Source organism: Pseudomonas sp. NPDC087358, assembly GCF_044900785.1.
In the GTDB taxonomy this organism is placed as follows: Bacteria; Pseudomonadota; Gammaproteobacteria; order Pseudomonadales; family Pseudomonadaceae; genus Aquipseudomonas.
Genome location: NZ_JBJDOA010000010.1, coordinates 1 through 57,671 on the forward strand (window position 1 = coordinate 1; position 57,671 = coordinate 57,671).

At 59.5% G+C, this 57,671-nt stretch carries 47 protein-coding genes (1 of these 47 running past the window's edge); 8 read left to right on the forward strand and 39 right to left on the reverse strand.

The window, feature by feature from the left end; genetic code table 11:
- Positions 1-295: 295 nt before the first annotated feature.
- The 4 genes from ACI2KS_RS21370 to ACI2KS_RS21385 are packed head-to-tail and all read right to left on the reverse strand — an operon-like array spanning position 296 to position 9,301.
- Complete coding sequence (locus ACI2KS_RS21370; protein WP_404622995.1) at positions 296-1,723, reverse strand: efflux transporter outer membrane subunit; 1,428 nt, start codon at positions 1,721-1,723, stop codon at positions 296-298.
- A gap of 17 nt (positions 1,724-1,740) precedes the next feature.
- Entirely contained in the window at positions 1,741-4,848 is a 3,108-nt protein-coding gene (locus ACI2KS_RS21375) for an efflux RND transporter permease subunit (RefSeq protein ID WP_404622996.1), read from the reverse strand.
- Positions 4,845-8,048 carry an efflux RND transporter permease subunit gene (locus ACI2KS_RS21380; protein ID WP_404622997.1) on the reverse strand — a complete coding sequence of 1,068 codons (3,204 nt, stop codon included), beginning with the start codon at positions 8,046-8,048 and terminating at the stop codon, positions 4,845-4,847. The genes ACI2KS_RS21375 and ACI2KS_RS21380 overlap by 4 nt, the downstream gene beginning before the upstream one ends.
- Entirely contained in the window at positions 8,045-9,301 is a 1,257-nt protein-coding gene (locus ACI2KS_RS21385; RefSeq protein WP_404622998.1) for an MdtA/MuxA family multidrug efflux RND transporter periplasmic adaptor subunit, read from the reverse strand. Before ACI2KS_RS21385 ends, ACI2KS_RS21380 begins: the two co-directional genes overlap by 4 nt.
- A gap of 574 nt (positions 9,302-9,875) precedes the next feature.
- Here ACI2KS_RS21385 and ACI2KS_RS21390 point away from each other — a divergent pair.
- Entirely contained in the window at positions 9,876-10,127 is a 252-nt protein-coding gene (locus tag ACI2KS_RS21390; RefSeq protein ID WP_404622999.1) for a hypothetical protein, read from the forward strand.
- Positions 10,128-10,607: 480 nt separating this feature from the next.
- On the opposite strand, the gene ACI2KS_RS21395 is transcribed toward ACI2KS_RS21390, so the two are convergent.
- The 9 genes from ACI2KS_RS21395 to ACI2KS_RS21435 all read right to left on the reverse strand — a co-directional run bounded on the left by ACI2KS_RS21395 (position 10,608) and on the right by ACI2KS_RS21435 (position 19,513).
- Positions 10,608-11,948: an amidohydrolase gene (locus ACI2KS_RS21395; protein ID WP_404623000.1), complete on the reverse strand. Its 1,341-nt coding sequence runs from the start codon at positions 11,946-11,948 to the stop codon at positions 10,608-10,610.
- 332 nt (positions 11,949-12,280) lie between these two features.
- Positions 12,281-13,042, reverse strand: a complete 762-nt coding sequence (locus ACI2KS_RS21400; RefSeq protein ID WP_404623002.1) for a 1,6-dihydroxycyclohexa-2,4-diene-1-carboxylate dehydrogenase — start codon at positions 13,040-13,042, stop codon at positions 12,281-12,283.
- A 10-nt stretch (positions 13,043-13,052) separates the two neighbouring features.
- Complete coding sequence (benC, locus tag ACI2KS_RS21405; RefSeq protein WP_404623003.1) at positions 13,053-14,075, reverse strand: benzoate 1,2-dioxygenase electron transfer component BenC; 1,023 nt, start codon at positions 14,073-14,075, stop codon at positions 13,053-13,055.
- 10 nt (positions 14,076-14,085) lie between these two features.
- Positions 14,086-14,574, reverse strand: coding sequence for a benzoate 1,2-dioxygenase small subunit (gene benB / locus ACI2KS_RS21410; RefSeq protein WP_404623004.1), 489 nt, complete (start codon positions 14,572-14,574; stop codon positions 14,086-14,088).
- Positions 14,571-15,947: a Rieske 2Fe-2S domain-containing protein gene (locus ACI2KS_RS21415; RefSeq protein ID WP_404623005.1), complete on the reverse strand. Its 1,377-nt coding sequence runs from the start codon at positions 15,945-15,947 to the stop codon at positions 14,571-14,573. The genes benB and ACI2KS_RS21415 overlap by 4 nt, the downstream gene beginning before the upstream one ends.
- Positions 15,948-16,032: 85 nt before the next feature.
- Positions 16,033-17,001, reverse strand: coding sequence for an AraC family transcriptional regulator (locus ACI2KS_RS21420; protein ID WP_404623006.1), 969 nt, complete (start codon positions 16,999-17,001; stop codon positions 16,033-16,035).
- A 101-nt stretch (positions 17,002-17,102) separates the two neighbouring features.
- Positions 17,103-18,008, reverse strand: a complete 906-nt coding sequence (catA, locus tag ACI2KS_RS21425) for a catechol 1,2-dioxygenase (RefSeq protein WP_404623007.1) — start codon at positions 18,006-18,008, stop codon at positions 17,103-17,105.
- A gap of 63 nt (positions 18,009-18,071) precedes the next feature.
- Positions 18,072-18,362 carry a muconolactone Delta-isomerase gene (catC, locus tag ACI2KS_RS21430; RefSeq protein WP_404623008.1) on the reverse strand — a complete coding sequence of 97 codons (291 nt, stop codon included), beginning with the start codon at positions 18,360-18,362 and terminating at the stop codon, positions 18,072-18,074.
- Between the two features lie 29 nt (positions 18,363-18,391).
- Positions 18,392-19,513, reverse strand: coding sequence for a muconate cycloisomerase family protein (locus tag ACI2KS_RS21435; RefSeq protein WP_404623009.1), 1,122 nt, complete (start codon positions 19,511-19,513; stop codon positions 18,392-18,394).
- Positions 19,514-19,615: 102 nt separating this feature from the next.
- Between ACI2KS_RS21435 and ACI2KS_RS21440 the strand changes: the two genes are divergently transcribed.
- Complete coding sequence (locus ACI2KS_RS21440; protein ID WP_404623010.1) at positions 19,616-20,518, forward strand: LysR family transcriptional regulator; 903 nt, start codon at positions 19,616-19,618, stop codon at positions 20,516-20,518.
- Between the two features lie 95 nt (positions 20,519-20,613).
- Here ACI2KS_RS21440 and ACI2KS_RS21445 read toward each other — a convergent pair whose 3' ends face one another.
- The 4 genes from ACI2KS_RS21445 to ACI2KS_RS21460 all read right to left on the reverse strand — a co-directional run bounded on the left by ACI2KS_RS21445 (position 20,614) and on the right by ACI2KS_RS21460 (position 26,178).
- Positions 20,614-22,113 carry an FAD-dependent monooxygenase gene (locus ACI2KS_RS21445; RefSeq protein WP_404623011.1) on the reverse strand — a complete coding sequence of 500 codons (1,500 nt, stop codon included), beginning with the start codon at positions 22,111-22,113 and terminating at the stop codon, positions 20,614-20,616.
- Between the two features lie 87 nt (positions 22,114-22,200).
- A complete protein-coding gene (locus ACI2KS_RS21450) occupies positions 22,201-23,610 on the reverse strand; it encodes an efflux transporter outer membrane subunit (protein ID WP_404623012.1) in 1,410 nt (469 codons plus the stop codon).
- Between the two features lies 1 nt (position 23,611).
- Positions 23,612-24,640, reverse strand: coding sequence for an HlyD family secretion protein (locus ACI2KS_RS21455; protein WP_404623013.1), 1,029 nt, complete (start codon positions 24,638-24,640; stop codon positions 23,612-23,614).
- Entirely contained in the window at positions 24,637-26,178 is a 1,542-nt protein-coding gene (locus ACI2KS_RS21460; protein ID WP_404623014.1) for an MFS transporter, read from the reverse strand. Before ACI2KS_RS21460 ends, ACI2KS_RS21455 begins: the two co-directional genes overlap by 4 nt.
- A gap of 630 nt (positions 26,179-26,808) precedes the next feature.
- On the opposite strand from ACI2KS_RS21460, the gene ACI2KS_RS21465 reads away from it, so the two are divergent.
- The gene (locus ACI2KS_RS21465) at positions 26,809-27,831 is read left to right on the forward strand and encodes a LysR substrate-binding domain-containing protein (RefSeq protein WP_404623015.1); all 1,023 of its coding nucleotides are present in this window, start codon (positions 26,809-26,811) and stop codon (positions 27,829-27,831) included.
- Here ACI2KS_RS21465 and ACI2KS_RS21470 read toward each other — a convergent pair.
- From ACI2KS_RS21470 to ACI2KS_RS21495, 6 genes are all read right to left on the reverse strand, one after another.
- The gene (locus ACI2KS_RS21470; RefSeq protein ID WP_404623016.1) at positions 27,763-29,097 is read right to left on the reverse strand and encodes an FAD-dependent oxidoreductase; all 1,335 of its coding nucleotides are present in this window, start codon (positions 29,095-29,097) and stop codon (positions 27,763-27,765) included. The two genes, ACI2KS_RS21465 and ACI2KS_RS21470, sit on opposite strands and share 69 nt — an antisense overlap.
- 32 nt (positions 29,098-29,129) lie before the next feature.
- Positions 29,130-31,529 carry an RND family transporter gene (locus ACI2KS_RS21475; RefSeq protein WP_404623017.1) on the reverse strand — a complete coding sequence of 800 codons (2,400 nt, stop codon included), beginning with the start codon at positions 31,527-31,529 and terminating at the stop codon, positions 29,130-29,132.
- Positions 31,526-32,644 (reverse strand): WD40/YVTN/BNR-like repeat-containing protein, encoded by a 1,119-nt coding sequence (locus tag ACI2KS_RS21480; protein ID WP_404623018.1) that lies wholly within the window; start codon positions 32,642-32,644, stop codon positions 31,526-31,528. The genes ACI2KS_RS21475 and ACI2KS_RS21480 overlap by 4 nt, the downstream gene beginning before the upstream one ends.
- A gap of 59 nt (positions 32,645-32,703) precedes the next feature.
- On the reverse strand, positions 32,704-34,050 hold the full coding sequence (locus tag ACI2KS_RS21485) for a DUF1329 domain-containing protein (protein WP_404623019.1): 1,347 nt from the start codon (positions 34,048-34,050) through the stop codon (positions 32,704-32,706).
- 19 nt (positions 34,051-34,069) lie between these two features.
- The gene (locus tag ACI2KS_RS21490; protein ID WP_404623020.1) at positions 34,070-35,707 is read right to left on the reverse strand and encodes a DUF1302 domain-containing protein; all 1,638 of its coding nucleotides are present in this window, start codon (positions 35,705-35,707) and stop codon (positions 34,070-34,072) included.
- A gap of 287 nt (positions 35,708-35,994) precedes the next feature.
- Positions 35,995-37,206: an FAD-dependent oxidoreductase gene (locus tag ACI2KS_RS21495; protein ID WP_404623021.1), complete on the reverse strand. Its 1,212-nt coding sequence runs from the start codon at positions 37,204-37,206 to the stop codon at positions 35,995-35,997.
- A gap of 347 nt (positions 37,207-37,553) precedes the next feature.
- Here ACI2KS_RS21495 and wrbA point away from each other — a divergent pair, with 347 nt between their 5' ends.
- Positions 37,554-38,174: an NAD(P)H:quinone oxidoreductase gene (gene wrbA / locus ACI2KS_RS21500; RefSeq protein WP_404623022.1), complete on the forward strand. Its 621-nt coding sequence runs from the start codon at positions 37,554-37,556 to the stop codon at positions 38,172-38,174.
- Between the two features lie 174 nt (positions 38,175-38,348).
- Here wrbA and ACI2KS_RS21505 read toward each other — a convergent pair whose 3' ends face one another.
- The 8 genes from ACI2KS_RS21505 to ACI2KS_RS21540 all read right to left on the reverse strand — a co-directional run bounded on the left by ACI2KS_RS21505 (position 38,349) and on the right by ACI2KS_RS21540 (position 44,688).
- Positions 38,349-38,789 carry a CBS domain-containing protein gene (locus ACI2KS_RS21505; protein WP_404623023.1) on the reverse strand — a complete coding sequence of 147 codons (441 nt, stop codon included), beginning with the start codon at positions 38,787-38,789 and terminating at the stop codon, positions 38,349-38,351.
- 102 nt (positions 38,790-38,891) lie between these two features.
- On the reverse strand, positions 38,892-39,239 hold the full coding sequence (locus tag ACI2KS_RS21510) for a Rieske (2Fe-2S) protein (protein WP_404623024.1): 348 nt from the start codon (positions 39,237-39,239) through the stop codon (positions 38,892-38,894).
- A complete protein-coding gene (locus ACI2KS_RS21515) occupies positions 39,236-39,553 on the reverse strand; it encodes a YciI family protein (protein ID WP_404623025.1) in 318 nt (105 codons plus the stop codon). Before ACI2KS_RS21515 ends, ACI2KS_RS21510 begins: the two co-directional genes overlap by 4 nt.
- On the reverse strand, positions 39,550-40,440 hold the full coding sequence (locus ACI2KS_RS21520) for a dioxygenase (protein ID WP_404623026.1): 891 nt from the start codon (positions 40,438-40,440) through the stop codon (positions 39,550-39,552). The genes ACI2KS_RS21515 and ACI2KS_RS21520 overlap by 4 nt, the downstream gene beginning before the upstream one ends.
- A gap of 75 nt (positions 40,441-40,515) precedes the next feature.
- Positions 40,516-41,583 (reverse strand): maleylacetate reductase, encoded by a 1,068-nt coding sequence (locus ACI2KS_RS21525; protein ID WP_404623027.1) that lies wholly within the window; start codon positions 41,581-41,583, stop codon positions 40,516-40,518.
- An 8-nt stretch (positions 41,584-41,591) separates the two neighbouring features.
- Complete coding sequence (locus ACI2KS_RS21530) at positions 41,592-43,055, reverse strand: aldehyde dehydrogenase family protein (protein ID WP_404623028.1); 1,464 nt, start codon at positions 43,053-43,055, stop codon at positions 41,592-41,594.
- A gap of 79 nt (positions 43,056-43,134) precedes the next feature.
- Positions 43,135-44,154 (reverse strand): hydroxyquinol 1,2-dioxygenase, encoded by a 1,020-nt coding sequence (locus ACI2KS_RS21535; RefSeq protein ID WP_404623029.1) that lies wholly within the window; start codon positions 44,152-44,154, stop codon positions 43,135-43,137.
- A gap of 39 nt (positions 44,155-44,193) precedes the next feature.
- Positions 44,194-44,688: a hydroxyquinol 1,2-dioxygenase gene (locus tag ACI2KS_RS21540; protein ID WP_404623178.1), complete on the reverse strand. Its 495-nt coding sequence runs from the start codon at positions 44,686-44,688 to the stop codon at positions 44,194-44,196.
- A gap of 409 nt (positions 44,689-45,097) precedes the next feature.
- Here ACI2KS_RS21540 and ACI2KS_RS21545 point away from each other — a divergent pair, with 409 nt between their 5' ends.
- The 3 genes from ACI2KS_RS21545 to ACI2KS_RS21555 all read left to right on the forward strand — a co-directional run bounded on the left by ACI2KS_RS21545 (position 45,098) and on the right by ACI2KS_RS21555 (position 48,306).
- Positions 45,098-46,729: a DHA2 family efflux MFS transporter permease subunit gene (locus tag ACI2KS_RS21545; protein ID WP_404623030.1), complete on the forward strand. Its 1,632-nt coding sequence runs from the start codon at positions 45,098-45,100 to the stop codon at positions 46,727-46,729.
- Between the two features lie 65 nt (positions 46,730-46,794).
- The gene (locus tag ACI2KS_RS21550) at positions 46,795-47,235 is read left to right on the forward strand and encodes a MarR family winged helix-turn-helix transcriptional regulator (RefSeq protein ID WP_404623031.1); all 441 of its coding nucleotides are present in this window, start codon (positions 46,795-46,797) and stop codon (positions 47,233-47,235) included.
- A gap of 369 nt (positions 47,236-47,604) precedes the next feature.
- Positions 47,605-48,306, forward strand: a complete 702-nt coding sequence (locus ACI2KS_RS21555; protein ID WP_404623032.1) for a pirin family protein — start codon at positions 47,605-47,607, stop codon at positions 48,304-48,306.
- Positions 48,307-48,436: 130 nt separating this feature from the next.
- On the opposite strand, the gene ACI2KS_RS21560 is transcribed toward ACI2KS_RS21555, so the two are convergent.
- The 6 genes from ACI2KS_RS21560 to ACI2KS_RS21585 form a co-directional block, all read right to left on the reverse strand.
- Positions 48,437-48,805 (reverse strand): RidA family protein, encoded by a 369-nt coding sequence (locus tag ACI2KS_RS21560; protein ID WP_404623033.1) that lies wholly within the window; start codon positions 48,803-48,805, stop codon positions 48,437-48,439.
- A gap of 30 nt (positions 48,806-48,835) precedes the next feature.
- Entirely contained in the window at positions 48,836-49,489 is a 654-nt protein-coding gene (locus ACI2KS_RS21565) for a DUF3726 domain-containing protein (RefSeq protein WP_404623034.1), read from the reverse strand.
- Positions 49,470-51,164: a hypothetical protein gene (locus ACI2KS_RS21570; RefSeq protein WP_404623035.1), complete on the reverse strand. Its 1,695-nt coding sequence runs from the start codon at positions 51,162-51,164 to the stop codon at positions 49,470-49,472. The genes ACI2KS_RS21565 and ACI2KS_RS21570 overlap by 20 nt, the downstream gene beginning before the upstream one ends.
- Complete coding sequence (locus ACI2KS_RS21575) at positions 51,165-52,724, reverse strand: BCCT family transporter (RefSeq protein ID WP_404623036.1); 1,560 nt, start codon at positions 52,722-52,724, stop codon at positions 51,165-51,167.
- 122 nt (positions 52,725-52,846) lie between these two features.
- Positions 52,847-53,908: a membrane dipeptidase gene (locus ACI2KS_RS21580; RefSeq protein ID WP_404623037.1), complete on the reverse strand. Its 1,062-nt coding sequence runs from the start codon at positions 53,906-53,908 to the stop codon at positions 52,847-52,849.
- Positions 53,905-55,356, reverse strand: a complete 1,452-nt coding sequence (locus tag ACI2KS_RS21585; protein WP_404623038.1) for an aldehyde dehydrogenase family protein — start codon at positions 55,354-55,356, stop codon at positions 53,905-53,907. Before ACI2KS_RS21585 ends, ACI2KS_RS21580 begins: the two co-directional genes overlap by 4 nt.
- 148 nt (positions 55,357-55,504) lie before the next feature.
- On the opposite strand from ACI2KS_RS21585, the gene ACI2KS_RS21590 reads away from it, so the two are divergent.
- Complete coding sequence (locus ACI2KS_RS21590) at positions 55,505-56,380, forward strand: LysR substrate-binding domain-containing protein (RefSeq protein ID WP_404623039.1); 876 nt, start codon at positions 55,505-55,507, stop codon at positions 56,378-56,380.
- A 166-nt stretch (positions 56,381-56,546) separates the two neighbouring features.
- On the opposite strand, the gene ACI2KS_RS21595 is transcribed toward ACI2KS_RS21590, so the two are convergent.
- Positions 56,547-56,720, reverse strand: a complete 174-nt coding sequence (locus ACI2KS_RS21595; RefSeq protein WP_404623040.1) for a hypothetical protein — start codon at positions 56,718-56,720, stop codon at positions 56,547-56,549.
- A gap of 131 nt (positions 56,721-56,851) precedes the next feature.
- Positions 56,852-57,671 carry the 3' portion of a Rieske 2Fe-2S domain-containing protein gene (locus tag ACI2KS_RS21600; RefSeq protein WP_404623041.1) on the reverse strand. It continues 221 nt past the right edge of the window, so 820 of the gene's 1,041 nt are visible here — the last part of the coding sequence; the start codon falls outside the window, past its right edge — the gene reads right to left on this strand; the stop codon is at positions 56,852-56,854.

Consider the following 57,671-nt stretch of genomic DNA (forward strand, 5'->3'; position numbering starts at 1 on the left):
ACTTGCTGTCAACTCCTTTCTCACCGCTGTCGATTCAAGCATCTGAACCGAAGCGCTTCCTCGCTGCTTACTTCGTCCAACTCTTTGATTCTCAAAGAGTTTTCCGTTTCGTCTGCGCCGGAAGTGGGGCGAATTATAGACAGATCCGGAGGGGCGTCAACAGTTAATTTCCGGTTTCGGAAGAAAGACTGAAATACCCACATAATCAATCGGTTCCTGCTGTTTATATAAGGAGACGACAATCGCTTCCCTACCTGGCCCGCGCCCATCAAGCCTCCTGCATCTCAATGCCAACTCACTCCCCCGCCCATGAACCACCCAGAGCCACTTGCAACTGCACGCTGGCCGTCAACTGAGTGGCCACCAGGCTGAGCAAGGTCTGGCGCTCGTTCAGACTGGTTGCCTGCGTGGTGGCCACATCCAGGTAGTCGATAACCCCCGCTTCGTATTGATCGCGGCTGACCGAGGCCGAGTCTTCGGCCGATTGCGCTGAATGACGCCGTGCCTCCAGCTCCGGTTGCAAAGTACGTAACTCCACCAGGTAATCCTCAACCTCCCCCAACCCGGTCAACACCGTCTGGCGATAGGTCGCAACCGTGGCGTCGTAGGCATGTCTGGCCTGGTCAACAGAGGCTTTGGTTGCGCCAAAATCAAGGATGTTGCCGGTCAGGCTCGGGCCAATCGACCAGAAGCGATTGGGCAGCGAGAACAGGTTGCTGAGGGTCGAACCCTGATAGCCGCCACTGGCGCTCAGGGTCAGGTCCGGGTAGTACGCAGCGGTTGCCACGCCCACGGCGGCATTGGCAGCGGCCATGTCCCGCTCGGCGGCGGCGATGTCCGGACGCCGTTCCAGCAGACGGCTGGGCACGCCCAAAGGCACGCTAGGCACCTGATATTGCCAGGCAGGGTCAGCCGCCAATGCGAAATCAGCCGGCGGTTTGCCAATCAGTAGCGCGATGGCGTGTTCGTACTGAGCGCGCTGCCATTGCAGGTCGAGCATTGAGGCTTGGGCGCTCTGCAGCTGGGTCTTGCCGGTGGCAAGGTCTGCCCTCGAGGAAATCTGTTCGTCGTATTTGTTCTGGATGATTTGCAGGTATCGCTGGTAACCCACGATGGTCTCGCCATACAGCGCAATGCGCTGATCAAGGATGCGCAACTGAAAATAATCCTGGGCCAGGGACGATTGAGCGCTGAGAGTGGCGTTGGCCAGATCGGCGGCGCTGGCCTGGGCACTGGCGCGATCCTGCTCGACGGTACGTCGCAGCTTGCCCCAGATGTCGGCCTCCCAGCTCAGACTCAGGCTGGCCGAGTGTTCCTTGCTGACGCCGCCACTGGAGCCAGCGGCGCTGTTCGAAGATCCGGTGCCGGTCTCGCTGCGCGTGCTGGAGCCTGTACCGGCAAGCACCGGGAACAGATCGGCACGCGATTGGCGAATCAGGGCCAGTGCCTGCTGATACTGCGCGGCATACAGCGCCACGTTCTGGTTATTGAGTTGTACCTGCTCCGCCAGCGTGTTCAGTTGCTGATCCTGATACAGCTCCCACCACGGGCCCTTGGGCAACTCGTCCTGCGGATTGGCGGCTTTCCAGCCCTGAGCTTCCTTGAAGGTCGTGGACATCGGCGCGGTCGGTCTGCGGTAGTCGGGGCCGACCATGCAGCCGCCCAGCAAACTGCTGGTCAGCAGCACAGCGATACACAGGCGCGAAGGCAATGGAGCGTTCATTGATTAACCCTTGTCAGTCAGCCGGGCACGTGAGTGCGGCGAATACGCGTGTGCCAGAATTGCCGCAAGACACGGCTCAGGCGGTCAAGATAGAGGTACACCACCGGCGTGGTGAACAGCGTCAGCAGTTGGCTCAGCACCAGGCCGCCAGCAATCGCCACGCCCAGGGGCTTGCGCAGATCGGCATCGCCGCCGCTGCCAAGGGCCAGGGGCAAAGCGCCGAAGAAAGCCGCCAGGGTGGTCATCATGATCGGCCGGAAGCGCATGCGGCAGGCTTCGAGGATCGCCTGTTCAGGGGCAAGCTTGCGGTCGCGCTCGGCCATCAGGGCGAAGTCGATCATCATGATCGCGTTCTTTTTGACGATGCCGATCAGCAACAGGATGCCAATCAGGGCGATCACCGTCAGTTGCATGTTCAGCGCCTTGAGCAACAACAGCGCGCCTACCCCCGCCGAGGGTAATGTCGAGAGAATGGTCAGCGGGTGGATATAGCTTTCGTACAACACCCCCAGGACGATGTACACCGCCAGCAGGGCGGCCGCGATCAGCCACGGCATGCTCGCCGCCAGCGATGCATAAGCTTGAGCGGTACCGGCAAAGCCTGACTGCACATCCCGCGGCAGGCCGACCTTGTCGACGGCGGCGTTGATGGCGGCCGTGGCCTGCTCCAGTGAAACGCCGTCCTGCAGGTTGAAGGCGATGGTGCTGGTAGCCGACTGGCCCTGATGGGCCACGGCAAGAGGAGCGTTATCCGGGCTGAACGTGGCGAACGCAGTGAGCGGCACCTGCTGCTTGTCGCCATTGATCACGTACATGCGATCGAGCATGGTTGCGTCACGGGTATACACCGGGTCCAGGCCCATCACTACATGGTACTGATTGAGGGTCTTGTACAGGGTCGCCACCTGACGCTGGCTGTAGGCATTGTTCAGCAGGTTGTCGACGTCACTCACGCTCACCCCCAGACGGCTCGCCGCAGCCCGGTCGATGTGCAGCTTGAGTTCCTGGCCACCGGTCTGCGAGTCGGAATCGATGCCGGTCAGTTGTGGCAACGCCCGCAGCGCTGCCTCGACCTTGGGCTCCCACACGCGCAGCAGGTCCAGGTCATCGGCCTGCAGGCTGAACTGATAGGTGGCGTTGGCGCTGCGGCCACCGACGCGAATGTCTTCGGCCGGCATCAGGAAGACCTGGATCCCGGCGACCTTGTTGTTCGCTTTGGTCAGCCGGCTGGCCACCGCCGCCGCGCTGCTGGTGCGCTGTTTGTAATCCTTGAGACGAATGAAGAAGTCACCGGTGTTGCGCGAGCCCGCGCGGCCGCTGCCGGTGGACGACATCACCGCCTCCACGTCCGGGTCGGCCGCCAGGTCATGGGCGATCTGCATCAGGTGCGGCTTGAGTGCCTGGAACGAGATGTTCTGGTCGGCACGCACCGCGCCCATCAGCACACCGGTGTCCTGGGCAGGGAAAAAACCTTTCTGCACCGTGGCATATAGATAGACGTTGAAGGCGACTGTCAGCAACAGGCTGAACAGGGTCAGCAAACGGTGGCGCATGACCCAGGCCAGCGCGGCCAGATAGGCGCCCTGCATGCGCGCCAGACCAGCCTCGATCCATTGGTAGACACGTGGTGTGCTGGCGTCATGGGCAGGTTGGCGCAGCAGCATCACGCACAGCACCGGGGTCAGGCTCAGGGACACGACCATCGACAGCCCCAAGGCGATGCTCAATGTCACCGCGAACTCGCGAAACAGCCGCCCGACGATGTCACCCATCAGCAAAATGGGAATGAACACGGCAATCAGCGACAGGGTCATGGACAGCACCGTGAAGCCTACCTCGCGGGTGCCCATCAGCGCCGCGCGCAACGGGCGCATGCCCTGCTCCTGGTAGCGGGCGATGTTTTCCAGCACCACGATGGCGTCATCGACCACAAAGCCGGTGCAGATAATCAGCGCCATCAACGACAGATTGTCGAGGCTGTAGCCCAGCAGGTACATGATCGAGCAGGTGCCGATCAGCGACACTGGCAGCACCACCGCCGGGATCAAGGTGGCGCGCACATTGCGCAGGAACACAAACACCACGGCAATCACCAGCAAAGTGGCGATCAGCAGGGTTTCTTCAGTGTCATGCAGCGACGAGCGTACCGTGGGGCCACGGTCGATCACGCTGATCAGCTGCACGTCACCGGGAATTTCGCGCTGCAGCTCAGGGATCAGCGCCTTGATGCTGTCGATGGTCTGCAGCATGTTGGCGCCGGCCTGGCGGGTCACGCCCAGGGTCACCGAAGGCTGGCCGTTGTAGTAGCCACCGACGAAGGTGTCTTCCACCGAATCGTAGACATTGGCCACATCACGCAAGCGAATGGCGGCGCCGTTCTGGTAGGTGATGACCAGTGCCTGATAATCGCTGGCCTTGTCGATCTGGTCGTTGCCGTCGATCACCCAGCTTTGACCGTCGCCCTGCAAGATGCCCTTGGGCTTGGCGTGGGTGGCGTCGTTGATGGCCTGACGCACGGTCTCAAGAGAGATGCCGGCGTGGATCAGCAGGTTGGGCTGAACGTCGATGCGCACCGCAGGCAAGGCGCCGCCGCGCACCGAGACTTCACCGACGCCGTTCACCTGGGCGATTTTCTGCTGCAACTTACTGTAGGCCAGGTCGTACAGTTCGCCCGGGCTGCGGGTGGATGAGGTCAGCGCCAGCATCAGTACCGGGGCCTCGGACGGGTTGGCCTTGCGATAAGTAGGCAGCGACGGCATGGCGCTTGGCAGCAGGCTGCGCGAGGCGTTGATCGCGGCCTGCACATCGCGCGCGGCACCGTTGATGTCCCGGTTGAGCTCGAATTGCAGAATCAGGGTCGTCGAGCCCTGGCTGCTGGTGGAGGTCATTTCGCTGATGCCAGCGATCTGCCCCAGGCTGCGCTCAAGCGGCGTTGCCACGGTGGCGGCCATGGTTTCGGGGCTGGCCCCGGCCAGCGAGGCGCTGACCATGATGGTGGGGAAATCCACCTGGGGCAGCGGCGCCACCGGCAGCAGCTTGTAACCCAGAATGCCGGCCAGGGTGATGCTCAGGCTCAGCAACAACGTGGCTACCGGTCGACGAATGAACAGCCGCGAAAGGTTCATACCCGCGCCCTGCCCCGATTCAAACGTGCCTTGGCACGTTCGGACAGACGATCAAACATCAGGTAGATCACCGGCGTGGTGAACAGCGTCAGCACCTGACTGAGCAGCAAACCGCCGACAATCACCAGGCCCAGTGGCCGGCGCAGTTCGGCACCGGCGCCTGTGGCGAGCATCAGCGGCAAGGCACCGAACAGCGCGGCCAGGGTAGTCATCAGGATCGGCCGCAAACGCAGCAACGCCGCCCGGTGGATCGCGTCCCGTGCGTTGAGTCGCTGCTGCTGGCGACCTTCCAGGGCGAAGTCGATCATCATGATCGCGTTTTTCTTGACGATACCAATCAGCAGGATCACCCCGATCAAGGCGATCAGACTGAATTCGGTGCCGGTCAGCAGCAGCGCCAACAGCGCACCGATCGCCGCCGAAGGCAGGGTCGAGAGAATGGTTACCGGGTGAATGAAGCTCTCGTAGAGCATCCCCAGCACGATGCACATGGTCACCAGTGCCGCCAGAATCAGCCACAGCGTGTTGCCGGTGGCGGTCTGGAAGGCATCGGCTGCGCCCTGATAGCGCAAGGTAATGCTGCTGGGTGCGTCAAGTTCCGTCATGACCTGGCTGATGGCTTGCTGTGCCTGCTCCAGCGAATAGCCGTCGGCCAGGTTGAACGACACGGTGACCGCCGGGAATTGATCCAGACGGCTGAGCGACAGCGATCCGGTGCGCTGGCCGACCTTGGCAATGTCGGTCAGGCGCACCATCTGCGCGGCGGTACTGGTAGTGCTGGTTGAACCGCTGTTCGACGATGCGCTGCTGCCGGTGGAGGTGCCGGTATTGCTGCTGGTGGTGGTGCTGCTGTTACTGCTGGCAGTGCCGGTCGTCGCCGCCAGATAGATGTTGTCGAAGGCGGCCAGCGATTGCTGGAACTTGCCCGGCACCTGTAGTACCACGCGGTACTGGTTGGACTGGGTGAAGATGGTGGAAATCAGCCGTTGGCCGAAGGCGTTGTACAACGCCGTATCGACGTCCGAGGCGCTGATGCCATAGCGCATGGCAGCCGCGCGATCGAGCTCGACATAGGCCACCAGCCCCTGGTCTTGCAGGTTGTCGATGACATCACGCATTGACCGCTGGTGCTGCAGTTTCTCCATCAGCCTGGGGATCAACGCAGACAGGTTGGCACTTTCCGAATCGTCCAGGGTGAACTGGTACTGGCTAGGGGTCAGCTGGTCGTCGACGGTCAAATCCTGGGACGAAACCAGATTGAGCTGGATACCCGCCACGGCACTGGCTGATTTATCCAGGCGAGCGATGACCTGGGTCGCGGTGTCGTCACGGTCCTCGAACGGCTTGAGCTCAATCTGCAAGCGGCCATTGTTCAGCGAGCTGTTGTTGCCGTCGACACCGATGGTCGATGACACCGAGGCCACTGCCGGGTCGCGGCGAACCACCTCGACCATGGCTTGCTGACGACGGGCCATTTCGCTGAAGGACACATCCTGGGATGCGCGGGTGAAGCCCTGGATCAACCCGGTGTCCTGGGTGGGGAAAAAGCCCTTGGGCACCACCAGATACAGCAAGCCGGTCAACGCTACAGTGCCGAGCGCCACCAGCAGGGTCAGACGTTGGTGATCGAGCACCCATACCAGACCCCGGTCATACCCACCCAGCACCTTCTGGTACTGCCGATCGCCCCACGCGGCAAAGCGCCCTTGACTGCCTTCGGGCACATGGCGCAACAAATGGGCGCAGAGCATCGGCGTGAGTGTCAGGGAAACGATCATCGACACCAGAATCGCCACCGCCAGGGTGATGGCAAACTCGCGAAACAGGCGCCCGACCACATCGCCCATGAACAGCAGCGGGATCAGTACCGCGATCAGCGAAAAGGTCAGCGAGATGATAGTGAAGCCGATTTCCTGAGAGCCTTTGAGCGCTGCCGCCATGGGCTCCTCGCCCTCCTCCAGGTGCCGGGAGATGTTCTCCACCACCACGATGGCGTCGTCGATCACGAAACCGGTGGCAATGGTCATCGCCATCAGCGTCAGGTTGTTGATGCTGAAACCGGCCAGGTACATCACGCCGAATGTCCCCACCAGCGACAGCGGCACCGCCAGGCTAGGGATCAGGGTGGCGGTGAAGTTGCCGAGGAAGGCGAAGGTCACCAGCACCACCAGACCGATGGACAGCAGCAGTTCGATCTGCACGTCCTTGATCGAGGCGCGGATGGTTTGCGTGCGGTCACTGATCACGCTGAGCTTGACCGAGTCCGGCAATGCCGATTGCAGGGTCGCCAGCTTTTTCTCGATGCTGTCGACCACTTCGATGACGTTGGCCCCGGGCTGGCGCTGTACGGCGATGACAATTGCCGGCTGGCCGTTGGCGGTTGCCGCCAGATACTGATCCTGTGGCGCTTCGGCAGTCGTGGCAACATCCTTGAGGCGCAGCGCCGCGCCGTTTTCGTAGGCCAGCACCAGCTCGCCGTACTCCACCGCGTCACGCAACTGGTCGTTGGCGTCGATGGTGATCGAATGCGACGGGCCATCAAAACCGCCCTTGGAACCATTGACGTTGGCAGCGTTGACCTTGTCGTAGACGTCTTCCAGGGTCAATCCATGGGCAGCGAGGCTGGTGGGATTGACCTCGATCTTCACCGCTGGCTGCTGGCCGCCCGCCAGAGTGACCATGCCAACACCGGAAATCTGCGACAGCTTGAGCGCGACGCGGGTATTGATCAGGTCCTGGACTCGGGTCAACGGCAGGCTGTCCGAGGTGGCGGCCAGGGTCAACACGGCGGTATCGGCCGGATTGACCTTCTTATAGGTGGGCGGGTTGGGCAGATCGCTTGGCAGCAGGCTGTCGGCGGCGTTGATGGCCGCCTGCACTTCCTGCTCGGCGACATCCAGCGACAGGTCCAGGGAGAACTTCAGGGTAATCACCGAGGCGCCCGCCGAACTGGTCGAATACATCTGCGACAAGCCCGACATTTGCCCCAACTGGCGCTCCAGCGGCGCGGTGACCGCCGAGGCCAGCACGTTGGAGCTGGCACCCGGGTAAAGCGTACTGACCTGAATGGTCGGGTAGTCGACTTCCGGCAGCGCCGAGGTGGACAGCAAACGGTACGCGAATATGCCCGCCAGCATCACCGCCAGCATCAGCAGCACGGTAGCCACCGGCCGCTGGATAAACAGTCGTGACGGATTCATGGGGTCTTGGCGCCCGAGGCAGGCGTGGCAGCATCCACTGCGGCGGTATCGCTGCCGGGTGGTTTCTCGACCTCGACCCTGCTGCCCTCACGCAGATGGTCGATGCCGCGGGTGACGACCTGCTCGCCCTGCGCCACGCCTTCGCTGATCACCGTCTGCTCGCCCAACGTCGGGCCGATCTTGATGGTACGACGGGCCACCTTGGCGTCCTTGACCACATACAGGAACTCGCCATCGCTGCTCAGTTGCACGGCGGCGGACGGCACCACCACGGCGTTGTGCAAGGTGTCGGTGGTCAGCTTCACGTTGACGAACTGGTTGGGGTAAAGCTTCTCGTCGGGGTTATCGAACAGCGCTTTGAGCTTGATGCTGCCCGTGGTGGTGTCGATTTCGTTGCTGATGAATTTCAGCGTGCCCTCGGCCAGCGGCGTGTTGCCCATCTGATCCAGGGCCTGAACGCTCAGCGCTTGCCCTTTGCGCACCTTGGGCAGCAGGTTGGCCAACTGCGCCTGGGGCACGCTGAAGGTCACGGCGATGGGATTGGTCTGGGTCACGGTGACAATGCCGGTGGTGCTGCTCGATGCCACGATGTTGCCGGGGTCCACCAACCGCAAGCCGACATAGCCGTCGATAGGCGAGACGATTCTGGCGTAGATCAGGTTGAGCCGGGCGGCATCGATCTGCGCCTGATCGGCCTTCACCGCGCCGGCATACTGGCCGACGGTAGCGGTCTGAGTGTCCAGGTCCTGTTTGGCGATAGAGTCCTTGGCGAACAGCCGCTTGTAGCGCTCGACCGTCAATTGGGCGCTTTTGAGCAGCGCCTGATTCTGCGCCATGTCGCCCTGATACTGGTCCAGGGTGGCCTGATAGGCGCGCGGATCGATCTGCGCCAGCAGCTGACCCTTCTTCACGTATTGCCCTTCGGTGAAATACACCGCCATCAACTCACCGTCGACACGGCTGGTAACGGTCACCGAATAATTGGGAATCACTGTGCCCAGCGCTTGCTGGATCACCGGCACATCGGCAGTGCCGGCGGTACCCACGGCAACGCTGACCGCCGCATTCGGATCGGCCATACCCGGCCCGGCACGACGACCACCGGGGCTGGTAGGTGCTGCGGCTGCAGCGCCAGCCTGAGGCGCGGCGGACGGGGTGTGCCTGCTGTAGAGAAAAGCAGCGCCAATGGCGGCAGCTATCAGGAGCGCAAATACAAGGCGCTTGCGTGAGCGGGCTGCGGGAATCTGGGTCATTGGGGACTTCTGCTTGGGCAAGGGGCAAGAGTGAAACGGTCAACGGCGCAACGCTGGGCGGGTCAGGGCATAGCGCGCTGGGCCCATGCGCCAGGCCGGCTGCATACGGCATGGCCAGCCGTACCGAAGGGTTCGAACGGTAGGTGGCGCTTTGGTTCACTGAGGTCATTTAGCCCTGCACGGCGGGCACGAACAAGCCAAGCGCCCGACCTTTGCAGATACTTTACATTTGCCCGTTCCGCGTGGGCGTCTGGAGCCCTGTCAGTGCAACCTCATGCAACCCATGCAACTGCCCGCGCACCTCCGCCGCACTCAGGTCCGCCGTGCATCCGTTGCGCAGTCTGTTGCAGACAGACCGCTGGACCTGAGCGTTTGGCGTTCGGGCGCGTGGTGAACTGAAAAGATCACGGATGTCGCAGGACTGCTAGTCTCCTCGCACAGCGCGGCGGTCAGGCATGCCTGCGCCACCGAACAGACACCGTCGGGGTGCGAGCCGCAGTCAGGGCGGGTTCTTCGTGACTGGCTGAAAGTGACTTTTACAGCGTTCAGAATACGGCGCGGGGAGCATGGACTCTTGGATAAAGACAACCACACTAACGCTCCAACTGCCGCTTTCATCAGGAGCATGCGCGAGGTCGCGGTGACGTTGAACTCCGCGTCTTCGTGCCTGCTCAGCATGTCGGCAAGACTGGCCGAAGCCGGGCTGGCTGGCGATGCCCAGCAATTGGTCGGTCTGGCCAGAAGCATCGAGATGGCCGAGGGCAAGGTACGGACCCATACCAAAGATGCCGGCATCGGCATGATCGTCAAGCTGAGCCGGCATTGAGGTCAATCAGTAGTGATGGCAGACAATCCGAGCAACTCCATGGCCCGGCAAAAATGGCGACGAGAGCCTATTGCCTGCGATCCGGTGCGCAGGCGGATTCTCAGACACGTACTTGAACTGAATGCTGCGCACTGCTGGGTTGCTGCGGCGTTTGCGCCCAAGGTCATTCAATACGGTGAAGCGTTGATGCCAGATGCGAATAGCCATAGGTATCCTCTAGAAGACCTCGGCAACGGGTCCCCGGCTGAATCGACGCAAGACAGCGCGAAATTTAACAGGGACGCGGTCGCCGGCTAGCCCGGTTCTAGAGGATTATGTGCAGGAAGCATTGCCAGGGGCAGACAGCGCTAACGAAGGGGCTTTTCATAAAATACCTAAGGTCAACAATCTGAGGCCCGGCAACAGCCATAGCTCGCCCGCCATGTGCGCTGGAAACCGCAGCCGGCCAGCCCTCTGCTCAAGATGCAATCGGTGGCCAGATTACAAGGCGGCGCTGCCCAAGCTGCGGCGATGCGGATAATTAAGTACGAACTGCACATGCGCTTTCACGCCGGTGGCAAGGGTCGCATCGTCCACGGTGAAATAGGGGCTGTGATTGTTGGGAGCCTTTTGCATGTCCTGGTCCGCTGGCGTTGCGCCCAGAAACACGAACAACCCTGGCACTTTCTGCGCGTAATAGGAGAAATCCTCACTGGGTGAGAGGGACGAATCCAGGCGCTCGACTTTGCCTGGTGCCGCTTGCATCAAAGCCGGGAGCATGGCCTCGGTCAATGCGGGATCGTTGACCGTCACCGGTGCATGGTGCACGACCTGCAGTACCGATTGGGTCTCGTATGCGCCTGCGATACCCGAGACCAATGGGGGCATTTTCTCCAGAATCGACTGACGGATCGACGCATTGTTAGTCCGAATGGTCCCTGTCATTTCGACTGTCTCGGGAATGATATTACTGGCCGAGCCACCGTTGATGGTACCGACACTGATCACGCCCATGCCTTTGGTCAGGTCAATCCGACGACTGACCAATGTCTGCAATCCGGAAACGATGCCTTGGCTTGCGACTACCGGATCAATGCCACTCCAGGGGGCCGAACCGTGGGTTTGCTTACCGTTGACCGTAATCTTGAACGTATCGCTGCTGTTGAGCACTGTCCCGGATTTATAGAACAGGTGCCCGGTCGGGTAACCGCCCATGACATGGATGCCGAAGATGGCCTCGACTTTCGGCGCATCCAGCGCGCCGTCGCGAATCATCGCCTGCGCACCGATCACGGTCCTGGCGTCCATATCATCAACATCTGCCGCCCCCTCTTCCGCCGGTTGGAACAAGAACACCACGGTGCCCTCTATCTGATCCTTGTGCTCGGCGAGTACTTTGGCGGCGCCCAACAGCATGGCGATGTGTGTGTCGTGGCCACACGCATGCATGACAGGCACGGTCTTGCCCATACGCACTGCCTCGACCTCGCTGGCAAACGCGAGACCGGTCATCTCCTTGACTGGCAACGCATCCATGTCCGCGCGCAAGGCCACTACCGGGCCTGGTTTGCCGCCCTCCAGCACACCCACCACTCCGGTCTTGCCGACATGGGTGCGGACATGCAGGCCATATGAACGCAATTGAGTGGCAACCAGAGCGGAAGTCTTGACCTCCATGTTGCCCAGTTCCGGATGCTGGTGAATGTCATGACGCCAGTCGATGACCTGGGTATTGACCGCCGCCACGGCATCATCGACCCAGCGGGTTTCGTTCGCCTGGCAGATACCGGCTGCCAGGGTGCCAAGGAGTGTGAATCCAAGAAAATGAATAGCCGAACGCATAAATCTTTTCCTTATTGTGGGTGAACTGAAAAAGCTGCTGATCCGGCGCGGCTACAGCAGGGCCGTGGCGTCGGGGCGCACGGCCTTTTGTCCCCCATGCGCGCGTCAGTCGAGGCGCAACGCAGTCACGCGGTCGCCCAGCGCGGTACCCAGCAAGCCGTGGCCAGCGGCCGAGATGACCACGTACTGCTTACCGTCGCTCCCCATGCAGGTCGACGGTAAGGCCTGCCCGCCAGCAGGCAATTCGGCCTGCCAAAGCGATTCGCCGGTATTGACGTCGTATGCGTGGAAAAATCGTCAGCCGTTGCACCGTGAAACACCCCGTCGGTGAGTCAGCCCAGGTCGCCGCCTCCCACCGGCAATGTCACGCCGGTGATGTAGGACGCCTCGTCCGAGGCCAGGAACAGAATCGCGCCCGCTTGCTCGTCGATGGTGCCGTAGCGCTTCATCAAACTGCTGTTGATCGTCTGATCGACAACCTGCTGATACCAGACCGGTTCCTGTTCGCTTTGCAGTTGTGTATTGCGGGGGATGCGCCGAGGCGGCGCTTCGGTTCCGCCTGGCGCGGTGGCGTTGACGCGAATACCACTGCCAGCGGTTTCCAGCGCCAGGCAGGCGGTCAACGCGTTAACGCCGCCCTTCGCTGCGCCGTACGGCACACGATTGACGCCTCGGGTGGCGATGGATGAAACGTTGACGATCGCGCCGCTGCCCTGTTCGAGCATGTAGGGCAGTACGCTGTGGCAGCACCACAGCGTAGGAAACAGCGAGCGGCGCACTTCGGCTTCGATTTCGTTCTCAGCGTAATGCTCGAAGGGTTTAGCCCATATCGTGCCGCCGACGTTGTTGATCAGGATGTCGATACGCCCGAAGCGCTCCTTGCTGGCAGCCATCACCTGTGCGCACTCGGCGTGGCGCTCAAGGTCAGCGGTCAACGTCAGCACGCGTTCATGCTCGAGCTCATGAACCAGCTCGGAGCGGTCGACGGCGACCAGCAAGGCGCCCTCTTCCAGCAACCTCTCGGCGACACGCCGGCCGATGCCCTGGGCTGCGCCGGTAACCAGCGCCACTTTGTTGTTAAAACGCAAGTTCATTTCAGAGTCCTCAGGCGGCGTCGCCGGTCACGATGGCGTTGGGCGTGAACTTCTCGTAATGGAAGCTGGCCGGCGCAACACCCTGCTCCCTGAAGTACTGCCGCACGGCGTCGACCATCGGCGGCGGTCCGCACAGATACACGTCGACATTCCCCTCGTTGAGCATCTGCGCCGCCATGTGCTGGGTCACATAGCCCTGCCTTGGATGGCGGGTCTGAGGATCGGCCACGCAGGTCACGAAGCTGAAGCTCGGCATGCGTGCGGCAAATGCTTCAAGCGCCTCGATCATCACCAGATCCTGGTCACGGGTGACGCCATAGATCAGCGAGACCTTCTGCGTTTCATGGCGCTCGGCGAGCACTTCAAGCATCGACAGGAACGGCGCAAGCCCGGTACCGCCCGCCAGCAGCAACAGCGGCCGGGTCACTTCGCGCAGATAAAAGCTGCCCAACGGACCCGTCATGGCGACCTTCTCGGACTCCCTGGCGCGCTCCAGCCAGCCACTCATGAGCCCGCCAGGCACGTGCTTGATCAAAAAGCTCGCGTGTTTTTCACCGGGCCGGCTGCTGAATGAATACGAACGGGTCTGCCCACTGCCGGGCACGTCGATATTGACGTACTGCCCTGGCAGAAACACCGGGGGCTGATCGAGTTCGAAGCTGATCTCCAGCGCGGCATCGGCATGCCGCGTAATGCGGGTGACGCTGGCCGCGAACTGGCTGGTGCCGGTCTTGCAGGTGCTGGAAGGCACGGGCACCGCGATGACGCAATCGGACTCAGGGACCATCTGGCAGGTCAGCACGTGTCTTTGCTGCGCCTCATCCTCGCTCAGCGCGTCCTCGATATATTCATCGCCCAAGTCGTAGGTGCCGGTTTCGCAGCGGCATTTGCAGGTGCCACAGACACCGTCCGAGCAGTCCATGGGCAGGTTGATACGTTGACGGAAGGCTGCATCGAGCACCTTTTCACCCACTTTGCAGTCGATGAACCGGGTGACCCCGTCTTCAAAATTGAGGGCTATGGAATACGTCATGGGTCTGTCCTCAGATGTGATAAATGTCGATGACCTGATGGATGTAATCGTTTTTCAGCACCACCTTCTTGCGCGTGATCAACGGCTGCGCCGCGCTGAGATCAAGGCGATAGAAAGAGGTGCCGAAGTACGTGTCCGTGGTCTTGTACCGATGACTGAGGGTTTGCCAGTTGAAACGTAATTCGACATGCCCCGGGTCCTCGGCAAGCACTTCGAAATTGGCGATAAAGTGTGCGGTCCGCGGCTCTGGCGTGCTGGCGCTGGAGCGTTCGGTCTTGATCCGAAACACACGGTCTTCCAGGCCGTCGCGGTTGGGGTAATAGATCAGTGAAATTTCGCTTTGCGGGTCTTGCGTCAGCGTGTCGTGGTCATCCCACGCAGGCATCCAGAACTCGACATCCGGCGAGTAGCATTCAAGCCAGTCATCCCACCGGCGGTCGTCCAGCAGACGCGCTTCGCGATAGACAAAAGCCAACAGGCTGTCACGGGAAATACTCATGACCGCGCCTCCTTGTCGGTTGCGATCAGGCTTTGTTGCTCGCGCTCGATCGCACGCTGCAGGCTTGCCGCCCAGTGAGCGTGCTGACGCACGAACAGCCCCTCGTCCTCGGTCTTCACCCCGCTCAACTGTGGGTTCATGCCCATGGCTCGCGCGTTGTCGTCAGCACCTTCGATCCATTGTTTAGCGCCGCGGCTCAAGTCGTTCCATAAGTTTGTCGCGCCCTGATAACCGGTCTGACAGGCTCGGAACTCTTCCAGATCGTCGGGGGTACCCATGCCGCTGACGTTGAAAAAATCTTCGTATTGGCGGATACGGGTCGTACGCTCTTGAGCGCTTTCACCCTTGGGGGCCATGCAGTAGATCGTGACTTCGGTCTGATTGACGGAGATGGGCCGTATTACGCGGATCTGCGTGGAAAACTGATCCATCAGATACACATTGGGATACAGGCAAAGGTTGCGGGTCTGGTCGACGATGAAATCAGCGCGCTCTTGCCCAAGACGCTCGGCAAGGGCTGCTCGATGAGCGTGGACCGGGCGAACTTCGGGGTTGAGCAGTCGGGTCCACAGCAGGATGTGGCCATGCTCGAACGCATAGACGCCGCCCAGGCTTTTCGACCAGCCATTGGCATCCACGGTACGCGTGCCTTCAGCCTCGTAATTGCGACGGCCCATGGTTGCCGAGTAATTCCAGTGCACGGAGCTGACGTGATAACCGTCTGCGCCGTTTTCGATCTGTAGCTTCCAGTTGCCGTCGTAGATGTAGGACGAACTACCGCGCAGCACCTCCAGCCCTTCAGGCGCCTGATCGACCATCTGATCGATGATGACCCGGGTTTCGCCCAGGTAATCGCTGAGCTCGGGAACTGCCTCGCTGAGGCTGCCGAACAGAAATCCGCGATAGTTTTCGAAACGGCCCAGACGCGTCAGGTCGTGGGAGCCGTCGCAGTCGAAACTGTCGGGGTAGGCGCCGGTCTTGGCGTCTTTGACTTTGAGCAATTTGCCGGCATTGCTGAACGTCCAGCCGTGGAAGGGACAGGTAAACGAACCTTTGTTGCCCTGCTTGCGCCGGCAGAGCATGGCGCCACGGTGCGCGCAGGCATTGACCAGCCCGTGCAGCGCGCCTTGCTTGTCGCGGGTAATGACGACGGGTTGCCGACCGATGTAAGTGGTGAAGTAGTCGTTGATCTCAGGTACCTGGCTTTCGTGCGCCAGGTAGACCCAACCACTTTCGAAAATATGTTTCATTTCCAGCGCGAACAGTTCGGTGTCGGTGAAGATGTCGCGGCGGCAGCGGAAGACGCCGGTGGCGGGATCTTCCTGAACGGAATCGCTGAGTTGACGGGCGAGCCGGTCGAGTGTGCTGATCATGGGGTAGGCCCTCGGTTGTTCTTGTATCAGGCCCCCTCACCCTACGTGCTCGCTTACCCGTTCAATATCCGTTTACTGCAAATCGCTATCCGCCTGGCGCAACCTGTTGACGCTGACGCCGCCAGGTCTGCGAAGGCAGCTCCCCAAAGCGCTTGCGATACGCTTCGGAGAAGCGCCCCAGATGCAGAAAACCGTGATCCAGTGCAACTTGGGTAACACTACGCGCCGTCGGTAGTTGCAATTGGGTATGCACCCTTTCCAGCTTGCGCTGGCGCATATAGTCCTTGGGCGAAAGACCTACCTGACGTTCGAACAGGGTGTACAGCGAGCGCTCGCCGACCCGTGCCACGGACATCAGCTGTTCGGCGCTGATGTCTTCGGTCAGATGCTCCTCGATGAACTGCCGCACCCGTTCGAAACCTGCACCCTCTTCTGCGTTGGGGACAACCCGCAGTACGTTGCTGGCGACCAGTGCCAGCAGTTTGGTGGCGACTATCCGTTCGTACAGCGCTTGGACTTCCCCTTGCGCGGCGTTCTCGGCCTCGTGGCAGATCAGTCCCAGCAGTTGCAAAAAACCGCTCATGGCGTTGAGTTCATGGCGCTCGGCAACAAACCGAATACCCTGTTGCGGGAGTGTCCAGTGCTGCTCAAGGCAGGCGTTTTCCAGCAGCCTGACGGGAACCTTGACGATGAACTTCTCGCAATCTGCGGAATAGGTAAGGTCGACCGGATCGTCCGGATTGATCAGCAGAACCTCGCCTGCGCGGAAAATCTGCTCGGTGCCACGAGCGGCCGATCGGCAGTGCCCCTGAAGCAGAATCTGCAAGTGATAGATGGTCTCCAGGGCAGCGGACGTGACCCGTACGGGCGCGCCATAACTGATACGGCACAAGTCCAGGCTTGAGAACGTGCGATGACTTATGCTCGCCTCGGGCCTGCCTCTGGGTGGCAAGCGGATGCAATGACTGCCCACGTGCTGATTAACATAGTCTGATACGGCATAGGCATCTGCGCGGTCGAAAATCTGACTGCGCTCACTCAATAACACGGTCATGTCAGTGCCTCTTTTGTTTTTTTAGTCAAGGCCAGGCTGAAACCACGAAGCCCGCGTCAGCAATCGCTGCGCAGGCCTGGGGCATCAATTGAAACGGTGAATCACACCTCCAGCGCCCTCGCGCGGTCAGGACGACCTTCGTCCTCGGCAGCGGTAGTAGGCAGAAGGACAAAATCGAACTCGATATCTGCACGCTGGCCATTGGCATCGTCGCTGAAGCGAATCTCGGCGATCAACTCGTCTCGGGTGGCATAGGCGAAATCATCGTGCAGGTATTCGTCGCCTGCCAGATTGATCTGGGTCGTCAGATGCCGATGTCCAGGCGCCGAGATGAAGAAATGGATGTGCGCGGGGCGCTGGCCGTGTCGTCCCAACTGGTCAAGCAAATGCTGGGTCGGACCGTCCGGCGGGCAGCCATAGCCCGAGGGCACGATGCTTTGGAAGCGGTAGCGTCCCTGGGCATCGGTCGATATGCGACGGCGCAGATTGAACTCGGACTGCGACGGGTCGAAATACGAGTAGGTGCCACCGGTATTTGCATGCCACACATCGACGATCGCATTGGCGAGCGGCTGGCCATCGTTACCGCGAACTTGCCCGGTCATGTACAGCACCGTGCCTGGATCCTGGCCATCATCCAGGCGGGCAGAGTGCTCAGTGAGCGGCGCGCCTGCTACGTACAAGGGTCCTTCGATAGTTCTGGGTGTACCGCCAACGTGGCCGGCCTGTTCGTCTTCGGCGTCCATCAGCATGTCCAGATAATGCTCAAGCCCCAGACCGGCAACAAGCAACCCCGCCTCCTGGCGACTGCCCAGATCGTTCAGGTAATTGACGGCCTTCCAGAACTCTTGTGGAGTGACCTGCAGATCCTCGATTATTTTGATCGAGTCATTCAGAACACGGTGGACGACGTTCTTCATCCGCTGACTGCCGGCCGGCTGGTCAAAACCGGATGCCTTCTCGAAGAATTGCTGCACCTCAGCGGTTTGAGAGATACGAACGGTCATGGTTTTTGCCCTCATCAATATTATTTTGTTCTTGTCGATGTCAGTACTGCAAATCAGCTGAACTCAGCGGTCGTCGGCATGGATTGAAGACGGGTGTCGGCACATGGGCGAGACCTCGATTTGCATGTACGGGTACAGCGGCAACTGCATCAAAGTGTCGTGCAGCGTCTGGTTGTCCGGCACGTCAAAAATGCTGACGTTGGCGTAGAGCCCGGCAAGTCGCCAGAGGTGGCGCCAGGTGCCTTCGCGTTGCAGGCGCTGCGCGAGCTCTTTCTCGTCAGCCTTGAGCTGAGCGGCTTTCTCAGGCGGCATATCGGGTGGCAGTTTGACGGTCATGCGGACGTGGAAAAGCATGTCGTGAGTATCCTCTTGGTTACGCCTGGTCAGCGGCGCGCAAAATGCGAAAGGCGTTGTTCATCGAGTTCGATGCCCAGACCGGGCAAGGTCGGAACCATCAGCTGGAAATCCCGATAGACCGGAGGCTCGACCAGAATGTCCTCAGTCAACAGCAGTGGGCCGAAAAGCTCGGTGTGCCATTCCAGTTTGTCGAGGGTGGCAAACGCGTGCGCCGCCGCTATCGTGCCGACGCTGCCCTCCAGCATCGTACCGCCATATAGCCCGATACCTGCGGCTTCGGCGATCGCGGCAGTCCGTAGTACAGCGCGGGGGCCACCGGTTTTGGCGATTTTAAGGGCGAAGATGGAGGCGGCACCCATCTGCGCCAGGGCAAAGCTGTCCTGAACGGACTCGATTGCTTCATCAGCCATCAGGGGGATAGGGCTATGGGCACTCAGACGAACCATGCCCGGACGATCGTAACGGGACAAAGGTTGCTCGATCAGCTCAACCCCGGCATCGGCCAGCAATCGACAAGCCCGCACAGCAACAGCTTCGCTCCACGCCTGATTGATATCCACGCGAACACTGGCCCGATCGCCAAGGGCGCGTTTGATGGCAGCGACATGTGCGATGTCGCGAGCGGGCTCTGCGGCTCCGATTTTCAGCTTGAAATGACGATGACGGCGCAGATCCAGCATGCGTTCAGCTTCCTCGATGTCACGGGAAGTGTCGCCGCTGGCCAGGGTCCAGGCGACCTCTACCCCATCGCGCACCCGCCCACCAAGCAGCTCCGCCACAGGCAGCCCAAGGCGCTTGCCTTGGGCATCAAGGAGCGCTGTTTCCACCGCTGAGCGCGCAAAGGTGTTACCGCGGATGGCGCGATCAATACGCTGCATGGCGGCGTTGAGATTGGTAGCGTCCTGACCGATCAGCAGCGGCGCGAACCATTTATCAAGGTTGACCTTGATGCTTTCCGGGCTTTCCCCGGCATATGCCAAACCGCCGATGGTGGTGGCCTCGCCTACCCCGATAATGCCGTCGCTGGTTCGAATACGCAGGATGACAAGCGTCTGACCGTGCATGGTGTGCATGGCGAGCTTGTGGGGCCGGATGGTAGGCAGGTCGACGATCTGGGTATCGAAGCGTTCGATGGTGATTGCGGTCATGAGCGTTCCGTCTGCATTGTGTTTGTTCTTGAGCAAAGATTGACGCTGGTGCAGCCCGGCGTCCAATATTGATAAGGTCTTGTTTCATACTCTGGAGGTATCGTGGAGCTTCGCCATTTGCGTTATTTCCGGGTGCTCGCGCACACCCTGAACTTCACCCGCGCCGCCGCGCAGCTGAACATTGCTCAGCCGCCGCTGAGCCGCCAGATTCAGCAGCTGGAGGATGAGTTGGGAGTGCCGTTGCTGGAGCGCACCAGACCGTTGAAACTGACTGAAGCAGGCCGTTTCTTTCACGAACACTCCAGTCAATTACTCGAACAGCTGGCCCGTATCGGGGACGATACCCGACGCATCGCAGCGGGCGAGAAACGCTGGCTCGGCATCGGTTTTGCGCCCTCGACTCTGTATGGCGCGCTACCTGAGCTGATCCGCCAGCTCAGAGGCTTGGGCGATGTGGAACTCGGCCTGTCAGAGCTGATTACCCTGCAACAGCTCGAGGCTTTGAAAAGTGGCCGCATTGATATCGGCTTTGGCAGGATGCTGTTCGACGACCCCGCCATCACACAGAAGATCCTGCGCCAGGACCCGCTGGTAGCCGCACTTCCAGCCGGACACCCGTTGCTGTCCGGCCCTGCCACACTGCAACAGCTCGCGGCCGAGCCTTTCGTTCTTTATCCCGGCACGCCGCGACCCAGCTACGCCGACCACGTACTGGGCATTTTTGCCGCACAGGGCCTGCGCATCCGGGTGGCTCAGACGGTGAACGAAATGCAGACCGCCATAGGCCTGGTGGCCGCAGGGATTGGTATCACGCTGGTGCCCGCCTCAGTCCAGAGACTGCACCGTGATGACATCGGCTACACGCCGTTGTCGGACAGCAGCGCCACTTCGCCGATTGTCGTCAGCTACCGGGCCGCAGACTTATCCCCCGTGCTGCAGCAATGCCTTCGACTGCTCGCCAAGCCCTGGAAAACGACTCCGACCAGACGGCAAGAGGGTCATTGAAATGGTCTGACAGGGGTAACCCGACTGACAGGTGCGCAAGCGAGCAGGCGATCTCGTCGACAAGATCACCTGTCCGTTGCGCACCCTTGGACGTGTTACGCCAGACTCAGGCCATTACGCTTGCAAAATGCTGTCAGTACGCTGGGGTCCTGATGCTCCATCGGCAATGCGATGTGACCGTCAGGCCGTACCAGGTAGGCCGCCCCCTGCCTGATTGCGTTGGTTTTTGCCCTTTGCGTAAACGCAAACGTAAGCACTGCCACCCCCAGTCGCTGCGCCTCGCGCTCCAGTTGCGGGTTCGCCTCGCCGAAAATCTGGATGTGCCAGGACAATGAGGATTGGTGAGCGAAGTTGTCACCGCTCCAAGGCATACGGTCACCACCGTGCAGTTCGCCGGCATGGCCTTCACTGATGGCGCTGTCGCGATATTTGATCCTGGTTTGCGAAAGCGTCTGGAACAGCGATTTGCGAAAACTGTCGAAATGGCTCAGCACCGGGGCCAGGTGGGGCAGCATCCAGTTGCGCAAGAATTGACTGCGCCAGCCCTCGCCTACCATCCCCTCGAAAGCCTTGTCGGTGGTCTCGACCAATTTGCGCGCAAATGCGATGCGCTCGGTTTCATAGGTGTCGAGCAGTGCTTCATCAGCGCGCCCTTGAATCACATCTGCCAGCTTCCATGCAAGGTTGACCGCGTCGCCAATGCCGGTATTCATGCCCTGGCCGCCGGCCGGGCTGTGCAGATGCCCCGCGTCTCCGAGCAAAAACGCACGACCGACACGCAAATGCTCGGCGACCCGGTGGTGAACCCGATAGGTCGAAAGCCAGTTGGCCTTGCCGACCCTGACCCCCAACATCGCTTCGGCGCCAGAGCGCAGGTCCTCGAACGTCAGCCCTTGATGCCCTTCAAGCTCGGGAGGAACGATGCCGATCAATCGCTGCATGCCACTGCTGCGCACAGGGGCCATCAACACCATGTTGTGTTTGCCGGCGTGCAGGTAGACATGGGTACTTGCCGGACCCGCGAGCGCCACATCAGCGACGTAAAACAGTTGGTTGTACGTGCCGCCTGGAAATTCCACCTGCAGCTGTTTGCGCACGACGCTGCGGGCCCCTTCGCAGCCGCACAGATAGCGCGCCTGGCAGACCTCTTCAACGCCGCCCCGGCTTAACGTCACCTCGACACGATCGGTCTGCTGTTCGAAGCGCAGCAGCGACACGCCCCACTCCACCTCCACGCCCAGTTTTGCCAGCTGTTCTACCAGAAAATGCTCGTGATCATCTTGCGGGAACGACAGCACGAAGGGATAGGGCGTAATGTCCCTGCCAGCATCACCCCAGGAAAGGCTGGCGACGTCCCGGCCTTCTTCGCTGTAGTGAATACTGTCGATACGGATACCGCGCTCGATCAATTGCTCTGCCAACCCCAGTTGTTGATAGAACTCAAGCGTACGGGCCTGCACCACCATTGCGCGCGAAGCCTGGCCTGGGCCGCTGTTGGCCTCGATGATACGAAAGGCAACGCCCATGCGTGCCAGGCGCAATGCCAGTGTCAGCCCCGTGGGCCCGGCTCCTGCAATTAAAATATCAGTGTTCATTGGATTCCAAAGTTATGTCGGTTGATTTGATTGCCGGTAGGTCAATCGAAATTCCTTTAGCTGTTTCATTTCCGTGTACTGCACGCGTCAAGGCGTTGGCCAGCCGCCTCCCAGCGCCTTGTAGAGATGGACGCGCTCGACTGCCGCCTGGGCCGCGCTCTGCACCAGCTCGTTTTGCGTGGTGAGCAAAGCGCGCTGCACTGCCAGCACGTTGATGAAGTCCGTGGCACCCTGTTTATAACGGTCGCGCGCGGTGTCGAGCGCATCAGTGTTGTGCTGCACCGCCTGCTGCAGCGCGGCGTAATGCTGCTTTTGGGCAGCATAATCAGTCATCGCATTGTCGATTTCATGCCAGGCTCCCAGCACCACGCGCTGGTAATTCAAGGCCGCTTCCTGCTCCTGGCGCTTGCGCAATTCAAGTGTCCCGGTCAAACGCCCGCCCTGAAAAATCGGCAGGTAGAGGCTGGGACCATATGACCATTGACGCGAGTTCCAGGCACCCAGATCTGATCCATTCAATGCTTGAAACCCCATGCTGGCGCCCAGGCTGACGCGGGGATAAAAGTCCGCCTGCGCTGCGCCGATCTGGGCAGTGGCGCGATGCAGTGCAGCTTCGCTTTGCTGGATATCCGGGCGACGTTGAGCCAGTTCCGACGGCAGCCCGAGCGGCACATCCGGGGCCGGGTGCGGAATCGCTTTGACCTCGCGCAACTCTGCGTTGAGCGCACGCGGCGGCTCGCCCAGCAGGTAACTCAGCGCGTTCACCAGGCCGTCTTGCTGCGCCTGCAGGATCGGCAGCGTTGCTTCGATAGTGGAGACCTGCGCGGCGGCGTTGGAGGTGTCCAGATTCGTGGTCACGCCGTTTTCAAAACGAATCCGGGTCAGATCCGCGCTTTGCCGGGCGATCTCCAGATTCTGCCGTGCGACAGTGAGCTGCGCCTGCACGCCGCGCAGGCGAATGTAATCGGTCGCAGTCTCAGCGGCGATGCTCAGTAAGACGCCGTCGCGCTGCGCTGCAGTCAGCTGCATGTCGGCGTCGGCGGCTTCCACGTTCCTGCGTACTCGCCCCCAAAGGTCGACTTCCCAGCTGGCATCCAGGGTCGCGGTCCAGACCTCATAAGGTGACTCGCCGTTCCGACCGGAAGGGTCCACCAGACCTTTCTGGCTACTGCGATCGCGCTGATAACCGCTACTGGTGCTCACGCCTGGGTATTGCTGGCTTCCGGTCACCTGACGCAGGACGCGACTCTGCTCGAGGCGATTGCTCGCTGTGCGCACATCCAGATTGGACTTTGCCGCGCGCTCAACCAGGGAAGTCAATTGCGTATCGCCAAGCTGCTGCCACCAACGGCTGTCTACTGCCCCGCCCACCGACGTTTCAGATCCGGGGATGATCTCCCAGCTATCAGGCAGCTGCGCCTGAGGCGTGCGAAAGTCGGGGCCAACGGAACACGCGCCGAGACCGAGCAGTGCCAGGGACAACAATGCGCGCTTCATGTCATTGCTCCTGAGCGGTATCGACGCTGACCACCACCGACATGCCTACGCGCAGCCGATCGAGATCCGGCTGGTTGGCGTCAAAGACGATTTTCACCGCAATACGCTGGGTCACCTTGGTGAAGTTACCGGTGGCGTTGTCCGGGGCGATTTCCGAAAAGGACACTCCGCTGGCCGGCGCCACGCTTGAGATATGTCCTTTGAAGCCATGCCCCGAGACGCCATCGACCCGGATGTCGACCGGCTGGTCCTGACGCATGTGCGCAAGTTGCGTCTCGCGGAAATTGGCGACGACGTAGGACTGCGCAAGGGGTACTACGGCCAGCAGCGGGTGCCCTTGGGAAACGTAGGCGCCGACACGCACGGAACGTTGTCCAACCATGCCTGCTTGTGGTGCCGATATCCTGGTATAGGAGAGGTTCAAGTCCGCCTGGCGCAGCGCCGCCTGGTCTCGGGCCAGCGCAGCCTTGGCCATTTCAATACGGGCTCGCAAGACGTCGAGGGTTTTCACCGCAGCCACGCGCGAGGCCTCATCGCGATCGCGGGTCGCCTGAAGCTGGTGCAGATCAGCTTCAGCCTTTTGTCGCTCCTGTTGAGTACCCGCTCCCGAGTTGGAGAGGTTCAAATAGCGCTGCGCGTTGTACTCGGCAAATTTGATCAACGCAGCGGTAGAACGCGTGGTGGCGGCCGCCTGGTCGATCACGGCTGCCTGACGCTCAATGCCGGCCGCAAGATTCCTGACTTCGGCCTCGGCGCCATGGACCCCTGCTGCTGCTGCCGCTTTGGCCACCACAAAATCACGATCATCGAGTTCGACCAGTGGCTGCCCGACATCGACCGATTGATCATCCTCGACCAAGACTTTGGCCACCTGGCCTGAAACCCTCGGCGACACGAACACCGAGTCCGCGCGTATGTAGGCATCGTCGGTGGTCTGTACCGAGCCACTGCTGAACGTTCGATAAATGCCATAGACAGCACATAGCAGCACTGCTGCAGCAAGGAGGGAGAGCGAGGTTCTATGTTTCATGGCGTTACCGGCGGTTGCGGTGGATAGGCGCGGATCGGGAGCGTTAGCAAGATGAAAAACAGCACGGCGATGACCAGCAGCAGCGCAAGGAACGCATCGCTGAAACTCAGGACAAACGCCTGCGCTCTGACTCGCTCAGCGAGTTCGGCCATCGAGCCTTGGCTCATGAGCGGCGAGAGGCTGTGCAAGCGAGAGCCCACGGCGTCGAGCAGCACGCTGGAGTGAAAGTGCTCACGCTGGGTAACGAAGTTCTCGACCGCAGAGCCCGCCACCACCGCGGCCATGCCGCGCAAGGCATTGACCATCGCCGAGGCAAACGGCCCCTCCATGGGCGCGATGACTCCCGTGGCGTTCATCAGCAGTGGCACGACGACCATGGGTTGGCCAAAGGCATGCAATGCCTGTAACGCGTAGAAGTCCTCACCTATCCACTCACTGCTGATAAACGAGCCGCCCGCGCAAGCGATGGCCAACAACGCAAGCCCGGTGGCGAGTACATAGCGAGAATCCAGCCAGCGGCGATTGATCACGAAAGCGACAACTGGCGCCAGCAGCAGTTGAGGCAAGGCAATCATCAGCGCGATGGGCATGACTTGCTGAGGACGGTAGTGATGGGTCTCGATCAGGTAAGCGGCGGGAATGGCGCTTCCGGCAGTGGCCACGATCACGAACAGGCAAAGCGTTATCAGTCCGTAGGCAAAGTTCCGCCGCGCCAGCAACTGCAGCTTGAACAGCGGTAACGGATGGAACCACTCGTTGAGCAGGAACAACGGCAAGCAGATCGCAGCACCCGTCAGCATCGCGACAATCAGCGGCGAATTCAGCCAGTCCAGCCGCTCGCCCTGACTCAAGGCAATCACCAGCATCGAAATCCACCCCATGCCAAGCAAGGCCCCGCGCCAGTCCGCCTGCTTCAAGCGTTCCAGACGCTGGGGGTCCTGGGGCAAGCCGTAAGCGATCAGCGCAGCGCCGAGAAAACCGGCGGGGACGATTTGCCAGAACACCAGCCGCCAATCACTTTGCTCGGTCCACAGTGCGGCCAGCGGCATGGCCAGGTTCGGCCCGAAGGTGGCCGTAAGCGCGTATGCCGAAAGCCCGTAGAGCTTGATATTCCACGGCAGAAACCGCAGCGCGACAGTCATCAGCAATGGCGGCAGTGCTCCTCCCGCAAGCCCCTGCAGCACCCGAAGCACGAGCAGGCTTTGCAGGTTGGGCGCCAGGGGCATGATCACACCCAACAAGGTGAATGCCACTGTGACGGCAATCGCGAAGCGGCGAATCGAAAAGGTGATCGCAAGCCATGGCGCGATGAGCATGGCCGACACCTCGGCAGCCGCGTACGCGGTACTGATCCAGCTGCCCTCGTCATGCCCGAGACCGAATACACCCAGCGTGTCGATCAAGGTGATTTCGGTGACCCGGTCATTGATGCCGGAGGTCAGCGCAGCAATCAAAACGCCAGACAGTCCCACAGCCAGGCGCCCGTCGAACGGGGTAAAGCCGGGTGTTGCGACAGGTGCAGAGGTCGGAGATGACACGTTTCAACTCGCAAAAAAGGAGGCAAGGCGCAACTCAAAGGTTTCGCGTAAGACTTCGATGAGCACACCCTTGGCGTGGGTAGAATGGCCGTGAGGCTGCAGACTTCCCAAGGCAGCTATCGATTGATGTGGTCGGCCCTGTCTGGAGATTGCAGACGGCGCTGGCGCAGATCAAAGCCGCTCTGAACGGTCTGTCAGGAAGGTCTGGGCACGCTTGGAGGGTTGAGCTGATCGGCAACCAATGCCAAGGCTGTGAAGATGTGTTGTTAGCCTAATCGAGGCGCTTGAAGGTGCCGATAACCAATTGCATAAGAATCATGTAGACCAATGAGTAGGCAAGTTGGCGATGATCGAGGAAAGGTCAGGCTTTCAACTTCCAGTGTCGGGCCGCCTCTTTTTTATCGATTGCATATCGGCCTTTGCAAACCCAGTGTTCGCCACACTCGAACATTGGGCGATTGACTGGCAGACAGCGCCAGTGGCACGGTCAGGCTGGTTGAATATCAACCCGCCCTGTTTCAGTATCGGGATGGATCAGGCGGCGTATGCTGCTCCTGTCCAGCAAGGCACACGCGCAGGCTGAACGGCACGCCGGCTCGGCACGACGAACAAAAATACCAGAGGTGCTGGATGGACATTTACCTGAGTATAGAAGCGTTTGTACGGGCGGCCGAGGCTGGCAACTTTTCAAACGCGGCCAAGCAAATCGGTGTTGCCCGATCCGTGATCACTACGCGCGTACAACAACTGGAAGAGCATCTGGGGGTATCGCTGTTTCATCGATCCAGCAAGGCGGTTAAATTATCGGAAGTAGGTATCTCTTATTATTCCGAGTGCCACGACATCATCGACCACATGCAGTCATTGGCACAACGTTCCAGAGACACCTGCACTGCAGTCTCGGGCACGTTACGCGTTGCCGCCTTGAACGGTTTTGCCCTGAAATACATGCCTGGCATTATCAGTGCGTTTCGAAAATCGCACCCGAAAGTGGAGTTCGATATTTTCTCGAACGATCAGGTCCTCGACCCTGTGCAGGAGGGCTACGACATTGTCCTGCAGATTTTTCCACCGGCGTCGGAGGCCTTGATCGAGCGGCGTCTGTTTTTGATGCGTGGCGTTTTCGTGGCGACCCCTGAATACCTGAATGCTCATGCCCCGGTGACCTGTCCGGACGACCTCGTTGCCCATGACTTCGCCTGTTACCGGCATTATCCGTGGCGCAACCGGTGGTCGCTGAATGACGGGACGCGGGTAACGGAAGTCACCATTTCACCTGCACTGAGATCCAACAGCGTGCAATTGGTACAGGAGTTCGCGCGCAGGAGCATGGGCATTGCGTATCTGCCGACCATGGTGGCCTGCGACGATCTACTGGAGGGCCGGCTGGTTCGGGTCCTTACGGATCATGAAACTGAAACGCCGTGCTTCTCTGCGGTCTATCCCACGTCACACAGAACCACCGCAAAAGTTAAGTTATTTTTAGACTTGCTGTCATCGATGTTCGAGATGGAGCCCGAGTGGGACCATCGGTTGGGCCTGGCAACGCGTAAAGACGCGGCTCCGGCAACGCCAACCGAGGCGTCACTTCGACTGACCCGAGTGCCGCCCAGCTTGACTTGCCCACCACTTGCTCAACGAAACCCGGGATGAGCGGCCAAGCGATAACAGCCAGTGGTGCATGACCCATCTGCTGCCGCGTACGACCCGGTTGACGCGGGTCGTGAACGATCGCGATCGTCGCCCGTTGAGTTGTTCGAACTTCAGCAGAAGCCCGCGCATGAGAGATCGGTCGCCGCCAGCTTTCTTGAGCATGGCGCGATCGCGTGCTCGCTGGATGGGTCCGCGTTCGTTCATTGAGGTGAAAGGAATACTCGAGTCCACGCACGTCAACTCGGCATACACCCGTTTGCGACGAACACAATAGTCATCGATGGATTCCAGGCAAGACTCATCCTCAAGAACCGCGGACAGTGCCTCAGCCAATTCCTCGGCTTCCAGAATTCCTCCTGACAAGCCGCCTCCACTGATCGCGTGGGTCACGCAGGCGGCGTCTCCAGCCAGGATTACCCTTGCTCGACGCAACTGTTCGGCGCACCGCTGATGCACCGTGTAAGTGGTGAAATCATCGACTCGATATTGATCCGGCGTGGGTGTTCCCGGGAGCAGCCGCTCCAGCCGTTGCTGCAGACGCTGGCCAACCGCAGCGTCCGAAATCAACGGATCTTCTTCATAACACAGCCGCCACAGGCCGCTCTTGTCGAGCTGGGCGATGAACCCCCAGTCCACCGGATCGTGCACAAGGTTAAAACGCGAATACCCTTGGAGGGAGAAGTCGTAGTAAAGGTTGGTGGCGACCATTCGCTCAGGCCAGCTATGCCCGACAAATGCAAGCCCCAACGTTTCCCTGACCTTGCTCTGCGCCCCGTCTGCGGCGACAACCCATCGCGCGCGGATGGACGCTTTGCCTCCGGGACCTGATGCGTGCAGGGTGACGTGGGAGTCATTCTGCTCGACCTCCTGCACCCGATGATTCCAGCGAATATCAACAGTTGGCAGTCGACGCAGGTGCTCCAGGATTGTCAGAGACATGTGGTTTTGCCCGAGCAGGAGCATATGCGGGTGATCGGTCGCGTCCGACAATACCTCCCAATCCAGTTTCGCTATCAAGGTGCCGTCACCCTGCCGAAATGCAATGTCCTGGCACAGCACGGCACGCTGTCTGACATCGTCCAACAGGCCAAGCCGATCGAGGGCTTCAATGATCGGCGGCGTGCAGGCTACAACATGCTGGGAAGAGGTCACATCAGACCTGGCTTCGAGCACCACAACCCTGACACCTGCTTTACCCAGTTTCAATGCAGTGAGCAACCCCACTGCCCCACCGCCAACTACGACCACACCCTCTACCGTTTCCATATAAACCCTTTTATCAATCTGCTGAGTTCAATTCATGGCGCAGATTGCTTTCCAATCGGCTGGATCATCACGTCTTTGGGCTTGAACAGAAAATGGGCAAGAGCAGGCAGTAGAATCAATGCCCCCAGCATGTTCCAGACAAACATGAATGCCAGAAGAATGCCCATGTCCGCCTGAAACTTGATGGGCGAGAAGTACCAGGTCGCCACAGCGATGCCCAGTGTGGCGCCTGTCAGGACCACGATCTTGCCGGTAAACAACAGCGCTCGATAATAGGCTTGGGAAACACTGGCGCCCTCGCGTAAATAACGCAGCATCACGGTCATGATGTACAACGCGTAATCGACTCCGATCCCTACCCCGAGCGCAATGACCGGCAGCGTTGCAACCTTGACCCCGATGTTGAGCCACACCATCAGTGCTTCACAAAGAACAGAGGTCAGCGCCAACGGCAGGACCGCACACAGAACAGCCCGCCACGAGCGGAACGTCACCAGGCTGATGACAATGACTGCCGCGTACACCAGCAACAGCATCTTGCGATTGGCCTCTTTGACAACAATGTTGGTTGCCGCTTCGATACCGGCATTGCCCGCTGCATTGAGAAAGCGGTAGTCCGTTGAATTGTTGCGCCGAGCGAAATCTTCAACGGCGTTGACAACGCCGGTGAGGGTGTCGGCTTTGTGATCCTGAAGATAGATATAGACGCTGAGCAAATCGCAGTTCTGGTTGAACATCTCGCGGGGGGCGCGGGTAATAATCGCGTTGAGCATGTCCTGATTGCGCGGAATCTCGTACCACTTGAAGTTTCCTTCACTCATGCCGGTCGCCGCGACCTTGGCCATGCCCGCCAGTGACTTGGTACTCTCTACGCCAGGCACCTGAGACAACTCGAACTCCAGGCGATCGACAGTACGCACGGTGTCGTAAAGCGCGCAGGCGAACTGCGGCGTTTTCACCATCACGACGTAGACGTCACTGCTCGCCGAGTAGTGGCCGACGACGAACGCGTTATCCCGGTTATAACGGGAGTCGGAGCGCAATTCAGGGGCGCCGGCATTGGTGTCTCCAATCTTCAGGTTTGTGCTATATCCCACGCCCAGCACAGCCAGTGCCAACGCGCCTATCAGGGTCAAACCGGCGCATCGCCGCCGAGTGAAATGATCGAGGAACGCCCAGGCCACATGTTTGGCATCGCCCGCCTCTATCGCGCTAACCGCAGCAGCTCGCCGAGCCGCACTCGCGCTCACACCGATGAACGACAGCAGAACCGGAAGCAGCATCAGATTGGTGACGATCAGGATGCTTACGCCGATGCTGGCGCATATCGCCAGATCCTTGATGACCGGGATATCAATGACCATCAGCACGGCGAAGCCGACGACGTCGCACACCAGCGCCGAAAGCCCTACCAGGAACAGTCGACGGAACGTAAGCCGGGCCGCCATCAGACGATCGATGCCTCTGCCGATGTCCTGGGTGATGCCGTTCATCTTCTGCGCCCCGTGGCTCAAACCGACAGCGAATACGAGGAACGGCACCAGCACCAGATAAGGATCGAGAACAAAGCCCAGGCTGGCGAGCGCGCCCAGTAGCCAGACGACGGCCACTAACGAGCAGAAGAGTACGACCAGTGCGCTTCGGATGCAGCGGGTATACCAGAACAGTATTGCCAGGCAGATCGCGGCCGCCATGAGGAAGAACATCATGACCTGCCGCATGCCTTCGATCAGGTCGCCTACCAGCTTGGCGAACCCTGTGATATGGACGTCTACGCGAGCCGAGGTGTAGGTCGCGCGCAGTGCCTCCAGGCGTTGCGACAACACCCGATAGTCAATGGGCGCTGCGTCGCCGGACAGTTGCTCCTGCAGGGGGACAAGGATGATGCTGGACTTGAAATCATCGGCAACCAGTTGCCCTATCTCGCCAGACCGTTCAATGTTTTCTCTGACCTGTCCCAGGCTGGGCGCAGATCCATCGTAATCGTCGGGGATGACCGGGCCGCCATCCAGGCCATCCTCAGTAACCGCCGTCCAGCGCATCGCGGGAGTCCATAACGATTTCATGTAGGGCCGATCCACAGCGGGCAGCAAAAACAGCTCATCGGTCAGTTTTTTCACAGTCTCCAGATACTCGGCGTCCAATATGCTGCCGGTCCTGGCCTGGACCGTGACCCGTAACGTGTTTCCGGCCCCTGCCAACTGCGAGCGATTTTGCAGATAGTTCATGATGTAGGGATGCCCGCTCGGGAGCATCTTTTCAAACGCTGCGTTAAGTCCCAAACCGCTAGATTTATAACCAAACCAGCATGTCGCCAGCAGGCATAGCAAGACAAACAGAGCACGCTGACCGAACAGAAGCCGCTCCAACCAGGACCCACGCTGAGCCATCAGTTCGGTGTCATCGCTCGCAAATCCATGGTGCGCGTTCATGGACGACTCTCTTTTTCGGGAGCGTTTAATTCAAGTCGTCGGATACCCTTGATACCGCTGAGCACCAGCGCGCCATCCCCTGCCTGGGTGACACCGGTGATCGTCGAGCCATCGAGGTCCGGTGACGTAACTGCCTGCAAATGGCGGCCGTGGTCGTTGCTGCGCCACAAACGCCCGCCCTCGCTGGCGACGACCACGCTACCGTCTGCAAGCTGCGTCCCTGCGGTGAGACTGCTGTGCTCGCCGCTATCCATCGGCTGCCAGTGGTCCTCGTTGTCCACGGAACAGGCATTGCCCTTGAGACCAAATACCAGGTTCTGCCCTGGCCCCGTCGGCACCGTACCGAACCAGCTGCCGTGATAGGGGCTTGGCAGCCGCGTGAATGACTGGCCCAAGGCAGCGCTGCGCAGCACAGTCCCCTGCTCCCCGGTGATGATCACGCCGTGCGCATCACCCAGGATCGAATACAGGTGCATCCCGGAAGAGTTGCCCAACTCAGGCCCGACCGATCGCCAGTGCAGGCCTGCGTCCTGCGTCAGCATTGCCAGGCCGTATGCACCCACTACCATACCGTCGTGGGGATTGGAGAAGTACACGCTAAGGAAGGGCTTGTCTGCCCCATCCGCCACCAGCTGTCCGGCAGCTTCCAACCGCCGCCTAGAAACCTCCGGGTCTGCACTCCACGGTGCCTGCGCGGCTTGCAACTCCAGACCTGCGGCCAGCTTTCCGTCCAGTTGTTTGTCCCAGGTTTCCCCACCGTCGTTACTGTGCAGGACCACCCCGCCATGCCCGACGGCCCAGCCGTCACGTTCGTCTGCGAACCACAGTGCAACCAGCGCTACGCTGCTGGGAACAGCGCGAGACTGACGCCAACTCAGCCCCGCATCATCGGACAGCAAGACTATGCCTCGCTCACCAACTGCCACCAGCCGTTTGCCTGCTCGGCTCACTGCCAACAGCACAGCGTGCTCGGCGCGCTGGTCCGCCGATGCTGGTGTATCAAGCAAGTCCGCAGACGCGCTGTAGGCGGTCGAGGGGACGGTCGCTCCCAAAACGGCCGTGAGCAAGGCGATGCCAAGCATCGACGCTACGGGATGAAAATTCAGATCGCTCATCGCAAAGTCCTACCGGTCGGTTAATGATCGATCCGCACCCGGATCGTCACACGCAAAAATCAGCGCACGCCTTCGGCAGCGACCGCGTCACCCGTGAAATACGATTCAGGCTTGAGCGGAACAACCTTGAAGTTCTCACCGTTGAACGCTTGAACATTACTGACCGTGCCGGCCTGCAGGTTGAACACCGCCACGGGCTTGACCAGTACCGCCGGCACCGAAGGAACCACGAACGGCAGGACCTGGGAGGTGCGCCACAGCTTGCCTTCGGCGTCATAGCCGTCAAGCAGGGTCAGCAGCCAGGTGTCCTCATCGAAATAGAAAATGCGCTTGGGTACCGCGTGACGCTTGCCGCTGGCCACGTTTGCCTCTACCACCCAGGTGCGGTGCAACTCCCAGCGCAAGGTATCGGGATTGAGGCTGTGAGGCGCGAAAGCCTTGTCCACCGGCGCAGTCACCTGACCATTGGTGTTGTAAGGAACGTAGGTTTCCTTCTTGCCGACGATTTTCCAGTCGTAGCGATCCGGCATGCCGAAAAAGCCTTGCACTTCGTCGAAATAATTGGCACCCGAGGCTACAAAGTCAGGTGTGTCATAGGCAACCGTCGGAGCCCTTCGCACCCGTCGCTGCCCCACCAGATACTGCCAGGCCTGTCGCGACTGTTGAGGGTCGACACTGTCACGGATCACCAGCGTCTCGCCAGCCTTGAAAGGAGGCGCGGTGGTGCTGAACCGCTGCAGGAAATACTCCTTGGACCAAGTCGGTACAGATCCCTTCTGGTAGTAGTACGGGTACTGCCAGGCATTATCATTGCGGGTTGCCAGGGTTTGCCCGCCGTCACTGGTCAGGACAATATTCTTGAAGCCGAATTCTTCGGCCTGCGGCTCGACGCGCAACAGGAAATTCCAGATAACCTCCAGCCCGCTCCTGGGCACTGGAAATGGAATTCCGCCATAACACCCCTCAACCGATTGCCCGTTTTGCGTGAGTTTGCAGTTCAGCGCATTCAATGCGGTGTTCTTGTAGACGTAATCGGGCGCAGCGGCCGTGCGACGGGTTGGATAGACATCGACCCGGAAGCTGTCAGGGTACTTGGCGAGCAGCGCACGAGTCCCTTCGGAAAGCTTGTCAGCGTACTTGGCCGCGTTGGCCGCCGTGATCCTGAGCAACGGTTTGTCCGCCGAGAACAGATCAGCCGGAATCTGATTGCCGCCACCGGCTGCCGATTGCTCGATACCCCCGTTCCACGCCGGAATGCTGCCATCTGCGTTGCCAGCCCTTTCCCCACCCAGAGGCGTCAACGTGGCGCCGAGCGCGCCTGCCTCCTGAGGACCAACGGCTGCCGACGCCTGAAGCGCTGCGAGGAGTCCGGTGAGGAACGTAAAACCAAGGGAAGTCTTGTTCATTTTATGATCCTTTTTGGCCTTAGAAGGTGCGTTGCAGGGAAATGGAAACGAAGTCGCGGTCTGCGTAGACTTGCTCGCCAGACAGCGCTCGTGTCGAATCGACAACGCCGCCGGCACTGCCGTAGTAATGGGTGAAGTTGACGCCACCGCGCCAGGTCTTGCGATAATCGAACTGCAACCCCAGACTCAAGTCGCCCCCGCCCTGCGGAGAGAAACCTGTCCCCAGAACAGCGGTATTGCCGCTGATGCCGTATCCACCGCCGATCGGCACGGTCATGTCCACGCCCGGGAAAACCTGGAAATACTCCGGGGTAAACAGAACCCGTAGTGAACTGGCGTTGCGTGTGACATTCGGGTCGAGCTGATCACTGTTCTTGTCGATGCTCGTGACCCGGTTGTAAGCGACTTCACTCAACAGGGTCGCGCCATCCCACAAGCTGCTGCCTGGCAGCACAGAGATCGCCGATATCTGGGCATGGAAGGTCCTACCCACCGGATATAGCGGATCGTGATTGCCGTCACCGTTGCCTGTTGGATCAATCACCGTATTGCCGACCAATGCCAACGGTACGTTGTGCCGTATGGACGTCTCAGCGGCAACGTTGGTCTCGCCGATCAACGTGCTGATACTCGCGCCGAAGGTCTTGATGCCCTCGCCGTAGACCATGCTGTAATCGCCCTGATTCGGGCGTAGATAGAATTGCGGAAACTTGTCGTGATAACGTGCCGCGTACAGGCCGTATTCAAAGTCGCCAAACTTAAGTTTGACCTGCATCCCGAACTGGCCCGAGTCGGATGGATCGATATCCCTGCCCCGTCCGAGTGCAGTGCCGGGGCCTAGAATGATGGACTCACCACCCTCACCCACGAAGTCCGCGAAACTGAAATAGCTGCCAGCGCCAGGCAAGCGTGCCGGTTCCCACCTGTACTGGTAATAGGCGCCCACGGTGACATTCTGATTGACCAGCAGACTGCCGCCGAACTGCCCGACTGGTCGGATGATCTCTTTGAACGTGGAATTGGGTACCGACAGGAGCTTGATGGTGTCAACCGGCGATTGCGCCGCCGCGATTCCATTGCCACCGAAAAACAGGCTTTCACCGTACAGCTGGCTGTAACGACCAGCCCGAAGCGCCAGCGACATATCACCGAGATCGAACCGGCCATAACCGAATGCGTCCAGCAACTCACCATCGCGGCCCTGCAGACGTCGGGTGTCTTTGGTGAACTCATCATTGCGCACGGACAAACTGTTGACCGTGTCACTGTTATTGTCGTTGCCGCGATTGTAAACATCGTCATACCAGGCGGCACCGCTCAGGCGCACGCCATAACGACGTTTATAACTCATGTCCAGCTCCGACAATATATCCAGGCGATTGGAAATCAAGCCTCGACCAAAGTTGTTGTCACCGTCGTCCAGGTTCGGATTATATGCCGGCCGAACGGCGTTATCCTGATGTTCAACCCGCCACGCTGCGCTGTATTTTATTGTGTTATCGAACGCGATCGCGTAATCGGGGTTACCGGTATCAACCTGAAATGCATTGACCTCAGGTACCCCCTGGGTGCCCAGTAACGCGGCAGCCATGGCCAATTGCAAATGCACCGCTGAGGGAGGTGCGGATGTAAAGGTAAGCCTCGCTTTGGCGTTCATGCTAAAAACCCCGTTGTTGTTTTTATTATCGTGGGACACCTGCGTGTCTTCGAGTACTCGAACATCGATTCCCGGTCATATCCGGTTTTTAGTCATACGAACAGACAACAGATCGAATACAGGAGACCTGCCGCTCAGGTCTGCACTTATCCTGAATCTTTATTTGCGTTTCAGCGTTCAGCACGGACTACGCGCTAGCACTTCGATTGCACCTGTCACCGTGTACAGCGAAAAATATAAGACAGCCTGAAAGAACGCCTGCAATCAGACTGCCTTTTAGAAACGTGTCAGGCGGCGAGCAATTTTTGCTCTATGACTCTTCTGCCATTTAACTTTTCGAAGTCCAGGAGGAATTGTCGCATCACGGCGGAGTCTGCACCTGCCTGTTTGAACATCGCGTCATCACGCAGACGCTGAGCCGGATCGCGCTCTTTCATCCAGGTAAAGTTGGCGGTGGCGGTAGGAGAAGTGAATTCCAGGAACACTTTCCTGCGATCAATGGAGTACTCGTCCAGAACCTTGGTAGCGGCGCCCTCCTTGATGACCAGGATCAACGCCTCGGCCAAGTGCTCGGCGTCCAGCACACCTCCTGACAACCCCAGACCGCCCATTGGATTTGTGGCATGGGCGGCGTCCCCGGCCAGCACCACGCGACCACGACGGAACTCCGCGGCGCAACGCTGGTGCACGCGATAGGGGTTGAGGTGGTCGACCCGATACTGATCCGGGGTCGGCGCGCCAGGCAGCAAGCGCTTGAATCGTTCAGGCAGACGCCGACGGACTTCGGCATCGGACAACGACGCATCTTCCCCGTAACACACCCGCCATAGACCGGTCTTGTCCAGCTGAACCACTACCGCCCAATCGACCGGGTCATGGACGAAGTTGGCGCGGGAATAGCCGTGCAGGGCGAAGTCATAAAAAACGTTAGTGGCAACCAGTCGCTCTTCCCACGTCACACCATCAAATGTCAGGCCGACTTTTTGTCGCACGGTGCTGCGCGCGCCGTCGGTTGCCGCGACCCACTTCGCGCGCAGCCGTGAAATGCCACCGGGAGAGCGGGTTTGCAGCGTCACGTACTGGGCGTCCTGTTCGACTTCTTCAACCCGGTGATTCCAGCGAATCTCGACGTTTGGCAGCGCCCGCAAGTGTTCTGCGATCACATTGGATACGTGATTCTGCCCCAGCAGCAGCATGTAGGGATATTGCGTATCCTTGGCCAGGACTGACCAATCCATTTTTGCGATGAGCTCACCGTCGCCATGCCGGTAGGCAAAGTCCGGGCACCAAACCGCGCGTTTGCGGATATCGTCGAGTAGACCGAAACGATCGAGGGCCGCCGCCGTCGGCGGCATATAAGCAACCGCCCGTGGTGAAGGAGAAACGCCAGGCTCAGCTTCGAGAACGATCACACGAATGCCTGCCTTACCCAGTTTCAACGCAGTTAGAAGGCCCACTGGCCCTCCTCCGACGACGACCACTCCATCGAGCGTTTCCATATTGTTGTTCCTATCGAGATCCGCTTACAGGGAACCTGCCAACTTGGTCAGGCGACTGAACTTAGCGTAGTCCAACGGCAAATCCCGGAGCAATATCCCAGCGTTTGCCAATGCCAAACCTCATGATTGCAATATCGAGTGTTTGTCATCAGCGACTGCGCTGTTCGCGTTTGCGCGACCTTGGGCCGGTTGTTTTGTTCAGGGGGCGTGATCATGCTGCAACAAGCCAACGCTGAGCAAGCATGCAACTTCTTGCAGCTTGCAGTTAACCGGTGTCTGGCGTTCATCCGGGTAGCACTTTACCCACGGCTTACTTCAATTAAACAAAAGCTTATCAGGGAACTGACATGCCAACAAAAATACAGATTGTGTTCTACAGCTCATATGGCCATATCTACAAGATGGCTGAAGCCATTGCAGCCGGCGCCCGCGAACTGGGTGACGTTGAAGTCACGTTATTGCAAGTTCCGGAACTCATGCCCGAAGAAATTCAGGTCAAGAGCGGCATTAAAGGATACCGCGCCGCCTTCGGAAGTATCCCCTACGCCACACCTGAAGTCCTGGCAGAAGCGGACGCCATCATTTTCGGCACGCCCACGCGCTTCGGCAACATGTGTTCGCAGATGCGTAACTTCCTCGACCAGACCGGTGGCCTGTGGATGTCAGGCGGGCTGATCGGCAAAGTGGGCAGTGTGTTCACCAGTACCGCTTCACAGCATGGCGGACAAGAAACCACTATCACCAGCTTTCATACAACGCTGCTTCACCACGGCATGGTGATTGTGGGGGTTCCGTACTCTGAGCCCGGCCTCACCAACATGACCGAAATTTCCGGCGGCACTCCTTACGGCGCATCAACCTTGGCAGGCCCGGACGGCTCCCGTCAGCCTAGCGAAAACGAGTTGAACATCGCCAGGTTCCAAGGTCGGCATGTAGCCGGCATCGCCAAGCGTCTGAAAGCCAACTGAGCCCGGTCGCTTCCTGACGGGCGCATCGAGCTAGCGCTTCGCGAAATCGTTCCAGGGACCCACTCGCGGATCCACGCCTCTTCGAGTGGGTCCGCAGTGCCCCTGAACTGTCGTTGTGCCGAACAGCCCAAGAGGCGTCTCGCCGGCGGGGATGTCTATCCCCCTGCCGGCGCCTCAATGTCCGCGGATATATTGCTCAAGTTGCTCAATCAAGTCGGCCTGCTGTGAAATGGCTTCCTTTACCAGATCACCAATCGACAGCAGGCCTAACAGCTTGCCGTCCTCGACGACTGGCAAATGACGCAAGTGACTGTCCGTCATGACCGCCATACACCGCCCGATGCTGTGTTGACCTGCGGCCGTCACCACAGGAGAACTCATGATCGCGCGAACCGGTGTCCCTACAGATGAGCGTCCCTGCAGGACCACCTTGCGCGCATAGTCGCGCTCGCTGATGATGCCCACCACTTGCCCTTCGTCGATCACTGGCAAAGCGCCGACGTTTTTTTCGGCCATGACTTTCAGAGCGGTCAGTACCATCTCATCAGGAGCGATACTGTGCACTTGCTGATTGTGTACGGCTTTGAGCTTGACCAACTGCGCAGCTGTTTTCATGACGTAGACCCCGCAACCCTGATGTGTGATGTCTGCCTTAACGAAGACGGGATGTCTGGTCTGGCAGACATCCCGCACCGAAGTTAACCGCCTGGCTCTTCCTCAGACCTGGTCGCTCCCTGCCAGCAACACCAGATCGCGCTCTACCCGCACCGGCACCGATTGCAGTCGAGCCCCTTTGCAGGGCCCGTCCACACACAGCCCATCCTCGAATCGAAACATGGCGCTGTGGTGCGCGCACATCAGGATTGCACTGCGGTAGGTGCAAAATATCTGGGGCTGATAATTGAGCGGTACGGAAAAATGCGGGCATCGATTGATATAGGCCCATGCCTTTTGACCACGGCGCACGATTACCAGCGCTTCGGGAACAGGATATGGATGATCCAAAAGCTCCATGGCGCCGCCGTCGATGATTTCATCAAGTTCGCACAACACCAGGGGATTCATGCTTGACCTCGGACCTCAGGATTGCCCAGGCTCCAATTCCATAGCCGGATCTCCAGGCGCGAAAACATCTCAGCCTGAACATAGGGGTCATCGCGCATGAACGCCTCGACGTCCCCCTGCTCTGCGGCCTCGATCACCAGCAGGGTGCCATTCATGGCCTGACCTGATTCCTCAAGAGTCGGGCCCCCCAGGCGAACGATCACTTCGTGACGGCCGGGCGCTCGCAGGTGCGCCCGATGCCAGGGCCGGAGGCGAAGGCGCGTAGCCTGAGTGCCGGGCTTGTCGGTGCCGAAGACGACGAAAAACTGATTCATAAGCCGTCGCTCTCCAGCACAAAATCGTAACGCAGGCTCTGGTACGGCAGCGGCATGTCCAGATGCGGGACGTCCGGGTCTTGAGTGGTGCGTTCTTCATAGACGCCAATCAGCGAGCCTTTCACGCCAAACACCGCGTCCGACTCCAGGTAAGGATCATCGCTGTTGAACAGGTGTGTGACCAGCTTGCGGTGACCGGGCATATCAATCATGAAATGCAAATGCGCCGGACGCCAGGCATGACGGTTGGCGGCTTCCAGCATCCGCCCCACCGGCCCATCAGTAGGGATCGGGTAGAAGACCGGCACGATGGTGCGGATGGCGAAACAGCCATCGGCATCGGTGCTGTAGCGACCGCGCAGGTTGCCAAAGGGCTGCCGGATGTCCTGTCCCGAATACATACCGTTTTCGGCGGTCTGCCAGACATCCAGAACAGCCCCGACCAGCGGCTCGCCTCGGCTATTGAGGACTCGTCCTCGCACCAGGGCCGGCGTGCCCGGCGTGAAAGCCATGTTCTCGCCGTATCCGCGCTGCGGCATCCCATGGATGTAAAACGGGCCGAAGACTGTCGTCTCGGTGGCTGCAGATTTGCTGCCGGGGCTTGCCGGGTGGTTGATGGCATCGACGAGCATCGATACCCCGAGAGTATCGGACAGCAGGATAAACTCTTGACGCACGATACCGTCGCAGGTGTGGCCGGTGTCGGTGAGAAATTCAACGCCTTGCAGCCACTCCTGTTCGGTGAGCTCAACTTCGCTGACGAATGCATGAAGGTGTTTGACGAGGCTGCGCATGATCTCGGTGAATCGAGGGTCCTTACAGGCGGCGAAGCTGCTCACTGCCTGCTCGGTGATCTGCGCTTGCGCTGCATAGTCTTGATCGGTCATTTCTTGTTATTCCGATAAGTTGAGTGGTTGACAGGTCGCGCGCCAACGCAGCGAGCAGCGCTACGCTGGACTGGCTCATGCCGGGGCCAGGCCTTTCCAGGCACGCTCGAGCAACGCCTCGATCGGCTGGCGTTCAAAAGGCCGTGGGTTGTAGTACGGACTGGCGCAAGCGATCTGCGCCGCCTGAGCCGGGCCTTGCACCGGCATCCCCAGCTCGGACAACGCCAGAGGGATTCCAAGCTTGCGATTGAGCTCATACAACAACTGGCCCGCCTCCTGCGCCTCGCTGCCGCCCAGGGCACGGGCCACCCGCTGCAGGGCGTCGGCTGCTGCCTGTCGGTTGTAATGCGCGGCGTGCGGCAAAACGATCGCGTGTGCCTGGGCGTGGGGCAGGTTGAACGTTCCGCCCAAGGTATGGCAAAGCTTGTGGTGCAGCGCCATCCCCACGGATCCCAGACAAATGCCGGCTAACCACGCACCGTATAGCGCCTGGCTGCGGGCGGCCAAGTCATCGGGGCGCTCCACGATAACTGGCAGCGCTTTACCCAGGGACCTGATGGCCTCTTCGGCCATCAAGCCAACAATCGGATTGGCGTCCTCGGCGTACAGCGCTTCGACCGCATGAGCCATGGCATTCATGCCCGAACAGGCCGAAATCAGCGGCGGCAGGGTCAGCGTCAGTTGCGGATCGTAAATCACGGTCTTGGGAAGAACTTTGATGTCACGCCCGGTTTTCTTCAGCCGATTCTCGGTCAGTCCGTATATCGAGGTCATTTCCGAACCGGCATACGTCGTTGGCACCGCCACGATCGGCAGGCCCGAATCCATCGCGATGGCTTTGCCCAATCCTATGGTCGATCCTCCGCCAATGGCGACACAGCAATCCGCGTCCAGGCGCGCCGCCTCCCGTCGGGCATCCTGTGCCACCTCGAGCGGAACGTGCATCACCGCATGCGGATACACGCCAGCGGCACGATCACCGAGCAATTCGGCCACATGGGTACCCAAAGACTCTTGCTCAGGGGTTGTCAGGATCAACGCACGCCTGGCACCCAGACGCTCGATTTCCTGCGCCAACTCGCTTAGCTTTCCTGAGCCAAATACCACGCGCGTGGGCAAGCTCTGATAAACAAATGGAAACATGGTCGGCCTCATCGCTTGTAGTAAGGGGGAATCTTCGCATCGACGTTGACCCATACCGAATGGGCATCGGTGTAGTCGTGCATGGCCTCAAACCCCATTTCACGTCCATAACCAGACTGGCCGACACCACCGAACGGACTGCCAGGACTCACCCGCTTGTAGCAGTTGATCCAGCACATGCCAGCGCGGATCGAATCGGCGATCCTGTGGGCACGTGACAGATCCTGGGTCCAAAGGCCGCTTCCCAGGCCATATTGCGTACCGTTGGCAATGGCCAGTGCTTGTTCATCCGTACTGAAGCGCAGCACGGTGACAAAAGGGCCGAACACTTCTTCCTGAGCCACCCGGTCCCCTGGGGCGGCTTCAACGACCGTTGGCTCGATATAAAATCCGTTGGCCAGTCCAGGATCAGCTGGCGCCTTGCCACCTGTCAGGACCCTGCCGCCCTGCTCGCGGCAGATATCGACATAGGCAAGTACGCGGTCGCGGTGCAGAGCCGAAGTCAGCGGCCCCATTTCCGTTTGGGGGTCCAGTGGGCTGCCGATTCGAATGGACCGGGCCAGGGTGATGAATCGCTCAAGAAACTCATCGGCAATGTCCTCGTGCAGGATCAATCGCGACCCGGCGATGCAGGCCTGTCCCTGGTTATGGAAAATCGCCCAGGCCGCACCGTTCACCGCTGCCTCAAGGTTGGCATCGGCGAAAACGATGTTGGCACCTTTGCCACCGAGTTCCAGTTGCACCCGCTTGAGGTTGCCTTGGGACGCTTCGACAACACGCCTGCCCGTGGCCGTCGACCCGGTGAAAGCAATCTTGCCGACATCCGGATGTTCCGCCAGGCGCTGTCCGGCGCTATGACCGTAGCCAGGCAGAACGTTGACCACACCTGGTGGAAATCCGACCTCGGTCATCAGCTCGACAATGCGCAGGGTCGAGAGCGGAGTGATCTCTGAGGGTTTGATCACGACGGTATTGCCCGCGGCCAGTGCCGGGCCCATCTTCCAACTGGTAAACATCAGCGGAAAATTCCAGGGCACGATTTGTCCCACGACGCCAATAGGCTTGCGCTGCACGTAATTGAGAAAGCCGGGGTCGACCGGAACCACCGCACCTTCGACTTTGTCCGCCATCCCGCCGAAGTAGCGAAAGCAGGCAGCGGTGCGCGGTACATCGAGCGCTCGGGAATCGCGAATCGGATGTCCGGTGTTCAGCGATTCCAGCTGTGCCAGTTCCTCGGCGCACGCTTCGATCCTGTCGGCCAGTCTGAGCAACAGTCGGCCGCGCTCGGCCGCCCCGAGCGCAGCCCAGGCCGGGAATGCGCGCTTTGCGGCGTCAACGGCAATGTCGACATCTTCTGCTTGGGCAGCAGCGACTTTCGTGATCAGCGATCCGTCATGGGGCGCCACGACGTCGATCGTGCCGCCAGCGACCGCATCCACGAACTGACCGTTAATATAAAGTTGATTTCGCATGAAGGTTTCCTTGCCCCGCCACCGGCAGCGCAATGACGCATGAAAGAAAAAGCCCGGTGTCACCGGGCCTGACCGCGGCTCAGAACTCGATGGGGTACGGTGTCAGTTCCCCGCTCTCATACCGTTGCGGCAAGTTTGGCGTGGCGTTTTCCCACACCATCAGCATCGAGCGTTTGGTTGAGTAACCCTGGTGACGAATGTCGGCGGGCATCGCGCAGATATCCCCCGGACGCATGGTGATCCGGGCTCGAGGGTTGCCATCGTCTTTGTCCGCGACATCCCAGACGATCACGTCCGACATCTGCAGGAACCATTCGACCCGGTCATTACCGTGAAACACCGGAAGGATGAATTCTTCGGTAGTCGGACAGAACAGGCTTGCCTGGCATACCGAACTCACTGAAGGGTTCCAGGTGACATCCGAACGCGACAGGTATTTGAACAGGCTGAAGGCATGCAACTGGCCTTCGAAACCGTCGGCGGCATGGACCTCGGGTTCATCCTGGTTAACGTCGGCGAAGTGACGGTTCACAGGCAGGTCATCGCGCAATGGCGAATCGTCCTTGAGGCCTGGCATGCGTTTGGTGGCGATGCGAAAGCGCTCGATGGCCTCGATGTTGTCACCCTTCTTGCGACCAAATGCCGTCTCGGTTTCCTGAGGTGCCGCGAAGGGATCGAACACGGCGTTGGTCCAGTCGCGCAGAATCGCCTTGAAAGTCGCCATGATCAGTGGTGTTTCGAAGTTCTCGGTGTAATTGACCTCGGCCGCCTTGAGTACGCCGTTGAACGTACCGGCATACAGGTCGACGTTGCCGTAGTGGTTATGAGTGCCAATCACATGATCGAAATTGACCCAGCCGTAGAAAAACCCCCAGGCCACGTCGCGCATCATGGCGCGAAGAAAAGCGTCCGCCGGAATAAGATGGGAGCGGGTTTGGCCTTTGGCAGGCCAAGTGATGCGTGCGAAATATTCGTCACGCGACAGTTCAAAGGCACCCAGTTTGAACGACCGGTAACCTGTAACCGGGTGAGGTGCGCTGGCATTCACTTCATCGTGGGCTAACGACGGGGCATCGGTAACGGCTTCGAGCATGGCCATGAGATTGTTCCTCTTGTTTCTGGTTTGAAAAAAATCACTTCACTTGAGGCAGATATCAGCCCACTTCTCGACTGATAACGGGCCCTTGATGGTCTGTTGCAAAATCACACCCGGACGATTTGCCTCAAACCGGTACGCGGTACCGGACGGCAACAGACATTGGTGACCACGTTTGAGCAGCACATAACCCATGGGGGTGCCGGAGGGCACTTCTCCGGCCAGTTGAGTGCCCTCGCCTTGTTTGAGAGGGTGATCGAGCTTGAGAAAATCGACCCGCACTTCGCCATCCATGACAATTGCAAACTCATCATGAGCGGCGCTATACCAAGATGATTGACCTTCTGCGCGAAGCGTTTCGATGACATAGCCCAAGTTCAGGCCGACCACAACTTTCTCATAAGGACGGGACTTTTCAGCGACTTCGAAAACGTTGGAAAATGCATAATGACGCGCCTGGCCATTGATAATCTCCACCGATCCTTTGCTGTAGTTTTCCAGCGAACCAAACACTGTCTTGATTGCAGCACTACTCATCGCGTTCACCGCTTTGTTGTTATAGGGATGAGCTACTAAGGTACGGCGATCATTAAGCGGGAACAATTCCGAAACCGGCGACCGTTATGTTTGCAAAATACAAACGTCGCACCCTCCACAAGTCACCAGCCACTGTAGCGGTTGGCAGAAACGATCTTCGATGGCACTTGTGTTTTTCACTGTAAGAGCTGGAGATCGCGCAAAGCAAAGCTGGCCATTGGCTCGTGCCTTGCCGACCTGTGCCTGCAAAGGTTGCTTGCTCGGGGTTAGCACGCCAGTCGATCAAGCAGGACCATCAGGATCGATCAACAGCAGGCACGGCCTCTGATCAAAAACCGATGGACGAACATTGATATATCTGCAAAGTCAGATACTATTCAGGTCAGTTAATCACCGTACGTCGCCACTCATGGACGTACGGTTTTTTACGACCCTATATCTGACATGTCAGTTATCCATTAACGCGAACCCTGGAGGCAAAATGCCCTCTGCGATGGCGGCGCCCCCGCTCCCTCCCCTTACCGGAATGAAGTTTTTTCTCGGTGCCCTGGCAGTGTCCCTCGCCACGTTCATGAATGTGCTGGATTCCTCGATCGCCAACGTCGCCATTCCAACCATTTCCGGTAATTTAGGGGTGTCCGTTGATGAAGGCACGTGGGTCATCACCCTGTTTGCGGCCGCAAATGCGATCTCTATTCCGCTGACCGGCTGGCTGTCCCAGCGCTTTGGACAGGTCCGCCTGTTCGTGGCGGCGATCTTGCTGTTCTCCCTGGCCTCCTGGTTGTGCGGTGTCGCGCCGACCCTCCCCATCCTGCTCGCCGCCAGAGTGCTGCAAGGCGTTGCTGCTGGCCCCTTGGTGCCGCTCTCGCAAGCGCTGCTGCTGGGCACCTTTGCAAAGAATAAAAGCTCAAGCGCCCTCTCACTCTGGGCCATGACGGCCACCGTCGGACCGATTGCCGGCCCAGCGCTGGGCGGTTGGATCACCGACAGTTACAGCTGGTCGTGGATTTTTTACGTCAACATCCCAGTAGGGCTGTTCGCCGCAGGCGTTATCTGGCTGATCTACAGGGACCGAGAAACTCCAGGCCGACGCCTGCCAATTGACCTCGTCGGCTTGTTTTCCCTCGTCGCCTGGGTTGGCTCGCTGCAAATCATGCTCGACAAAGGCAAGGATCTGGACTGGTTCAGCTCGCCAGTGATTTGCGCCCTGGCCGCATTTGCCCTCGTCAGTTTCGTGTTTTTTCTGATCTGGGAGCTGACCGATGAAAGACCCATCATCGATCTTCGTCTGTTTGCCGGCCGTAACTTCCTGGGGGGGACTATCGCCATATCGGTGGCGTATGCGGTGTTCTTCGCAAACCTGGTTTTGCTGCCGCAATGGATTCAGGGCTATCTGGGCTACCGCTCGGTAGACGCAGGTCTGGTCACTGCACCGCTCGGGATTTTCGCAGTGGTACTGGCGCCAGTAATGGGCAAGATCATGCCCAGAATGGATGCAAGAATACTGGCCACGCTGGCATTTTTGGGCTTTGCGGGCGTGTTTTTCATGCGTTCGCGGTACACCACCGGGGTAGATGTCTACACGCTGGTACTGCCTACATTGCTCCAGGGTATCCCCACGGCCCTGTTCTTCGTGCCGCTCACGGCCATCATCCTTTCGGGTTTGCCTGCGGAAAAAATCCCTGCTGCCGCCGGGCTGTCGAACTTTGTTCGAGTATTTGCCGGTGCGGTCGGCACTTCGTTGCTGACTACCGGCTGGAACAATCGCACCATCGAGCATCACGCGCGCCTGGCCGAGCAGTTGTCTATCTACAATCCGACATTCATGGAGTCGGTGATCATGCTGCAGAAAACCCTCAATGTCGGGATCAACAAAGCCTTGGCCTTCACCGAGACCAGAATGAACGCGCAGGCGGCTATGCTGGGGCTCAACGACATGTTCTGGCTGTCTGCGGTAGTCTTCGTACTGATCATTCCACTGATCTGGGTGACTCACCCAGACAGACACGCAGCCGCCGCTGCGGGCGTTACCGCACACTAGCGCGGTAAACTGCATCGACAACAGTGCGCTGCCTTGCTCCTGACCAAAGCCCTTGCGGAGACGATGTGAACCATTACAACAAACGAAACTTCATACTGACGCAAAGCGTCGGGTTTACTTTGGCCAAAGCCCGCAACCTGGTGACGGCCGAGATTGATGCCGCGCTCAAGGAGCACGACATTACCAGCCAGCAAATGGGCATTTTGCTTTCGCTTCAGCGCGCGATGGCAAGCACTCCGTTCGAACTCTCGACCCTGCTGGGAATCGACACCGGACTGATGACCCGAGTCCTCGATAAGCTGGAAGACAAAGGGTTGCTGGCACGTTCTCGCAGCGGTGAAGATCGCCGTATCGTCAATCTGAACCTCACAGAAAAAGGCTCCCGACTGGCCGAGCAGATTCCAGAGATCGTCCCCCCTGTGCTAAACGCCAGATTGACGCATTTCAGCCGAGAAGAATTTACCGAGTTTCTCCGTTTGCTCAATAAATTCATCGCATCTGAGTAGCGCGGTACAGGCACGCTTCATGGGGATCGGACAGATGTCCAAACAGTTTGGTGGACAGGATGAGTGCCCGGCCTAGTTGGCTGACTCATATGAACACTCATTATTTAAAATTGGGGATACCTGTCTGTCCTATTCTAGGATTTCTAAAAAAGCAAACATCCTGTTCGCATTTTTAGAACCGTCAACTGCCCACTGACAACTGACCCCGACCCCGACCGCGCCCCCCTACAAATAGGGGTCCATCCAAGTTCGATCAAGGAATTGGATTGAACCGTTCGATTCTTTCGATTTTCCATTGAGTGCTAATTAATATTCATTTACAGGGTGGAAAGACGCATTTATCAATAACACCGGAAAAAGGCAAAAAACATGATTGAATTGCGCCCGCACTCAAAACTGGGTGGCAGCAACCACGGCTGGTTGGACACTCGCCATCATTTCTCTTTCGCCGATTATCAAGACCCCAACCGAACGAACTGGGGCCGTATGAGAGTCTGGAACGACGATACCATCGCGCCCAACAGCGGATTTGCCACCCATGCACATGAAGAGATGGAGATCATCACTTACGTACGTAAAGGTGCAATCACCCACCAGGATGATCTCGGAAACAAAGGGCGGACTGTTGCCGGGGATGTGCAGGTAATGAGCGCAGGTACTGGCATTCAACACAGTGAATATAATCTTGAGGATGAGGAAACAAAAATCTTTCAAATCTGGATCTTCCCGGATCAAAAAGGTTTGCCTCCCAGCTGGGGTGTCAGACCCTTCCCCACGCAGATATCCAACGGAAGATTCGTGACGCTCGCCAGTGGCTTTGACGATGATCATGACGCGTTGCGCATACGTGCCTGCGCTCGCTTGGCGGCAGCAACCATCGACGCCGCCGAGCAGGCTGAGTATTCAGTCGAAACCGGCAGAAAAATCTACGTCGTGGTGGCGTCGGGAAGTATTGAGGTGAACGGCGTGCTGGTCAATTCAGGTGACGGCGCCGCGATCCAGCACGAGTCCGTCCTGAAATTTCTCGCGCATCAACGCAGCGAAGTCGTGCTAGTCGATATATCGGGTTAGAGGTATTCCACTGTGCGCGGAGAGAACTGTTTTTGCTGGCCATACTTAATCTGCAGGAGTCGTCCGCGACTCGCGCAAGCTTGTACGTGAGTCACGGTTTCCTCGAGCGCAACGAGGCCTTGCAACCTCACTACAGATTCAGTACACGCTGACCCGCGATCACCATGATTTCAATCCGGTAATGCGGCTTGGCCATCGGTGCTTGCACGCAAGCGCGCACGGGTGCCTCGACGTCGGCCAGCCAGGCATCCCATAGCTGATTCATCGCGGGGTAATCTGCCATGTCCTTGAGCCATATCTGCGCGCTTAGCAGTTGGCCTTTGTCGCTGCCAGCCCTCTCCAGGGCTTCATCGATCTGTTTGAGAACGTCAGCGGTCTGGGCCGGAAGATCTGCGTCAACGATTTGCGATACCTTGCCCGACAGGTAGACGGTCTGATTGTAAATGGCTGCTTCGCTGAAACGTGGAGTGGTGCCGATTTTCTGGATCGATTCCGACATTGCAATGCTCTCGGTTGATGTATGGATGTATCAGAGGTTGTCGCTCAATCCGGCCCCTGCGCCTGACAGGCGTGAAGCTTGCGAGGCAGGCACGTAGGTGCGCGCGGCCAGGCTGTCGAGATAGTCATGGACGCCGGTGGCCAACGGCGCAATGGAGCCGCTCAGCGCTTGCCCGGTCTCACTGGCAGCTTTGATGCACACGCAACTCACTCCCTCGACGTGCGTGCTGGCGAAAGTGTCGGCCTGTATCAGCACGCCCTCTGCGCCCGGTGAAAACTCAAGGATGCAACCGCGCCATGACAACTGCAGCGCAATGCCCAACTGCGTGGCAGTGGCGCTGACGAAGGGCAGCAGTAACTGTGGACAGGTCACCTTCCCGAGCAGGATTCGACCGTTTTCGCGTATCAGGTAACCATAGTCGCTCAGTGCTACTCCGCAGATCAGCGGGCACATCGAGCTTCCCACCCGTTCCCAACATTCGCTGCCGATGTCGGGCGCCAGCTGCGAATAAGCGCGCCCATCATCCAGGCGCAATTGCGCAGCTAACAGTGCCGGCCCGTCCAGACCATTGCCGCTGAGCCAGCGCGCTGCTCTGCCGGCCTCCTCAGCCAGCCCCCAGGATAATCCGGCACCGCGAGCGGCCTTCTTGCAGAGGCTTTCGATTTCATTCAACGATGCATTCACGGTGCTGCTCCTGACTGTCAAGACGTGGGCAGGACCAATCGTCCGCCGGCATTTCCGTCAATTCATGGGGCAATGGCGCACCCTGGTAGAGGGTGATACGCACCCAGCGATCCGAGCGCGGGTCAAAATGCGTGGCACCGAAGAAAGACAGCTTGCAACGCAGCAGGTCGATCGGCAGCAGTGCCTGATCAATCAGGTTGTCCTGAATGTCGGCGTACGGAAACGCCGGAGCCAGCTGCACTCTGCGCACGCTGTGACGATGCTCCGGATGCTGGAGCAGGAAACCCGCCAGCCGTTGCTCGTCCGGGTATGGCTCCAGTGCTGCCTGCAAGCGGCGGATATCACGGGCCACCGCCAGAGGTTGCTCGAGGTCTTGTCCGGGCTCGTCGAAGCGTCGACCGATCCGTGGTTCGAGCTTTTCTTCGGACACGTACCAGAACAGCGCCTGGCTGCTCTGGTTGGAAAAATCGATAGCGCTGACCCAGCTGTAACGGGCCAGCAGAATGTCCCGCAACCGGCCCACCCTCATCCCACCATCGATGACGAAACTCTGCTGCTCGTCTGCCTGCATGCCGTCGCCCAGCTCATCCACAAGGTGCGCGTAAGGCTCCAGCAGCAGCGACACCAGGCACTCCTGGGCTTCCAGCGACAGCACGGCTTCAGCCCAGCGATAAAGGGCGTCCCACGGCGCACGCTGATCCAGGATTCCGTCGTCCAGCTGTCGCTGCACCCAAGACATATCGTCCTGCAACTGCACAATGCGCGTGCGTTGCAGTTCGTGTTCGGAGTGCCAGTGGCTGATACTGGCACTGGCCCGCTTCAGGTAATCGGCAAACACCCGGCGCTCTTCGGCGCTCGCTTGCTGCACGGCGCGCACCCTTTGTAATGCCGTCTCTCGTGCGCTGACCCAGTTGTTCAACAGCACCGGATGGTTGAGCAAAAACGGAGCCATGCCCAACCCGGTGGAGTTGCCGATACCGAAACGACGACGCAAGTCCGGCGCCAGGCTCACCGCACGTTGCGGTGCGCGAACCTTGGCCAGGTGCTCGACCAGATCCAGGGTGAACGCCCGGATCAGATACACGGTGAGCATTTCCGCCTGAAACGGCGCAGCCAGCTCTGGCCGCAGGGCAATGCTTTCACGATCCGCGGCGCCAAACTTGCCACTGCCGTAAACCGCGGTGGTGCGCATCAGGTAGCCCACCCCGTCGATTTCTTCACGCTGTGGCTGGTGCCCCTCGGACAGGGCCTGCACCACATGCTCGAACAGTCGCACGGAGCGGTTGGCCCGGGCCATGCACAGTTCTCGCGATGAAACACGCCCGGCTTCCTGTCTTGGCACGTTGGCCTCAAGACGCGCCAGATCCTCGGCATCGGGTATTCCGTCAAACAGAGCGAAGGTCGCATCCCAGGCGGTGGCGATGACCCGGTCCGAGCGCATCGCCGGGTCCAGATCATGGGCAAACGCCACCAGACTGTAACTGCGCTGCGGCCCGGTCGCGGTGTACACGGCCCGGCCCACGCCCTGTGCGTCCACGGTCCATACCGAGCGCTGGAACTGCCACTGTTCATTCTTGAGGCGGCGTAGCAACTGGCGCATGAATGACAGCCGCGACTGGTGAAACGCTCCCAGTCGAGAAGCCTTCATGACCACTGCGGGTGATCGCATGTCCATTCAGATCACCCCCTGGTCGCGGGCCATCTGCCGGGCGATGCGGATCGCATCCCAGACCGATGGCAGAATCAGCAGGGAAACCGGGACCGCAGTGATCACGATGAACGACTGCAAGGCACTGACCCCGCCCTGGCCGAGCGTAATCAGCGTGGCACCCACCAACCCCATCCCTGCCCCCCAAAACACCCGCAACCAGGCCGGAGACTCACCTTCGCCACGGCTCACGGCCATGGCCACGGTGTAGGACATCGAGCCTGCACTGGTCACCACCGAGAAAAAGCTTAAGAACAGGAACAGTGCAGAAATCAGATTCGGCATGGGCATGGACTGGGCGACTCCGAGCAACAGCGCTTCCGGCTGCACGCCGTGACTGATCACGCTGCCGGGTGACTGCAATTCAACACCGATTCCGGTGCCGCCCACCAGCGTGAACCAGACCATGGTGATCAACGGTGCAGCCACTGACATCAGGGTGATCACTTCACGAATGGTCCGGCCGCGAGAGACCTTGGCCACGTAGATCCCCATCATCGGTGCATAGCCGATGAACCAGCCCCAGTAGAACAGCGTCCAGCCGTTGAGCCATGAACTGTCGTCGCGGTACAGGGCCGTCTGGAAAAAGCTTGTGACGTGCAGCGCCAGGCTCTGGGCGAAGGTCTCGGAGAGGAACAGCGTCGGGCCGAAAATGAACAGGAACGCAGCCAGACCCAGCATCAACCACACATGCACCTTGCTGACCAGGCGCAGCCCGCCCAACCCGATCACGCAAGACAGCGTATAGATCACCGTCACCGCGAGAATCACCATGGACTGGACCATGATGGTATTAGGTACGCCCCACACCGAGTGCAGCACGAACGCGATCTGCAAGCCCAGAAACCCCACCGGCCCGATAGTGCCTGCGACCACGGCGATGATCGCCGAGGCGTCGGCGAACACCGCGATCGGGCCCTTGAGGGCACGCTTGCCCAGCAACGGATAGAGCAAGGTGCGCGGCATCAGCGGCAGGTTCTTTTCGTGATGCAGGTACATGTACACCACCGTCAACAGGCTGCCCAGCACCGCCCAGGCCATGAAGCCCCAGTGCAAGAAAGACTGTGACAGTGCCGCAACGCCAGCAGGGCCGGTGTTTGCGGCGACTGCGTAATAAGGCGCTGGCGTGAGGAAATGCATCATGGGTTCTGCCGCTGCCCAGAATGCGCCACCACCGGCCAGCAACGCACACATGATCATCGACACCCAGTTGAAGGTGCTGATGCTCGGCTTGTGTGTCACCCCACCGAGGCGCACTCGACCCAGACGGGTGTAACCGATGTACAGGCTGGCGGCAAATGTCAGCAGCATCAGTACCTGCCAGTACAAACCGAAGAAACGCGTGCTCCAGGCAAAGGCGCTGCCAATAAGTAAAGAAAGGGTGTTCAGGTCGACCAGGGCGATGACCAGAAACAGCAGGAAGAAGCCGCCGCTGATCCAGAATATCGACCAGTTGAGCGCACCTGCCGGGCTGTTGCGCCGTACAGGTGTCTCGAGGCCCGCGTTGATTTCGCTTGGAATTTCCATAGTGCCTCCGCAAAGTGATGGCAGTCGCTAATAATTGTTATGGGCGCATTTATTGTTTTTGGTGCTTGGCGATGCCCCTTGGCAGGGCTTGCATCAGGACAATCTGTCGCTCTCGGGGAACCTCAAACCGCGATCCCGCAAGGCTGAACACTGGGCTCGGCGGTCGTTTGAACCTTTTGCTGCGCCGAGGTGAAACTCTCCTCAAAAAAGCGCAGCCAGTTACCGCCCATGATGGCGGCGCTGTCGGCGGCGCTGAAACCTGCGGCACGCAGGCCCGATTCGATGTTGTGAAAGTCGCGGTTATCAGCAAACCACTCGGGTTGGTCGGGAAACCCTGGCTGCGCCTTGGAGCCTTCGCCGTAGTCGACCTCCAGGGTCCAGCGACCGACGCGCATCCAGTCGACCACGCTGTTGGGCTGGTCCTGACACAAGTCCGAACCTATGCCCAGATGCTCGACGCCCATCAGCTCGGCGCAGCGCGCGATCATTTCGCAGAAGCTCTGCACGGTGCAGGCGCTCTTGTCCTTGAGGTGGTGCGGGTAGAGCGAGAAGCCAAACATCCCGCCGCTCTCGCCCAACGCCTTGAGCACGGTGTCCGACTTGTTGCGCAGCGCCGCATGCCAGAACGCCGGGTTGGCGTGAGTAATGGCAATCGGGCGCTGGGAAAGCTCGATGGCTTCCAGGGTCGAGCGTTCGGCGGAGTGCGACATGTCCACCACCAGACCCACCCGGTTCATCTCGCGGACCACCTGCTTGCCCATGCGTGTCAGGCCCGGGTCGTTTTGCTCATAACAGCCGGTCGCCAGCAGCGACTGGTTGTTGTAGGTCAACTGCATGAAGCGTGCGCCGAGGCTATGCACCACCTCCACCAGGCCGATGTCATCTTCGATCGGTGACGGATTCTGAAAGCCAAAGAAGATCGCCGTACGCCCTGTCTGCCGGGCCAGCGCGATATCACTGGCCCATTTACCGTGCAGAATCAGGTGCGCGTAACGCTGAAACCGCTGGTTCCAGGCTTCGATATTGGCGACCATCTCGCGAAAGTTTTCGTGGTAGGCGATGGTCACGTGCACGGCATCGACGCCGCCGGCGCGCATCTGCTGGAAAATCTTCTCCGACCAGTTGTCGTACTGCATGCCGTCGATTCGCGGCCCGCGGGCGGCGAATGTTTGCGCCAGGCTCACAGCGGTGCTCCCGCGGCGATGTAGCCGGTCTTGACGTGGGTGTAGAACTCCACCGCCGAGCGGCCTTGCTCCCGCGGGCCATAGCTTGAGTCGCCGCGGCCGCCAAACGGAACGTGATAGTCAGTGCCTGCGGTGGGCAGGTTGACCATCACGCAGCCCACCCCAGCGTTGCGGCGGAAGTGAGTGGCGCGGGCCAGGGAGCGGGTCACGATGCCGGCCGTCAGGCCGAAACGGGTATCGTTGACCAGACTCAGCGCCTCGTCGTAACTGCTGGCCTTGATCACACAGGCAATCGGCGCAAACAGCTCTTCGCGGTTGATGCGCATGCTGTTGTGCCCACCGACGAACAACGCCGGTGCCTGGTAAAACCCCGGCGTCGCCCGTTCAAGACGTTGACCGCCGGTGAGCAGCTCGGCGCCCTCTTCGCGCCCCAACTGGATATTGGCAAGGTTGGCCTGCAGTTGCGCCTCACTGGCAACCGGGCCGATCTGGGTCCCGGCTTCCAGGGCATGGCCGACCTTCAGCGCCTGAGTCGCGATGAGCAGTTTCTCGACGAAGGCGTCGTGAATGTCCGCATGTACGATCAAGCGCGACGACGCCGTGCATTTCTGTCCGGTGCCACCGAAGGCACCGTTGACTGCGCAGCTCACGGCCAGATCCAGGTCGGCATCGTCCATCACCGCCAAGGCGTTTTTCGAGCCCATCTCCAGCTGGACCTTGGTCAGGTTAACGGCTGCCGAAGCGGCGATGCCTTTGCCCACGTCCACGGAGCCTGTAAAAGAAATAGCGCTGATGCCCGGATGCTCGATGAGCGCCTGACCCATCTCGGCACCGGCACCCATTAGCAGATTGAACAGCCCCTTGGGCAGATCCTGACGCGAGAAGATTTCCCCCAGGATGACCGCGCTGGCCGGGGTCAGGTTGGCCGGCTTCCAAACCACGGCATTGCCGAATGCCAGCGCTGGGGCGATTTTCCAGCAGGCGGTGGCCATGGGGAAATTCCACGGCGAGACGATCGCTACCACGCCCACCGGCTCGCGACGGATGTCGATCTCGATGCCGTCACGCACCGAATCGGCGGTATGACCCAACTGACGCAGGGTTTCTGCGGCGTAATAGGTAAAGAACTGCCCGGCGCGATACACCTCACCACGGCCTTCAGCCTGCGGCTTGCCTTCTTCGCGGGAAAGAATCCGGCCGATTTCTTCGGCACGCTTGATCAGTTCCTCACCGATGCTCATCAGCACCTTGTAGCGCTGCTCGATGCCACTGCGTGCCCAGATTTTCTGAGCGTCATGGGCAGCGGCAACGGCGCTATCGAGTTGCGATCGGGAAGCCTGGGCATACAGGCCGATCAGGTCGTCGGTATCGGAGGGGTTGCGATTTTCAATCTCGCTGACACCTGCAAGCCACTGGCCGGCGATGTAGTTGCAATGCTTGTGACTCATGAAATTCTCCTGAGCGGCACACTCGGCAAGACGTAGCCAAGGTGTGGTTTGAGAGAATTATGAGCGGGCGTCGATTTAAGTAAATCTAATATAATTTAATGTTATTCAAGTATTATTTAAGCCCCAACTTCGGTCATCAGAGCTTTCCATGAGTATCAAGATCTCCAACCTGCAGTTCTTTGTGGCAGTCGCCACCAGCCAGAACCTTTCCCAGGCCGCCCACCGCCTGCACAGGACCCCGGCGGCGGTGTCGTTGTCGCTCAAACAGTTGGAGGAGGAACTGGGCGGCTCGTTGTTCGAGGGCGAACGCAAGAACCAGCTCAGCCCGTTGGGACGTTTCGTATTGCTCGAGGCCCAGCGTGAGCTGGAGCATTTCGAGCGAACCATCAGCACCATCAAGACTTACGCCAAGGCGGAAACCGGGCTGGTCAGAGTGGCAGCAGTGCCCTCCTTTGCCATCACCTTGCTGCCCCCTCTACTCAAGCAGTTCCATGAGCGACACCCGCAATTCCACCTGGATATCCGTGACATGGATTCCGCACGAGTGGTGCAGGCGGTGCTCAGCGGCGAGGTGGATATCGGCGTGGCCACGGTGCCAGCGATCGTTCCCAACCTCGAACAGGAGCACCTGTTCTCGGATGCATTCTGCGTCGTGTGCAGCAGCGACAGCAGCCTCAACCAGCTGGGACGGCCGGTGCGCTGGAGCGATCTGGAGGGGCATAACTTCATCAACAGCGGACTTGGCGCCGAGATCAACGCGGCTGAATTTCGCCACATCCGGGACCAGTCGACCCTCAGCGTGAGGAACACAAATTCGTTATTGGCTCTGGTGGCGCAGCGTATGGGGGTGACCTTGCTGCCGGAACTGCTGAGCCGCTCAAGCGCAAGCGCCAACCTGTGTTTCCTTGCCCTTGAAGACAAGCGCATCGTGCGCTCGGTGAGTGTCATTACCCAGCCCAGAGAAACCCTCAATCATGCGTCCTACACGTTTTTGAAGGCGCTCAAAGAGAGTCGATTAGCGTGAATCGAAATGACAGCATCTGATCTTCGGTTGCCCACCGAGGGCTGAGTATCGGGCAATGGGCGCAACGCACCTGGTCATCGCCGACAACTCAAGCGCCCGAGCGCGTAAAAACGCCTTGATGCACCGCCGGCGTCCAGCACCGAACGCGCGATAGCGCGGTTCCTGGTTATCGAAAATCCAGCCAGTTTTGCACTTTCACACTCGCGGTATCACAGCTTGCGTAATGCTTGCACAGCTTGACGCCGCCCGGCGCACGGGGCGCCCGACCCGGTACGGTCAACACCAGGACCAGCAGGATCAACAGAGGAAAGTAATAGACAACCATTGTTTTTGTTTTCATTGCGTGTACCCCCATCACCGGTAAATGGGCCTTGCGTGGGTGCCATTGGCGCGGGTGGCGATGCCCTTGCACTTGCCAATGGCACACTCAGGCGACCATCACCTGCTACTCGAAGTCGCCGTACCGCGCTGTCAGCGCTCGTCCACCGTCACGAATTCACGGCGTTGCGCCATGAACGCAGGCACATCATCTTCATCGGTGAAGAACTGCTCGTACCACTCGCGCAACTGATAGACCGGGCCGTCGGTTTCAGCCAGCACTGGCTTGTCGATTCGGATCTTGTGTTTCCAGATCACCACGTCCTGGTAAAATGAGTCGCGGTTACCCATCACGTAGGCCTTGGCGACTTCCTGGTTCTGTTCCTCCGTCCAGCCCGGCACTCGCTTGACCATGCAACCGAAGCGCAGGTCGAAGCTGTTCGGCGTCACCGGTATATGGCTATTGAGCAGGATGGCGTGGATCCGCACATCGCCGAACATCGAGCTGATCTGCGTGAAGTGGGTAGCGGGACCGTAATAGGCCGATGGCGCGATCAGGTCGCCGCCCAGACGCTCGGAATCGCCATGAAAAACCTGATGACCGACGTGCCCTTCGAACACGTTGGCGAAGTACTTGGTCGGTGTGCCGTGCACCGGCCCGAAGTGCTGGGCATCCACCAGGTTATCGACCAGCTCCCGTGGGTTGGTTTCGATGTGCATGGTGTCGATGTTCCAGTCGTGGACCCACTCAGGATCGTCCATCTCGGGCAGGTGCGGAATGACCACACCTTCTTTCGGCGGACGGCCTTCGGGATTGTTCCAGACGAACAACAGGTTGTTTTCCTCGCAGGTCAACCAGCTGCCGGTCCTGGCCTTGGGTGGAATGCGCTTGCAGTAAGGAATTTCCACGCATTTGCCGGCGGTGTCGTACTTCCAGTGGTGGAAGGGGCACACCAGCTTGTCGCCTTCAATG

Coding starts and splice junctions, on each gene's coding strand:
- ACI2KS_RS21505 (WP_404623023.1), bottom strand. CDS start 38,789: ATGAAAACAGCTGCGCAGTTGGTCAAGCTCAAAGCCGTACACAATCAG.
- ACI2KS_RS21590 (WP_404623039.1), top strand. CDS start 55,505: ATGAGTATCAAGATCTCCAACCTGCAGTTCTTTGTGGCAGTCGCCACC.
- ACI2KS_RS21415 (WP_404623005.1), bottom strand. CDS start 15,947: ATGATCAGCACACTCGACCGGCTCGCCCGTCAACTCAGCGATTCCGTT.
- ACI2KS_RS21585 (WP_404623038.1), bottom strand. CDS start 55,356: ATGAGTCACAAGCATTGCAACTACATCGCCGGCCAGTGGCTTGCAGGT.
- ACI2KS_RS21370 (WP_404622995.1), bottom strand. CDS start 1,723: ATGAACGCTCCATTGCCTTCGCGCCTGTGTATCGCTGTGCTGCTGACC.
- ACI2KS_RS21450 (WP_404623012.1), bottom strand. CDS start 23,610: ATGAAGCGCGCATTGTTGTCCCTGGCACTGCTCGGTCTCGGCGCGTGT.
- ACI2KS_RS21475 (WP_404623017.1), bottom strand. CDS start 31,529: ATGAACGCGCACCATGGATTTGCGAGCGATGACACCGAACTGATGGCT.
- ACI2KS_RS21525 (WP_404623027.1), bottom strand. CDS start 41,583: ATGTTTCCATTTGTTTATCAGAGCTTGCCCACGCGCGTGGTATTTGGC.
- ACI2KS_RS21540 (WP_404623178.1), bottom strand. CDS start 44,688: ATGAGTAGTGCTGCAATCAAGACAGTGTTTGGTTCGCTGGAAAACTAC.
- ACI2KS_RS21470 (WP_404623016.1), bottom strand. CDS start 29,097: ATGGAAACGGTAGAGGGTGTGGTCGTAGTTGGCGGTGGGGCAGTGGGG.
- ACI2KS_RS21575 (WP_404623036.1), bottom strand. CDS start 52,724: ATGGAAATTCCAAGCGAAATCAACGCGGGCCTCGAGACACCTGTACGG.
- wrbA (WP_404623022.1), top strand. CDS start 37,554: ATGCCAACAAAAATACAGATTGTGTTCTACAGCTCATATGGCCATATC.
- ACI2KS_RS21455 (WP_404623013.1), bottom strand. CDS start 24,640: ATGAAACATAGAACCTCGCTCTCCCTCCTTGCTGCAGCAGTGCTGCTA.
- ACI2KS_RS21545 (WP_404623030.1), top strand. CDS start 45,098: ATGGACGTACGGTTTTTTACGACCCTATATCTGACATGTCAGTTATCC.
- ACI2KS_RS21385 (WP_404622998.1), bottom strand. CDS start 9,301: ATGACCCAGATTCCCGCAGCCCGCTCACGCAAGCGCCTTGTATTTGCG.
- ACI2KS_RS21570 (WP_404623035.1), bottom strand. CDS start 51,164: ATGGACATGCGATCACCCGCAGTGGTCATGAAGGCTTCTCGACTGGGA.
- ACI2KS_RS21515 (WP_404623025.1), bottom strand. CDS start 39,553: ATGAATCAGTTTTTCGTCGTCTTCGGCACCGACAAGCCCGGCACTCAG.
- ACI2KS_RS21595 (WP_404623040.1), bottom strand. CDS start 56,720: ATGAAAACAAAAACAATGGTTGTCTATTACTTTCCTCTGTTGATCCTG.
- ACI2KS_RS21555 (WP_404623032.1), top strand. CDS start 47,605: ATGATTGAATTGCGCCCGCACTCAAAACTGGGTGGCAGCAACCACGGC.
- ACI2KS_RS21435 (WP_404623009.1), bottom strand. CDS start 19,513: ATGACCGCAATCACCATCGAACGCTTCGATACCCAGATCGTCGACCTG.
- ACI2KS_RS21420 (WP_404623006.1), bottom strand. CDS start 17,001: ATGACCGTGTTATTGAGTGAGCGCAGTCAGATTTTCGACCGCGCAGAT.
- ACI2KS_RS21445 (WP_404623011.1), bottom strand. CDS start 22,113: ATGAACACTGATATTTTAATTGCAGGAGCCGGGCCCACGGGGCTGACA.
- ACI2KS_RS21485 (WP_404623019.1), bottom strand. CDS start 34,050: ATGAACAAGACTTCCCTTGGTTTTACGTTCCTCACCGGACTCCTCGCA.
- ACI2KS_RS21400 (WP_404623002.1), bottom strand. CDS start 13,042: ATGAACTTGCGTTTTAACAACAAAGTGGCGCTGGTTACCGGCGCAGCC.
- ACI2KS_RS21490 (WP_404623020.1), bottom strand. CDS start 35,707: ATGAACGCCAAAGCGAGGCTTACCTTTACATCCGCACCTCCCTCAGCG.
- ACI2KS_RS21395 (WP_404623000.1), bottom strand. CDS start 11,948: ATGCGTTCGGCTATTCATTTTCTTGGATTCACACTCCTTGGCACCCTG.
- ACI2KS_RS21530 (WP_404623028.1), bottom strand. CDS start 43,055: ATGCGAAATCAACTTTATATTAACGGTCAGTTCGTGGATGCGGTCGCT.
- ACI2KS_RS21480 (WP_404623018.1), bottom strand. CDS start 32,644: ATGAGCGATCTGAATTTTCATCCCGTAGCGTCGATGCTTGGCATCGCC.
- benC (WP_404623003.1), bottom strand. CDS start 14,075: ATGACGTATTCCATAGCCCTCAATTTTGAAGACGGGGTCACCCGGTTC.
- ACI2KS_RS21495 (WP_404623021.1), bottom strand. CDS start 37,206: ATGGAAACGCTCGATGGAGTGGTCGTCGTCGGAGGAGGGCCAGTGGGC.
- ACI2KS_RS21465 (WP_404623015.1), top strand. CDS start 26,809: ATGGACATTTACCTGAGTATAGAAGCGTTTGTACGGGCGGCCGAGGCT.
- ACI2KS_RS21535 (WP_404623029.1), bottom strand. CDS start 44,154: ATGGCCATGCTCGAAGCCGTTACCGATGCCCCGTCGTTAGCCCACGAT.
- catA (WP_404623007.1), bottom strand. CDS start 18,008: ATGACCGTTCGTATCTCTCAAACCGCTGAGGTGCAGCAATTCTTCGAG.
- ACI2KS_RS21520 (WP_404623026.1), bottom strand. CDS start 40,440: ATGACCGATCAAGACTATGCAGCGCAAGCGCAGATCACCGAGCAGGCA.
- ACI2KS_RS21375 (WP_404622996.1), bottom strand. CDS start 4,848: ATGAACCTTTCGCGGCTGTTCATTCGTCGACCGGTAGCCACGTTGTTG.
- ACI2KS_RS21380 (WP_404622997.1), bottom strand. CDS start 8,048: ATGAATCCGTCACGACTGTTTATCCAGCGGCCGGTGGCTACCGTGCTG.
- catC (WP_404623008.1), bottom strand. CDS start 18,362: ATGCTTTTCCACGTCCGCATGACCGTCAAACTGCCACCCGATATGCCG.
- ACI2KS_RS21510 (WP_404623024.1), bottom strand. CDS start 39,239: ATGAATCCCCTGGTGTTGTGCGAACTTGATGAAATCATCGACGGCGGC.
- ACI2KS_RS21560 (WP_404623033.1), bottom strand. CDS start 48,805: ATGTCGGAATCGATCCAGAAAATCGGCACCACTCCACGTTTCAGCGAA.
- benB (WP_404623004.1), bottom strand. CDS start 14,574: ATGAGTATTTCCCGTGACAGCCTGTTGGCTTTTGTCTATCGCGAAGCG.